53 protein-coding genes and 1 tRNA gene (2 of these 54 cut by a window edge) are annotated in these 56,824 nt (G+C 66.8%); 30 read left to right on the top strand and 24 right to left on the bottom strand.

Features of this window, described 5'->3' with window-relative positions:
* The 6 genes from ACW11F_RS02770 to ACW11F_RS02745 all read left to right on the top strand — a co-directional run.
* Positions 1–404 carry the 3' portion of an enoyl-CoA hydratase-related protein gene (locus tag ACW11F_RS02770; protein ID WP_456995385.1) on the top strand. It extends 385 nt beyond the left edge of the window, so 404 of the gene's 789 nt are visible here — the last part of the coding sequence; the start codon falls outside the window, past its left edge; it ends in the stop codon at positions 402–404.
* A 40-nt stretch (positions 405–444) separates the two neighbouring features.
* Positions 445–2,436: an acetyl/propionyl/methylcrotonyl-CoA carboxylase subunit alpha gene (locus tag ACW11F_RS02765; RefSeq protein WP_456995384.1), complete on the top strand. Its 1,992-nt coding sequence runs from the start codon at positions 445–447 to the stop codon at positions 2,434–2,436.
* Entirely contained in the window at positions 2,433–3,332 is a 900-nt protein-coding gene (locus ACW11F_RS02760) for a hydroxymethylglutaryl-CoA lyase (protein ID WP_456995383.1), read from the top strand. Before ACW11F_RS02765 ends, ACW11F_RS02760 begins: the two co-directional genes overlap by 4 nt.
* A 96-nt stretch (positions 3,333–3,428) precedes the next feature.
* Entirely contained in the window at positions 3,429–4,199 is a 771-nt protein-coding gene (locus tag ACW11F_RS02755; protein WP_456995382.1) for an SDR family NAD(P)-dependent oxidoreductase, read from the top strand.
* A gap of 290 nt (positions 4,200–4,489) precedes the next feature.
* On the top strand, positions 4,490–5,056 hold the full coding sequence (yeiP, locus tag ACW11F_RS02750) for an elongation factor P-like protein YeiP (protein ID WP_456995381.1): 567 nt from the start codon (positions 4,490–4,492) through the stop codon (positions 5,054–5,056).
* Positions 5,040–5,429 carry a hypothetical protein gene (locus ACW11F_RS02745; protein ID WP_456995380.1) on the top strand — a complete coding sequence of 130 codons (390 nt, stop codon included), beginning with the start codon at positions 5,040–5,042 and terminating at the stop codon, positions 5,427–5,429. Before yeiP ends, ACW11F_RS02745 begins: the two co-directional genes overlap by 17 nt.
* 32 nt (positions 5,430–5,461) lie before the next feature.
* Here the strand turns inward: ACW11F_RS02745 and ACW11F_RS02740 are convergent, their stop codons facing one another.
* Positions 5,462–6,847 carry an FAD-binding oxidoreductase gene (locus tag ACW11F_RS02740; protein WP_456995379.1) on the bottom strand — a complete coding sequence of 462 codons (1,386 nt, stop codon included), beginning with the start codon at positions 6,845–6,847 and terminating at the stop codon, positions 5,462–5,464.
* 55 nt (positions 6,848–6,902) lie between these two features.
* On the opposite strand from ACW11F_RS02740, the gene serA reads away from it, so the two are divergent.
* The 6 genes from serA to mtnC all read left to right on the top strand — a co-directional run bounded on the left by serA (position 6,903) and on the right by mtnC (position 13,241).
* A complete protein-coding gene (gene serA, locus ACW11F_RS02735; RefSeq protein ID WP_456995378.1) occupies positions 6,903–8,144 on the top strand; it encodes a phosphoglycerate dehydrogenase in 1,242 nt (413 codons plus the stop codon).
* A 282-nt stretch (positions 8,145–8,426) separates the two neighbouring features.
* A complete protein-coding gene (gene nhaC, locus ACW11F_RS02730) occupies positions 8,427–9,914 on the top strand; it encodes a Na+/H+ antiporter NhaC (RefSeq protein ID WP_456995377.1) in 1,488 nt (495 codons plus the stop codon).
* Positions 9,915–9,950: 36 nt separating this feature from the next.
* Positions 9,951–11,309, top strand: coding sequence for a sodium-dependent transporter (locus tag ACW11F_RS02725; RefSeq protein WP_456995376.1), 1,359 nt, complete (start codon positions 9,951–9,953; stop codon positions 11,307–11,309).
* A 56-nt stretch (positions 11,310–11,365) separates the two neighbouring features.
* Positions 11,366–12,004 carry a methylthioribulose 1-phosphate dehydratase gene (locus tag ACW11F_RS02720; RefSeq protein ID WP_456995375.1) on the top strand — a complete coding sequence of 213 codons (639 nt, stop codon included), beginning with the start codon at positions 11,366–11,368 and terminating at the stop codon, positions 12,002–12,004.
* Entirely contained in the window at positions 12,001–12,552 is a 552-nt protein-coding gene (locus ACW11F_RS02715; protein WP_456995374.1) for a 1,2-dihydroxy-3-keto-5-methylthiopentene dioxygenase, read from the top strand. Before ACW11F_RS02720 ends, ACW11F_RS02715 begins: the two co-directional genes overlap by 4 nt.
* On the top strand, positions 12,549–13,241 hold the full coding sequence (gene mtnC, locus ACW11F_RS02710; protein WP_456995373.1) for an acireductone synthase: 693 nt from the start codon (positions 12,549–12,551) through the stop codon (positions 13,239–13,241). The genes ACW11F_RS02715 and mtnC overlap by 4 nt, the downstream gene beginning before the upstream one ends.
* Before the next feature lie 60 nt (positions 13,242–13,301).
* On the opposite strand, the gene ACW11F_RS02705 is transcribed toward mtnC, so the two are convergent.
* The 3 genes from ACW11F_RS02705 to hisS are packed head-to-tail and all read right to left on the bottom strand — an operon-like array spanning position 13,302 to position 18,203.
* Positions 13,302–14,849 carry a calcineurin-like phosphoesterase C-terminal domain-containing protein gene (locus ACW11F_RS02705; protein ID WP_456995372.1) on the bottom strand — a complete coding sequence of 516 codons (1,548 nt, stop codon included), beginning with the start codon at positions 14,847–14,849 and terminating at the stop codon, positions 13,302–13,304.
* Between the two features lies 1 nt (position 14,850).
* Entirely contained in the window at positions 14,851–16,761 is a 1,911-nt protein-coding gene (locus ACW11F_RS02700; RefSeq protein ID WP_456995371.1) for an HAL/PAL/TAL family ammonia-lyase, read from the bottom strand.
* Positions 16,758–18,203 (bottom strand): histidine--tRNA ligase, encoded by a 1,446-nt coding sequence (gene hisS / locus ACW11F_RS02695; RefSeq protein WP_456995370.1) that lies wholly within the window; start codon positions 18,201–18,203, stop codon positions 16,758–16,760. The genes ACW11F_RS02700 and hisS overlap by 4 nt, the downstream gene beginning before the upstream one ends.
* Positions 18,204–18,236: 33 nt before the next feature.
* Here hisS and ACW11F_RS02690 point away from each other — a divergent pair.
* The 4 genes from ACW11F_RS02690 to gdhA all read left to right on the top strand — a co-directional run bounded on the left by ACW11F_RS02690 (position 18,237) and on the right by gdhA (position 23,326).
* Positions 18,237–18,313 (top strand) — tRNA-Pro (locus ACW11F_RS02690).
* A 194-nt stretch (positions 18,314–18,507) separates the two neighbouring features.
* Positions 18,508–20,340 carry a CHASE2 domain-containing protein gene (locus ACW11F_RS02685; protein WP_456995369.1) on the top strand — a complete coding sequence of 611 codons (1,833 nt, stop codon included), beginning with the start codon at positions 18,508–18,510 and terminating at the stop codon, positions 20,338–20,340.
* On the top strand, positions 20,337–21,722 hold the full coding sequence (locus ACW11F_RS02680; RefSeq protein ID WP_456995368.1) for a M48 family metalloprotease: 1,386 nt from the start codon (positions 20,337–20,339) through the stop codon (positions 21,720–21,722). Before ACW11F_RS02685 ends, ACW11F_RS02680 begins: the two co-directional genes overlap by 4 nt.
* 260 nt (positions 21,723–21,982) lie before the next feature.
* Positions 21,983–23,326 (top strand): NADP-specific glutamate dehydrogenase, encoded by a 1,344-nt coding sequence (gene gdhA / locus ACW11F_RS02675; RefSeq protein ID WP_456995367.1) that lies wholly within the window; start codon positions 21,983–21,985, stop codon positions 23,324–23,326.
* A 37-nt stretch (positions 23,327–23,363) separates the two neighbouring features.
* Here gdhA and argH read toward each other — a convergent pair whose 3' ends face one another.
* The 7 genes from argH to ACW11F_RS02640 all read right to left on the bottom strand — a co-directional run bounded on the left by argH (position 23,364) and on the right by ACW11F_RS02640 (position 30,998).
* The gene (gene argH, locus ACW11F_RS02670) at positions 23,364–24,656 is read right to left on the bottom strand and encodes an argininosuccinate lyase (RefSeq protein ID WP_456995366.1); all 1,293 of its coding nucleotides are present in this window, start codon (positions 24,654–24,656) and stop codon (positions 23,364–23,366) included.
* Positions 24,653–25,606: an N-acetyl-gamma-glutamyl-phosphate reductase gene (argC, locus tag ACW11F_RS02665; RefSeq protein WP_456995365.1), complete on the bottom strand. Its 954-nt coding sequence runs from the start codon at positions 25,604–25,606 to the stop codon at positions 24,653–24,655. The genes argH and argC overlap by 4 nt, the downstream gene beginning before the upstream one ends.
* Complete coding sequence (locus ACW11F_RS02660) at positions 25,603–26,928, bottom strand: acetylglutamate kinase (RefSeq protein WP_456995872.1); 1,326 nt, start codon at positions 26,926–26,928, stop codon at positions 25,603–25,605. The genes argC and ACW11F_RS02660 overlap by 4 nt, the downstream gene beginning before the upstream one ends.
* A 17-nt stretch (positions 26,929–26,945) precedes the next feature.
* Positions 26,946–28,037, bottom strand: coding sequence for an acetylornithine deacetylase (locus tag ACW11F_RS02655; RefSeq protein ID WP_456995364.1), 1,092 nt, complete (start codon positions 28,035–28,037; stop codon positions 26,946–26,948).
* 63 nt (positions 28,038–28,100) lie between these two features.
* Entirely contained in the window at positions 28,101–29,348 is a 1,248-nt protein-coding gene (locus tag ACW11F_RS02650) for an argininosuccinate synthase (RefSeq protein ID WP_456995363.1), read from the bottom strand.
* Positions 29,349–29,399: 51 nt separating this feature from the next.
* Positions 29,400–30,410 carry an N-acetylornithine carbamoyltransferase gene (locus tag ACW11F_RS02645; RefSeq protein ID WP_456995871.1) on the bottom strand — a complete coding sequence of 337 codons (1,011 nt, stop codon included), beginning with the start codon at positions 30,408–30,410 and terminating at the stop codon, positions 29,400–29,402.
* 234 nt (positions 30,411–30,644) lie between these two features.
* The gene (locus ACW11F_RS02640; protein ID WP_456995362.1) at positions 30,645–30,998 is read right to left on the bottom strand and encodes a hypothetical protein; all 354 of its coding nucleotides are present in this window, start codon (positions 30,996–30,998) and stop codon (positions 30,645–30,647) included.
* Positions 30,999–31,112: 114 nt separating this feature from the next.
* On the opposite strand from ACW11F_RS02640, the gene cysS reads away from it, so the two are divergent.
* From cysS to ACW11F_RS02625, 3 genes are all read left to right on the top strand, one after another.
* A complete protein-coding gene (gene cysS / locus ACW11F_RS02635; protein WP_456995361.1) occupies positions 31,113–32,483 on the top strand; it encodes a cysteine--tRNA ligase in 1,371 nt (456 codons plus the stop codon).
* A gap of 95 nt (positions 32,484–32,578) precedes the next feature.
* Positions 32,579–33,013, top strand: coding sequence for a SufE family protein (locus ACW11F_RS02630; RefSeq protein ID WP_456995360.1), 435 nt, complete (start codon positions 32,579–32,581; stop codon positions 33,011–33,013).
* A gap of 4 nt (positions 33,014–33,017) precedes the next feature.
* Complete coding sequence (locus ACW11F_RS02625) at positions 33,018–34,265, top strand: MFS transporter (protein WP_456995359.1); 1,248 nt, start codon at positions 33,018–33,020, stop codon at positions 34,263–34,265.
* 57 nt (positions 34,266–34,322) lie between these two features.
* Here the strand turns inward: ACW11F_RS02625 and dksA are convergent, their stop codons facing one another.
* Positions 34,323–35,306: an RNA polymerase-binding protein DksA gene (gene dksA / locus ACW11F_RS02620; protein ID WP_456995358.1), complete on the bottom strand. Its 984-nt coding sequence runs from the start codon at positions 35,304–35,306 to the stop codon at positions 34,323–34,325.
* Between the two features lie 105 nt (positions 35,307–35,411).
* On the opposite strand from dksA, the gene yidD reads away from it, so the two are divergent.
* The gene (gene yidD / locus ACW11F_RS02615) at positions 35,412–35,648 is read left to right on the top strand and encodes a membrane protein insertion efficiency factor YidD (RefSeq protein WP_456995357.1); all 237 of its coding nucleotides are present in this window, start codon (positions 35,412–35,414) and stop codon (positions 35,646–35,648) included.
* The gene (locus tag ACW11F_RS02610; protein ID WP_456995356.1) at positions 35,645–36,991 is read left to right on the top strand and encodes a dihydroorotase; all 1,347 of its coding nucleotides are present in this window, start codon (positions 35,645–35,647) and stop codon (positions 36,989–36,991) included. Before yidD ends, ACW11F_RS02610 begins: the two co-directional genes overlap by 4 nt.
* Positions 36,992–37,109: 118 nt before the next feature.
* On the opposite strand, the gene folE2 is transcribed toward ACW11F_RS02610, so the two are convergent.
* From folE2 to efp, 6 genes are all read right to left on the bottom strand, one after another.
* Positions 37,110–38,006: a GTP cyclohydrolase FolE2 gene (gene folE2 / locus ACW11F_RS02605; protein WP_456995355.1), complete on the bottom strand. Its 897-nt coding sequence runs from the start codon at positions 38,004–38,006 to the stop codon at positions 37,110–37,112.
* A gap of 47 nt (positions 38,007–38,053) precedes the next feature.
* On the bottom strand, positions 38,054–38,650 hold the full coding sequence (locus ACW11F_RS02600) for a phytoene/squalene synthase family protein (RefSeq protein WP_456995354.1): 597 nt from the start codon (positions 38,648–38,650) through the stop codon (positions 38,054–38,056).
* Positions 38,647–39,318, bottom strand: a complete 672-nt coding sequence (gene gph / locus ACW11F_RS02595) for a phosphoglycolate phosphatase (RefSeq protein WP_456995353.1) — start codon at positions 39,316–39,318, stop codon at positions 38,647–38,649. Before gph ends, ACW11F_RS02600 begins: the two co-directional genes overlap by 4 nt.
* Positions 39,315–40,022 (bottom strand): bifunctional 2-polyprenyl-6-hydroxyphenol methylase/3-demethylubiquinol 3-O-methyltransferase UbiG, encoded by a 708-nt coding sequence (gene ubiG / locus ACW11F_RS02590; RefSeq protein WP_456995352.1) that lies wholly within the window; start codon positions 40,020–40,022, stop codon positions 39,315–39,317. Before ubiG ends, gph begins: the two co-directional genes overlap by 4 nt.
* Before the next feature lie 36 nt (positions 40,023–40,058).
* Entirely contained in the window at positions 40,059–41,405 is a 1,347-nt protein-coding gene (locus ACW11F_RS02585; RefSeq protein WP_456995351.1) for a TRZ/ATZ family hydrolase, read from the bottom strand.
* Positions 41,406–41,573: 168 nt separating this feature from the next.
* The gene (efp, locus tag ACW11F_RS02580; protein WP_456995350.1) at positions 41,574–42,140 is read right to left on the bottom strand and encodes an elongation factor P; all 567 of its coding nucleotides are present in this window, start codon (positions 42,138–42,140) and stop codon (positions 41,574–41,576) included.
* A gap of 48 nt (positions 42,141–42,188) precedes the next feature.
* Here efp and epmB point away from each other — a divergent pair, with 48 nt between their 5' ends.
* Both epmB and ACW11F_RS02570 read left to right on the top strand, forming a co-directional pair.
* Entirely contained in the window at positions 42,189–43,214 is a 1,026-nt protein-coding gene (gene epmB / locus ACW11F_RS02575; protein WP_456995349.1) for an EF-P beta-lysylation protein EpmB, read from the top strand.
* Positions 43,215–43,299: 85 nt separating this feature from the next.
* Complete coding sequence (locus ACW11F_RS02570) at positions 43,300–45,375, top strand: EAL domain-containing protein (RefSeq protein WP_456995348.1); 2,076 nt, start codon at positions 43,300–43,302, stop codon at positions 45,373–45,375.
* Between the two features lie 72 nt (positions 45,376–45,447).
* Here the strand turns inward: ACW11F_RS02570 and htpX are convergent, their stop codons facing one another.
* On the bottom strand, positions 45,448–46,359 hold the full coding sequence (gene htpX / locus ACW11F_RS02565) for a protease HtpX (protein WP_456995347.1): 912 nt from the start codon (positions 46,357–46,359) through the stop codon (positions 45,448–45,450).
* Between the two features lie 126 nt (positions 46,360–46,485).
* Between htpX and gluQRS the strand changes: the two genes are divergently transcribed.
* From gluQRS to ACW11F_RS02540, 5 genes are all read left to right on the top strand, one after another.
* The gene (gluQRS, locus tag ACW11F_RS02560; RefSeq protein ID WP_456995346.1) at positions 46,486–47,373 is read left to right on the top strand and encodes a tRNA glutamyl-Q(34) synthetase GluQRS; all 888 of its coding nucleotides are present in this window, start codon (positions 46,486–46,488) and stop codon (positions 47,371–47,373) included.
* A 79-nt stretch (positions 47,374–47,452) separates the two neighbouring features.
* Complete coding sequence (gene phbB, locus ACW11F_RS02555; RefSeq protein WP_456995345.1) at positions 47,453–48,193, top strand: acetoacetyl-CoA reductase; 741 nt, start codon at positions 47,453–47,455, stop codon at positions 48,191–48,193.
* A gap of 176 nt (positions 48,194–48,369) precedes the next feature.
* Positions 48,370–48,858: a polyhydroxyalkanoate synthesis repressor PhaR gene (gene phaR / locus ACW11F_RS02550; protein WP_456995344.1), complete on the top strand. Its 489-nt coding sequence runs from the start codon at positions 48,370–48,372 to the stop codon at positions 48,856–48,858.
* A 2-nt stretch (positions 48,859–48,860) separates the two neighbouring features.
* Complete coding sequence (gene phbB, locus ACW11F_RS02545) at positions 48,861–49,616, top strand: acetoacetyl-CoA reductase (protein WP_456995343.1); 756 nt, start codon at positions 48,861–48,863, stop codon at positions 49,614–49,616.
* Positions 49,617–49,641: 25 nt separating this feature from the next.
* On the top strand, positions 49,642–49,812 hold the full coding sequence (locus tag ACW11F_RS02540) for a hypothetical protein (protein WP_456995342.1): 171 nt from the start codon (positions 49,642–49,644) through the stop codon (positions 49,810–49,812).
* A gap of 582 nt (positions 49,813–50,394) precedes the next feature.
* On the opposite strand, the gene ACW11F_RS02535 is transcribed toward ACW11F_RS02540, so the two are convergent.
* The 5 genes from ACW11F_RS02535 to ACW11F_RS02515 all read right to left on the bottom strand — a co-directional run bounded on the left by ACW11F_RS02535 (position 50,395) and on the right by ACW11F_RS02515 (position 55,556).
* Positions 50,395–50,787 (bottom strand): hypothetical protein, encoded by a 393-nt coding sequence (locus ACW11F_RS02535; protein ID WP_456995341.1) that lies wholly within the window; start codon positions 50,785–50,787, stop codon positions 50,395–50,397.
* Positions 50,788–50,867: 80 nt separating this feature from the next.
* The gene (locus tag ACW11F_RS02530) at positions 50,868–51,677 is read right to left on the bottom strand and encodes a PoNe immunity protein domain-containing protein (protein WP_456995340.1); all 810 of its coding nucleotides are present in this window, start codon (positions 51,675–51,677) and stop codon (positions 50,868–50,870) included.
* A gap of 514 nt (positions 51,678–52,191) precedes the next feature.
* Positions 52,192–52,995 carry an amidohydrolase gene (locus ACW11F_RS02525; protein WP_456995339.1) on the bottom strand — a complete coding sequence of 268 codons (804 nt, stop codon included), beginning with the start codon at positions 52,993–52,995 and terminating at the stop codon, positions 52,192–52,194.
* Between the two features lie 53 nt (positions 52,996–53,048).
* Positions 53,049–54,257 carry a peptide-methionine (S)-S-oxide reductase MsrA gene (msrA, locus tag ACW11F_RS02520; protein ID WP_456995338.1) on the bottom strand — a complete coding sequence of 403 codons (1,209 nt, stop codon included), beginning with the start codon at positions 54,255–54,257 and terminating at the stop codon, positions 53,049–53,051.
* Between the two features lie 156 nt (positions 54,258–54,413).
* Positions 54,414–55,556 (bottom strand): pyridoxal phosphate-dependent aminotransferase, encoded by a 1,143-nt coding sequence (locus tag ACW11F_RS02515; protein WP_456995337.1) that lies wholly within the window; start codon positions 55,554–55,556, stop codon positions 54,414–54,416.
* Between the two features lie 78 nt (positions 55,557–55,634).
* On the opposite strand from ACW11F_RS02515, the gene ccmA reads away from it, so the two are divergent.
* Positions 55,635–56,309, top strand: a complete 675-nt coding sequence (gene ccmA, locus ACW11F_RS02510; protein WP_456995336.1) for a heme ABC exporter ATP-binding protein CcmA — start codon at positions 55,635–55,637, stop codon at positions 56,307–56,309.
* On the top strand, positions 56,306–56,824 hold the 5' portion of the coding sequence (ccmB, locus tag ACW11F_RS02505) for a heme exporter protein CcmB (RefSeq protein ID WP_456995335.1). It continues 156 nt past the right edge of the window; only the first 519 of its 675 coding nucleotides appear in the window; it begins with the start codon at positions 56,306–56,308; its stop codon lies off the right edge, out of view. Before ccmA ends, ccmB begins: the two co-directional genes overlap by 4 nt.

Below are 56,824 nucleotides of genomic sequence, written 5' to 3'. Positions count from 1 at the left end.
CCCGCTTCGGCCTGACCGAGGCCCGTCTCGGCCTGCTGCCGGCGGTGATCTCGCCCTATGTCATCAATGCCATCGGCCCGCGCCAGGCACGCCGCTGGTTCGCCAGCGCGGAGATGTTCGATGCCACCGAAGCCCAGCGCATCGGCCTGCTGCACCAAGTGGTCGAGGCCGACGCACTGGACGCGGCGGTCAATCGCCAGATCGCGCTGCTGCTGAAGGCCGGGCCGATCGCCGCCGCCAGTGCCAAGGCGCTGGTGCGTGATGTCAGCGCGCATGCCGATGGCGCGCGCCACGACCGCGACAACGCCGCGCTGATCGCCCGCCTGCGGGTTTCGCCCGAAGGCCAGGAAGGCCTCGGCGCCTTCCTCGACAAGCGCGCGCCAAGCTGGAACGAGGCGCCGTGAACCCATCTGATCAGCCCGCCTGCCACGCCCCGGAATGAGCATGTTCGAGAAGATCCTGATCGCCAACCGCGGCGAAATCGCCTGCCGCGTGATCCGCACCGCCCGCCGCATGGGCATCCGCACCGTCGCGGTGTATTCCGAGGCCGATGCCGATGCGCAGCATGTGCGCCAGGCCGACGAGGCGTACCCGATCGGTGGCCCGCGCCCGCAGGACAGCTACCTGCGCGGCGATGCGATCATCGAGGTCGCGCGCACCAGCGGCGCGCAGGCGATCCATCCCGGCTACGGCTTCCTCTCGGAAAACGCCGACTTCGCCGAGGCGGTGGAAGCCGCCGGCATGGTCTTCATCGGCCCCAGGGCGGCGTCGATGCGCAAGATGGGCAGCAAGGCCGGGGCCAAGGAGCTGATGCAGGCGGCCGGCGTCCCGGTGGTGCCCGGCTACACCGGCGAAGACCAGTCGCCCGAGCGGTTGCAGCGCGAGGCCGAACGCATCGGCTGGCCGCTGATGATCAAGGCCGCGCACGGTGGCGGCGGCAAAGGCATGCGCATCGTGCGCCAGGCCGACGAATTCCTGCCGATGCTGGAAAGCTGCCAGCGCGAAGCGGCCAATGCATTCGGCCGCGACCGCGTGCTGCTGGAGCGCTACATCGAAAAGCCGCGCCACATCGAGCTGCAGATCTTCGGCGATGCCCACGGCGGGCTGATCCATCTCGGCGAGCGTGAATGCTCCGCGCAGCGCCGCTACCAGAAGGTGCTGGAGGAGTCACCCTCACCGTTCCTCACCCCCGAGTTGCGCGCGGCGATGGGCGCGGCCGCGGTCGAGGCCGGCCGCGCGATCGACTACCAGAACGCCGGCACCGTCGAGTTCATCGTCGGCGCGGGCGGTGATTTCTACTTCATGGAAATCAACACCCGGCTGCAGGTCGAGCACCCGGTGACAGAGATGGTGACCGGGCTGGACCTCGTCGAATGGCAGCTGCGCGTGGCCGCCGGCGAGCCGTTGCCGCGCAGCCAGGCATCGATCCTCAGCCATGGCCACGCGATCGAGGTGCGGCTGTATGCCGAGGACCCGGACGCCGGCTTCCTGCCCGGTTCCGGCACCCTGCGCCGCCTGCGCCTGCCCGAGTTCATGCCGGAGGTGCGCATCGACTCCGGCGTGGTCGAAGGCGATGTGGTCAGCATCTTCTACGACCCGATGATCGCCAAGCTGATCGTGCATGGCAGCGATCGCGCGCGTGCGCTGGCGCGCCTGCGCGAGGCACTGGCGGCCAGCGACATCCAGGGCCCGAAGTCCAACATCGCGTTCCTGGAGCGGCTGGTGCGGCACCCGGTGGTGGTCGATGCCAGCATCGACACCGGCTATCTGGATCGCCACCTTGACGAGTTCATCGGCGAAGCAGGCCCGCGGGATGACGCGGCCGGGCGGCAGCTGCGCGCACTCGCCGCGGTCGCCCTGCGCCTGCGCGAGGTGGCCCGCGCCCAACCACACTCACCCTGGGAAATCGTCGATGGCTGGCGGCTGCGCGGCGCCGGGCAAACACCGCTGCGGCTGCTGCATGGCGATGCCGACGTGCTGCTGCGCCTGCGCGGCCGCGACGGCGATTTCGAGGTCGAGGAAGACGGCCACACGTTGCGCCTGCAGGGCATGCGCCTGCACGGTGACCTGCTCAGTGGCCGCGTCGAGGGTATGGCACGGCGCCTGCAAGTGACCTTCGATGAAGACGAGGTGCTGCTGCACGATGGCGAGCGCCGCCATCACCTGCAGCGCACCGCACTGCATCGGGTCGAGGATGAGCAAGGCGGCGGCAGCGGTGAACGCATCGCCGCACCGATGCCCGGCCGCGTGGTCAAGGTCGCGCGCCAGCCGGGTGATGCGGTCAAGGCCGACGAGGTGGTACTGGTGATGGAAGCGATGAAGATGGAGCTTGCGCTGAAGGCGCCGCGCGATGGTGTCATCGCCGAGGTTCGCGTTGCCGCAGGCGATTTCGTCGAGGGTGACGCGGTGCTGGTCACGCTGGAGAGCGCCGAATGAGCCTGCCCGCCGCGGTACGCATCGTCGAAGTCGGCCCGCGCGACGGGCTGCAGAACGAAAAGACCCCGATCTCGACCGCCGACAAGATCGAGCTGATCGACCGGCTCTCGGCCACCGGTCTTGCAAGCATCGAAGCGACCAGCTTCGTCAGCCCCAAATGGGTGCCGCAGATGGCCGACGCCGCCGAGGTCTATGCCGGTATCGACAAGCGCCCGGGCATCGCCTACCCGGTGCTGGTGCCCAATCTGCAGGGCTATGAGCGCGCACGCGCGGTGGGCGTCGGCGAGATCGCGGTGTTCACCGCCGCCTCCGAAGCGTTCAACCGCAAGAACACCAATGCCGGCATCGACGAATCGCTGCAGCGCTTCGCCCCGGTGCTGGAAGCGGCCAGGGCCGACGGCGTGAAGGTGCGTGGCTACGTCTCCACCGTCCTCGGCTGCCCGTATCAGGGCAAGGTGCCGCTGGCCGACGTGGTCCGCGTGACCAAGGCGCTGCACGCGATGGGCTGCTACGAGGTCTCGCTGGGCGACACCATCGGCGTCGGCACGCCCGGCAAGGCCCGCGAGATGCTGTGCGCGGTGGCCGGCGAAGTGCCGATGGCGGCGCTGGCAATCCACTTCCACGACACCTACGGGCAGGCGCTGGCCAACATCCTCGCCTGCCTGGAACAGGGCGTGGCGGTGGTCGATGCCGCGGTCGCCGGCACCGGCGGCTGCCCGTATGCACGCGGCGCCAGCGGCAATGTCGCCAGCGAGGACGTGGTCTACATGCTGCATGGGCTGGGCATCGAGACCGGCATCGACCTGCCGCGGCTGGCCGAAACCGGGCGCTGGCTGGCCGCACGGCTGGGGCGCGAGACCGGCAGCCGCGTCGGCCGCGCCCTGGCCGAAGCCTGATCGACCGGACAAGCATGGCGCGGACAGTCGCGGGACTTCGGAGCGCAACAGCGCTGGGCTAACATGGGCGGTCTTTCTTCACCGGAAGCCCTGCCCATGCACGCATCCAATGTTCGCGCCATCGTCACCGGCGGCGTCTCCGGCCTTGGCCTCGCCGTGGCCGAATCCATCGTCAAGGCCGGCGGCAAGGTCGCCCTGTTCGACGTCAACGATGCCAAGGGCGAGGCCGCCGTGGCCGCACTGGGGCAGGAGCATGCCCGTTACTGGAACACCGATGTCACCGACGAATCGGTGGTCGCCGCCAATGCACAGGCCGCGCAGCAGTTCATGGGCAGCCTCAACGCCGCGATCAACTGCGCCGGCATCCTCGGCGCCGGCCGCGTGCTTGGCCGCAACGGGCCGATGCCGCTGGATCACTTCCGCGGCACGGTGCTGGTCAACCTGGTCGGCAGCTTCAACGTCGCCAAAGCCGCCGCCGAGCTGATGCAGCACAACGAGGCCGGCAGCGACGGCGAACGCGGTGTCATCATCAACACCGCCTCGGTCGCCGCCTACGAAGGCCAGATCGGCCAGGCCGCCTACTCCGCCTCCAAGGGCGGCGTGGTCGGCATGACCCTGCCGATGGCCCGCGAACTGGCCCGCTTCGGCATCCGCGTCATGACCATCGCCCCCGGCATCTTCTGGACCCCGATGGTCGACGGCATGCCCGACGACGTCCAGGCTTCCCTCTCCGCCTCCATCCCCTTCCCCTCCCGCCTCGGCCAACCCGCCGAATTCGCCAACCTCGTCGGCTACATTTTGTCGAACACGTATTTGAATGGCGAGACGATCAGGCTGGATGGCGCGGTGAGGCTTGCAGCCAAGTAGAGCAGGAGTGAGTGCAGAGAAGTGAGAAGTGAGAGAAAGCGGGTGCGCGGTGCGCACTCGCTGCCTTGCTTCGGCGACGGCTATGCTTGAAGCAGAAGTGCGTAGAGCGGAGTAAGGAGTGAGAGAAAGCAGCGCACTGCCCACCTGCCCCACTCTCGACACCCTCCCACCTCACTCCTCTGCACTCGCTTCTCGCCTTCCCCCTCTCACTCCTCACTCCTCTCCACTCTCTCCTCGCCCTCCCCCTCTCACTCCTCACTCCTCACTTCTCTGCACTCACTCCTCGCTTTATGAAAGCTTCCGACATCAAGAAAGGCAACGTCGTCGAATACAACGGCGCCGTGTATCAGATCCGCGACATCGAGCGTTCCAGCCCGCAGGGGCGCGGGGGCAATGTGCGGTTTCGCTTCACCCTGTATTCGGTGCCCGGCGGCAACAAGCTGGATGCCAGTTTCGATGGTGATGACGAGCTGCGCGAGGTCGATCTGCTGCGCCGGCCGGCGACGTTCTCGTACAAGGACGGCGATGCGTTCGTGTTCATGGACGACGAGGATTACAGCCAGTACGCGCTGGATGCCGCGGCGATCGGCGATGCCGCCGGCTACATCACCGACGGGCTCGCCGGCTGCCATGTGCAGATCATCGACGAGCTGCCGGTCGGCCTGCAGCTGCCGACCACGGTCGCGCTGGAAGTGGTCGATACCCCGCCGGAACTGAAGGGCGGCACCGCCACCAAGCGGCCGAAGCCGGCGCGGCTGGAAACCGGGATCGAGATCCAGGTGCCCGAATACATTGCCAATGGCGAGCGAGTGCTGGTCAACACCCTCACCGGCGAGTTCAGTGGCCGCGCCGACTGAGCGCCTGGCGCCGCTGGCGCTGGCGTTGCTGCTGGCCGCCTGTTCCGCACCGGCACCCACGGCGAACCCGGCACCCCAGGCAACCGACGTGGCGCACGCCACGCCACGCGCAGCCGACGCCGGATCGAGTACCGCGCTCGATGCGCAATCCCTGCCCGAGGACGTGCGCGAATACATCCTGCGCCAGCGCATGTGCCGCCACTTCAGCCGGCAGGCCGCGGCGGGGGAGCTCGATCGCGACGCAGCCGAAGCGCTGTGCAGCGGCGGTGGCGATGCGCAGACCTGGAAGGCGCTGATCCGCAAATACCAGGACGATGCCACCATCGGCAGCGTGCTGCTGGCGGAAAAGCCGCTGGACGCACCGTCCCCCTGATGGGCACCGCGGGCGTGCCGCGGCCGCCGTGATCAGTCGAACACCTTGCCGGGGTTCATGATCCGGGCCGGATCGAACACCCGCTTGATGCCGCGCATGAGTTCGATTTCCGCCGCGCTGCGGGTGCTCGCCAGGTGCGGCTTCTTGACCAGGCCGATGCCATGTTCGGCCGAGATGCTGCCGCCATGCTCGGCCAGCAACTCGGCCAGCAGATGGGTGACGCGTTCGCAATCGAGGACGAATTCGGACTGCGACATCGACGCCGGCTTGAGCACGTTGATGTGCAGATTGCCATCGCCGATATGGCCGAACCAGACCACTTCGAACTGCGGGTAATGGGTTGCAAGCAGGCGTTCGGCCGCGGCGATGAACGCAGGCAGCGCGGAGATGCGCAGCGCGATGTCGTTCTTGTACGGCAGGTGCGGTGCCAAGGCTTCGGTGATGCCTTCGCGCAGCCGCCATAACTGCGCGGCCTGGGCGTCGCTGGCGGCGATCACGCCGTCCAGTGCCCAACCTTCCGCCACGCCCTCTTCGAACAGGGCCAGCGCCGCCGCCTCGTCCGCCTCGCTCTCCAGCGCATATTCCACCACTGCATGGCAGGGATGGGCTTCGCCAAACGGCGCCTGGGCGCCATGTGCCAACACATGATGCAGCGCGCGGTCGGTGAAGAACTCGAAGGCTTCCAGACGCAAGCCGGCCCGCAACGCCATGAACGCACGGATCAACGCGGCAAAGTCGGGCAGCGCCAGCAGCATCACCTGCGTGCGCGGTGGCGGCGCGGCCAGCTCGAGCAAGGCTTCGACCACGATGCCGAGGGTGCCCTCGCTGCCGATGAACAGATGCCGCAGGTCCAGGCCACTGGCATTCTTCACCAGCCCGCGATTGAGCTGCAGCACCTCGCCGGCGCCGGTCACCACGGTCAGGCCGGCGATCCAGTCGCGGGTCAGGCCATGCCGCAACACGCGGATGCCACCGGCGTTGGTGGCGATGCTGCCACCGATGCTGGCCGAGCCACGCGCGGCAAAATCCACCGGGTATTGCAGGCCGTGTTCACGCGCTTCGTTCTGCACGCTTTCCAGCGCAATGCCTGCTTGCACGTGCAGCAGGCGATCAATCGGCTCGAAGCCGAGCACGCGGTTCATCCGTTCCAGGCTGACCACCAGCTCGCCATTGGCGGCCACCGCGCCGCCGGACAGGCCAGTGCGGCCGCCGGAGGGCACCAAGGCGACGCCCTGCGAGCGCGCCCAGCGCACGATCGCGACCACCTGTTCAAGCCGCTCGGGAAACGCGATCGCCAGCGGTGCCGGCTCCCAGCGACGGGTCCAGTCGCGACCGTAATGCTCGAGGTCGCCGGGCGTGGTGGCCAGACGCAAGCCGGGGGCGGCCTGCAGCAGTGCATCGAGGGCGTTGGCGTTCATGGCAACAGCGTAACCCAGTATGCTGCAACGCAACGACCCACGCACCGAGGCCATCGTGTCCGCCACGTCCTACCCCAAGTCCGACATCCGCGTCCTGCTGCTCGAGGGCATCAGCCCGCGTGCCGCGGAAGCCTTCACCGCCGCCGGCTACAGCGACATCCGCCACTTCGACAAGGCGCTTCCGGTCGAAGATCTGCACCGTGAATTGCGCGATGCACACATCGTCGGCATCCGCTCGCGCACACGGCTGGATGCGGCGGCGCTGGCCGAGGCACGCAAGCTGATGGCGATCGGTGCGTTCTGCATCGGCACCAACCAGATCGACCTTGCCACCGCGAAAAAGATGGGTGTGCCGGTATTCAATGCCCCGTATTCCAATACCCGCAGCGTGGCCGAGCTGGTGATCGCCGAGGCGATCATGTTGATGCGTGGCATCGCGCAAAAATCCGCCCGCTGCCATCGCGGCGGTTGGGCCAAGTCCGCGGGCGGCAGCCATGAAGTGCGTGGCAAGACGCTGGGCATCGTCGGCTACGGGCATATCGGCACCCAGGTCGGTGTGATGGCCGAGGCCCTGGGCATGCACGTCCTGTATCACGACATCGTGAGCAAGTTGGCGCTGGGCAATGCGCGCGATGCCGGCAGCCTGGAGGCGCTGCTCGCGGCCAGTGACATCCTCACCCTGCACGTGCCGGAAACGCCCGCCACGCGGATGATGATCGGCGCCGCGGAGCTGGCGCGGATGAAGCCGGGTGCGCACCTGATCAATGCATCGCGCGGCAGCGTGGTCGACATCGATGCGCTCGCCGAAGCACTGCGTGACGGGCACCTGGCCGGTGCCGCGGTGGATGTGTTCCCGAGCGAGCCGGAAGCCAATGCCGATGCCGATGTGTTCGACTCGCCCCTGTGCGGCATGGACAACGTGATCCTGACCCCGCACATCGGTGGCAGCACGCAAGAGGCGCAGCAGAACATCGGCGCAGAAGTCGCCGCCAAGCTGGTGCGCTACAGCGACAATGGCAGCACGCTGTCGGCGGTCAACTTTCCCGAGGTCACCCTGCCCGAGCATCGCGGCAGCCATCGCTTCCTGCACATCCATCGCAATGCGCCGGGCGTGCTGGTGGCGATCAACGAAGTGTTCTCCAGCCGCGGCATCAACATCGATGGCCAGTACCTGCGCACCGATGCGGACCTCGGCTATGTGGTGATCGATGCCGCCACCGAGCGCGCACAGACCGGCGCGCTGCGCCAGGCGCTCGACGCGATCGAAGGCACGCTGCGTACCCGGGTGCTGTATTGAGGCACGAATCGACGCATTTGCGCTGCGTTGCAGCATGAGGCGCCGCTTGTCCGCGCTTCAACCGCTGCAGTAAGGTGCATGCTTCGCGCGAACATGCGCACCATGCGCCTGTCGCCCCACCGGGAACCCTGATGTTGCAGCCGTTGTTGATGAGCCTCCGCTTCACGCCCTGCCCTGTCCCGTGCCGACCACGTGCCATGCCTGCATGGCGCATGGCGCTGCCACCGGCTTGGCTGCATCAGAGCCGCGGCAGCCATCGTCACGACCGGTATTCGACCGCCCATGGCTGAACCGCAGTCGCAACCGCGCGAGCCGGGCCTGCTGCAGGCCGCGCTGCCACTGATCGTGCTGGCGTTGATGCTGGCGGCCGCGGTGTGGCTGTTCGGCGATGACAGCTCCTACGGTCCGAACCAGGTCGCACTGGTGCTGGCGACGATGGTCGCGGCGTTGGTCGGCCTGCGCAACGGCATGCGCTGGGCGGACATCCAGCACGGCATGGTGCACGGCATCTCGCTGGCCGTGGTGCCGATCTTCATCCTGCTCGCAGTCGGTGCGCTGATCGGCACCTGGATGATGTCGGGCACCGTGCCAACGCTGATCGTGTACGGCCTGAAGCTGATGCATCCGGCCTATTTCTATCCCGCCACCTGTCTGGTCTGCGCGATCGTCGCGCTGTCCATCGGCAGCAGCTGGACCGTGGCCGGCACCCTGGGCGTGGCACTGATCGGCGTGGCCCAGGGTCTGGACATGTCGCCGGCGATCACCGCCGGCGCGGTGATCTCGGGCGCCTATTTCGGTGACAAGATCTCGCCCTTGTCCGACACCACCAACCTCGCACCGGCCGCTGCCGGCAGCGAGCTGTTCGAACATATCCGCCACATGCTGTGGACCACGGTGCCGAGCCTGCTGCTGGCCCTGCTGCTGTTCACCCTGCTCGGCCTGCGCGGCAGCGGCAGTGATGGCGGGGCCGCATTCGGCGAGCTGCCGGCGCAACTTTCGGCACAGTTCGACATCGGCCCGCATCTGTTGATTCCGATGCTGGTGGTGATGGTGCTGGCGGTGCGACGCATGCCGGCCTATCCCACCATCCTGATCGGCGCCCTGACCGGGCTGGTCTTCGCCGTGCTGTTCCAGTCCGACGTGGTGGCCGCCCAAGGCGCGGCGGAAGGTCGTTCACACGCCGTCGCGATGTTCGCCGCGGGCTGGGAAGCCTTGTTCGACGGCTACAAGGCCAACAGCGGCAATGCCGCGGTGGACGAACTGATCAGTCGCGGCGGCATGAGTTCGATGCTGCCCACCGTGTGGCTGATCCTGTGTGCGATGGGCTTTGGTGCGGTGATGGAGCACACCGGGCTGCTGGAACGGCTGATCCGTGCGGTGCTGCGCATGGCGCGCTCGACCGGCTCGCTGATCACCGCCACCCTGTTCACCGGCATGGGGACCAATGTGATCGCTGCCGACCAGTACATGGCGATCATCCTGCCCGGGCGCCTCTACCGCAAGGAATACGAACGCCGCGGACTGGCGCCGGTCAACCTCTCGCGGGCACTGGAAGACGGCGCCACCCTGACCTCGCCATTGATCCCGTGGAACACCTGCGGTGCCTACATGGCCGCCGCGCTGGGCGTGGCCACGGCCGATTACCTGCCATACGCCTTCTTCAACCTGATCAATCCCTTGCTGGCGATGGTGATGGCGTACGCCGGCTTCAAGATCCTTCGCCTGGCCCCTGCCAGCCCCGCCCCATCCGCGCACCCATCATCCGATTGAAGCTGCGTTACCGTCACATCCCCGGAGTTGCCTGACATGGAACAACCCTCGATCCACGGCATGTGGTCCTCGCGCCTGATGTTCATCCTCGCCGCCACCGGTTCCGCGGTCGGCCTTGGCAACATCTGGCGCTTCCCCTACATGACCTCGGACAACGGCGGCGCCGCCTTCGTGCTGGTCTATCTGCTGTGCATCGCGCTGGTCGGTTTGCCGATCCTGATCGCAGAGGTGCTGATCGGGCGCCACGGCCGGCTCAGTCCGGTCAATTCGCTGCGCCGCGCGGTGGAGGAAAGCCGCGCCTCCCGCAGCTGGGTGGGCCTGGCGTGGATGGGCATCATCGCCGGCATTCTGATCCTCAGCTTCTACGGCGTGGTCGCAGGCTGGACCCTGCATTACAGCTGGCTCTACGTGGCGCATCTTTTCGGAGGCGCAGGCATCAGCGATGCCGGGCAGACCTTCGATGCATTGCTCGCCAATCCGGGCCTGATGATCTTTTGGCAGGCGGTGTTCATGCTGCTGACGCTGGGCGTGGTCGCGCTGGGCGTTGAACAGGGCCTGGAGCGCGCGGTGCGCTTCCTGATGCCAGCGTTGTTCCTGCTGCTGCTGGCACTGGTGGTCTACGGCATCACCACCGGCCATGCCGGGCAGGCGGCGGCGTTCCTGTTCCGCCCGGACTGGTCGGCGATCTCCGGCAAGGTGTTCCTTGCCGCCATGGGCCAGGCGTTCTTCACTCTGAGCCTTGGCATGTGCACGATGATGGCCTACGGCGCCTACCTGCCGCGCCAAGGCGTGTCGATCCCGGCTTCGGGCGTCGCGGTGGCACTCACCGATACCGGCGTGGCCCTGCTCGCCGGCCTCGCCATCTTCCCGGTGGTGTTGAGCTTCGGCATCGATCCCGCCGGTGGCGGCCCCGGCCTGATCTTCACCTCGCTGCCGCGCGCTTTCGACGTGATGCCGTTCGGCACCGTATACGGGCTGTTGTTCTTCGGCTTGCTGTCGGTGGCGGCGTGGACGTCGTCGATCTCGCTGCTCGAACCCGGAACGGCGTGGCTGGTGGAGAAATTCGGCGTCAAGAGCCGCATGCGTGCGGCCACCGCGATCGGCGTGCTGTCCTGGCTGATCGGCCTGCTCTCAGTGTTCTCGTTCAACATCTGGAAGGAGGTCCGCGTCCTCGATCGCGACCTGATGAGCTTCATCGAGTTCGTCTCCAGTGATCTGATGCTGCCGCTCGGCGGCCTGTTGATTGCACTGTTCGTCGGCTGGGTGGTCAAACACAGCCTGCTGCGCGATGAGCTGCCGGAGATGCCCAGGACGCTGTTCAATGCCTGGCTCTGGGTGTTGCGGGTGGTGGCGCCGGCATTGGTGCTGCTGGTCCTGCTGCGCGCCCTGCTGTGACTTGGCATGCCGCGCCGCTGGACGGCGGCGCGGCAAAAGTTTGTACACTTCCGCGCATGTCCGAATCCACCCTGCCCTATGACGTCCCGCGGCTGCGCCACCTGGCCGGGGAGATGATCACCCACATCCGCGAGCTGGGCCATGCCGGCTGGACCCCGGCGACCAGCAGCAACTTCTCCATGCGGCTGGACCCTGCACACGTGGCGATCACCGTCTCCGGCCGCGACAAGGCACGGCTGTGCGAGAACGACATCATGGTGGTCGATCTGGATGGCCAGCCGGTGGCCACCGATCTGCGCCCCTCGGCGGAAACCCTGCTGCATACCCAGTTGTATCGCCGCGATGCGGGCATCGGCTGCGTGCTGCATACCCATTCCCTGGTACAGACCGTGGCTTCGCGCCTGTTCGCCGGACAGGGTCATGTCCGCGTGGAAAACTACGAATTGCTCAAGGCCTTCGCCGGCAACTCCAGCCATGAAGGCAGCATCGACATCCCGGTATTCGCCAATACCCAGCACATGCCGACGCTGGCGCAACAGGTCGAGGCGGCACTCGATGCCGGCCCGATGTGGGGCTATCTGATCGAGGGCCATGGACTGTATGCCTGGGGCCGCGACATGCACGAAGCGCGGCGCCATCTGGAAGCCTTCGAGTTCCTGCTCGCCTGCGAACTGGAAATGAGGAAGCTGGCATGAGCCGCCTGCGCATCTTCGCCGACAACGACCCGAGCACGGTGCTGCTGGAAACGCACGAGGCGGAGCGCATCGCGCGGGAACTGACCGCCATCGGCGTGAGGTTCGAGCGCTGGCAGGCGGCGCAGCCGGTCAAGGCCGGCGATTCGTCCGAGGCCATCCTCGCCGCCTACCACGAGGACGTGCAGCGGCTGGTGGAAGCACACGGCTTCAACAGCGTGGACGTGGTCAGCATCACGCCGGACCACCCGCAGCGCGAGGCGATGCGCGCCAAGTTCCTCGACGAACACACCCATGCCGAGGCTGAGGTGCGCTTCTTCGTCGATGGCAGCGGCTTGTTCAGTCTGCACGTCGCCGACAAGGTGTACGAAGTGCTGTGCGAAAAAGGCGATCTGATCCATGTCCCGGACCGCGCCACGCACTGGTTCGACATGGGGCCGCGTCCCTCCTTCGTCGCCATCCGCTTCTTCACCAATCCCGATGGCTGGATCGGGGATTTCACCGGCAGCGACATCGCACAGCGCTTCCCGCGCCACGAGCCTGCGTCATGAAGATCCTGATCCTGACCGACATCGAAGGCACCACTTCCAGCATTTCCTTCGTCAAGGACGTGCTGTTTCCGCATGCACGCGCCGCCCTGCCCGACTTCGTGCGCCAGCACGGTGCCCGGCCCGAAGTACGGCAATGGCTGGACATGGTCGCCGGCGAGCACGGCGCGATGTGCGATGACGGCATGATCGTGGAGATCCTGCAGGGCTGGATCGACGCCGATCGCAAGCACACCGCGCTCAAGGCGCTGCAGGGCATGATCTGGGAAGACGGTTACGTGAACGGCGACTACCGCGCACACGTCTATCCCGACGTGCCGCCACGCCTGCGCCAGTGGCACGAGGCCGGCCATCGGCTGGCGGTCTACTCCTCCGGCTCGGTGCCGGCGCAGAAGCTGCTGTTCGGCCATACCGAGGCCGGCGACCTGCTGCCGTTGTTCGACGACTTCTTCGATACCGAGGTCGGGCACAAACGCGAGGCCGCCAGCTACCGGCGCATCGCGCAGCAGCTGAACCGCGCCCCCGGCGACATCCTGTTCCTCTCCGATGTGGTCGAGGAACTGGACGCCGCGGCCGAGGCCGGCCTGCGCACGGTGCTGCTCGATCGTCGCGAGGACTATCCCGAACCGCGCCTGGGCGAGGCCACGCACGGCCACGCACGGGTCGAGTCGTTCGCCGCGATCACGCCCTGAGGCCGGCGCCGGCTGCCTGCCGGCCGGGTATTCTCCGCGTCACCGACCGAAGACGCCTGCTCAGGGTTCGGCCTGCTGCAGGCGATACTGCGTCAGTGCATGCGTCCAGCCCTGCCAGCGGTCCAGTGCACGCACCTCGATGCGATGCTCGCCCACGGCGAGATCGGTCGGCAAGGCGCCACGCCACAGATGCGTCGAACTGACCGCTTCGGGTGAGCGGTCGTAGCCACGCAACGCGTCCGCGGCATCGTCACGTGCGTTCTCGGCCAGCAGCGCCGGGTCGGGCCGATCCACCTTCACCATCGCCTGCCACGGGCCATCGTCGATGCGGTACTCGACGCGGGTAGCGTCCATGCCCATCCACACATTGGCATACACGCCCCACGCCGGGTACGCGCCTTGGCGCAGCACGCGCGGTGCATGCAGGCCGATATGCGGCGCCCCTTGCCCGCGCGCGGGATGCCAGGCCAGCGCATACTCGCCGCCCGCACTCACCCGCAGCGAAGCCCAGCCATTGGGCGTGCCATCGGCCATGGTGCTGGCGGGAATCCCGTCGGCATCCCTGATGCCGGACCAGAACGCGCCACAGGCGGCACCGACGTTGTATTCGTGCAGCGGCCGCGCACCCTGCCAGCCGCTGCCGGCGCCGTGGAACACGTGCTGCTGCACATGGGTATGCGCGCTCAGCACCAGCACATGGGGAAAATCGCGCAGCAACGCGAACAGGCGCTCGCGGTCGGCATCGCGGAAGGTATCGCGGCCTTCCGGCTCGAACAGCGGGATATGCAGGGCCAGCACCAGCAGGCGATCACGGCGTGCATCGCGCAGATAGTTCTGCAGGAAGGTGAATTGTGCCGGGCGCAGCCCGCCGATGTAGCGTGGCGTCGCCTGCGGCTGCCAGATCACGTCATCGAGCACGATGAAACTGGCCTGCGGCTCCTCCCAGGCGAAGGTGTCGGGGCCGAAATGGTGCTGGAAGGTGGCCAACGAGCCCGCATCCGCCGCCTGCATGTCGAGGTCATGGTTGCCGGCCACATGCAGCCACGGCACGCCCAGCCGCGCGGTGATCGCCTTCATCGCCGGATACAGCGCAAGGTCGTCATGCACGATGTCGCCGAGCGAGAGGCCAAGGCTTGCCTGCTGATGGCCGATGAGAGGTTCGACGATGTCGCGGCGGTAATGCTCGACATCGACCATCGACTTGGGCTGCGGATCGCCGAACACCATCACCTGCAGCGATGCATCTTCATCCTGCTGCGGCTCGCGGCGCAGCGCGAAGGGCCGGCAGGCTTCACCCGCGCCGCGCCAGTGATCGGGCATGCCGTCCGCCCGCACGCCCGGTGAATAACCCGCCGGCTTGATCACGAACAGCGGGCCTGCATCCGCCGCCGGCAAGCGATAACGGCCCTGCGCGTCGGTGCGCACGATGTCGCGGCCATTGGAAACCGCGACCCCGGCGATGCCCGGCTCCCCGGCATCGCGTCGGCCATTGCCGTTGGTGTCCTCGAACACCTCGCCTTGCGGGCAATGCGCCGCCGAGGCCGCCGCCGGCGCCAGCAGGCCGCCCAGCAGGCAGGCGATGCCCGCGATCCGCGCCAGCCGCCGCATCTCAGCCAGCCGCCCGTGCGGCGGCCAGCACGGCGCCGGATTCGACCATGCGTACCGCCGCGGCGACGTCGCCATCCAGTGCGCGATCGTGCGCCAGGAAATCCAGATGCCGGCGCACTTCGGCATGCGCCGCTGCCACCGCGGCACCGGGATGGAAACTCTCGGCCTGCGCCAGTTCGGCGCGCAGCGCCTCGACTTCAGCCATGAAGGTGGCATGGTTGCCGGCCTGCGCACGCGGTGCGCCACCGATCTTCGCGGCGAGCAGGTCGGCATCACCGCTGCGCGCCAGCTCGCGGGCCGCATTGAGCATCTCCACGCGCAGCTCCAATGCCTGCGCCGCGGTGGCCAGCTCCAGACCCAGCACCTTGGCCAGATCCGCGGTCATCGCCAGCACGTGGCGCGCCTCGTTGGCGCCCATCGAGACATGGTCCTCGGCATTGGCACTGGTCGGAATCGAATACACCGAAGCCGGCATCGCACGCGAAGCCAGATCATTGACGATGGCGGCGGCGCTGTACTGCACGATCATGTAGCCGGACTCGGTACCGTCCTCGTTGCCGATCAGGAACGCCGGCAGGCCATCGTTGGTGGCCGCATCGACCAGCTTGTTCAGGCGCCGCTCGCTGATCGAGGCCAGCACCGGGATCGCTGCCTTGAGGTAACTCATCGCCAGTGCCAGCGGCATGCCGTGGAAATGGCCGGCGGAAATCACCTGCTGCTCGACATGCGGCTTGTCCGCATCGGGGAACACCAGCGGGTTGTCGGTGACCGCGTTCAATTCGATGTCGAGCACACGCGCCACCTGCCCCAGCGCATCGCGCACCGCGCCATGTACCTGCGGGATGCAGCGCAGCGAGTAGCTGTCCTGCGGCTGGTGTTTCTTGCCGCCGCGGAACGGCTTGAAGCGGGCATAGAACTTCTCGCGCCCGTGTCGCTGGGTGTCCGGCACCCAGTCCCAGCCGATGTCGAAGCGGTGCCGGCGCGCCGCTTCGCCCTGCCAGCTGTCCGGCTGCCAGGGCTTGAACCGCGGCACCAAGTGGTACGGAATGTCGGCCAGCGAGGAGCCTTCGAGCAGACGGCGCAGGTTCGCCGCGGTCTCGACCTGACCCGGGTGCGGACGCAGCGCATGCACTTCCTCGGCGAACGCGCCCAGGCGCCCGGCAAAGGCATCGATGCTCATCGCCGCCGCGAGGTCGGCGGTATCCAGCAACTCTTCCAGCTGGGCGATGGCGAGCACGCCGGTCGCCAGCATCTGCGCGGTGCCATTGTTGAGCGCGAGGCCTTCCTTGTAACTGAGCTTGACCGGCTCGAGTCCGACGCGGCGCAGGGCCTCGCCCCCCGGCATGCGCTCGCCATCGACGAAGGCTTCGCCGCCACCGAGCAGCACGATCGCCAGGTGCGAGAGCGGCGCGAGATCACCCGAGGCACCCACCGAGCCCAGCTGCGGCACCACCGGCACCACGCCGGCATTGAGCAGCGCCGTCATCGCCTGCAGGGTTTCGACACGGATCCCCGAATGGCCACGCAACAGGGTGTTGATGCGGATGCCCATCATCGCGCGCACCACTTCGGCTGCGAACGGCTCGCCCACGCAAACGGCATGGGTGAGGATCAGGTTGCGCTGCAATTCCTCGTGCAAGGTGGCATCGCTGGCCTGCCCGCCATGTGCGGCATCGCGCAGGTGATGCGCACCGAGCAACTTGTCGGCATTGCTGCCGAAGCCGGTGGAAACCCCGTAGATCGGTTCTTCGCGCGCGACCTGGGCGGCGAGGAAATCCGCGGCATGCGCCACGCGTTGCAACGCGCTTTCATCCAGCTCCACCCGCGCACCACGGGCAATCCGCAGCAATCCCGCACGATCAAGGTTGTCGCCATCCAGCCGCACCACGTGCCGCTCTGCACTGCCACTCATGCCATTTCTCCATTGATGCGGCCAAGCAGCCAGTCACCGGCACTGGCCATTTCGATCGTTTCCTGTTTGCCGTCGGAAAGGTCCTTCAGCGTGACCGTGCCAGCGGCGCGCTCGCCCTCTCCGCGCAGTGCGACGAAGCGGATGCCGGCGCGGTCGGCATACTGGAATTGGCGGGCGATCTTGCGCGGCTCCATCTGTGTCTCCACACGCAGGCCGTCCGCGCGCAACTGCTGTGACAGGGCCAGCGCATCGGCAAAATCCGCCTCGGCCAGCAGGCCGACCAGCACGTCCACGCTGCTGCGTGCCGCCTGCACCAGCCCCGCTTCGCGCAACTGCCAGAACAGGCGACTGAGCCCGATCGAAATGCCCACGCCCGGCAGCCGCGACTTGCTGTAATGCGAGGCGAGGTCGTCGTAGCGACCGCCGGAGCAGATCGAGCCGATCTCCGGGTGCGCATCCAGCGTCGTCTCGTACACGATGCCGGTGTAGTAATCCAGACCACGCGCGATCGAGAGGTTGACCGCATAGCGTGACTCGGGCAGTCCCATCGCGCGCAACTGCTCCAGCGTGGCGATCAGTTCCGCCCGCCCCTGTTCGAACTGCTCGCTGCCGCTACCCAAGGCCTGGAGCTTTTCCAACGCATCGGCATGACCCTCGGAGCGCAGGCGGGAAAATGCCAGCAGGCGCTCGGTGGTGTCGGCGTCCAGGCCGAATTCCGTACTGATGAGTGTTTCGCGCACCGCGTCCTCGCCGCGCTTGTCGAGCTTGTCCAGCTCGCGCAGCACCGCGTCCTGGCGCGCTTCTTCGATGCCCAGGCCCTCGAAGAAGCCGCGCAGCAGCTTGCGATGGTTGAGCCAGATGGTGAACTCGCCAATGCCCAGGCGCTCGAACACCGCATGGATCACGGCCGGGATTTCCGCGTCATGACGCGGCGACAGGCTGTCCTTGCCGATCACGTCGATATCGCACTGGTAGAACTCGCGGAAACGCCCACGCTGCGCGCGCTCACCGCGATACACGCGCTGCATCTGGTAGCGGCGGAACGGGAACGTGAGTGCATGCTCGTGCTGGGCCACGTAGCGGGCCAATGGCACGGTGAGGTCGAAGCGCAGCGCCAGCTCCGGGCGCCCCTGCCCGCCGCCCTCGGCGAACTTCTCCAGCGCGCCGGTGGACTGCACGAAATAGACCTGGCGCTCGGTTTCGCCACCACTCTTGGTCAGCAGCACCTCGGACAGTTCGAACACCGGTGTTTCCACCGGCAGGAATCCGAACGACTCGAAACCCGTGCGGATGTCGTCGAGCATGCGCTGGAAGGCGATCTGCTCGCCCGGCAGGAGTTCCAGCACGCCAGGCGGGGTACGCGGCTTGATCAAGATGGCCTCGCGGAGAAAGGAGATGAAGCCGCCTAGTTTAGCCAGCCACGCGCCCCCCTTGCCGCGCATGGCGCGAATTCATTACAATGCCCGGCTCCAAGTCGGGGTGTAGCTCAGTCTGGTAGAGCGCTACGTTCGGGACGTAGAGGTCGCAGGTTCGAATCCTGTCTCCCCGACCAATCAAAGCCTTGAAATTGCAGGCTTTTTCAGGAATCACAGGAACCCGGCCCGCGTGCCGGGTTTTTCGTGCCCGCAGGCTGACGGCCAAAAGCCCTTCCCTTCCGGCCATGCAGATCGGCATGCCCTGCCGGTGTCAGTTTCCAGGCGGCTTTTGCGTGTATGGGGTATGACCCGCCGCACCGAGCCACCATCCATGCGCCCGTCCGCGCTGCGCCGCCTCGCGCACGCGTTCGACGGCGTGCTGGCGACGGTGGGCCTGGCGTTCATGGACACGTTGGACCGGGTATTGCGTGGCTATCGCCGGCCACTGGCGAAGCTGGTCCGGCGCATCGGCTTTGCCTGGTTCCCGCTGCTGGCGCTGACCATGGTCGGCACATTGGCCTGGGACCTCACTCATGCGCGACGGCTGGCCGCGGCCGAGGACGCGGTGTTCGACCAGATGATTCGCTGGCGGCCGCTGCAACCGAAGTTGTCGGATCAAGTCGCGGTGGTCGAAATCGATGACTGTTCGATCGAGTATTTCCGCACCCGTGGCGAGGGGGGCTGGCCGTGGAGCCGACAGCGCCATGCCGACCTGATCGATGCCCTGGATCGTGCCGGCGTGCAACGGGTTGGCTTCGACGTGCTGTTCGCCGACGCAAGCCACGACCCGCAAGCCGACGCCGTGCTGGAAGCCATGGCCGCAGCCGGGTCCGGCCGGTTCATGTTTGCTTCCACCCGCCTGCATCCGGCGCATGACGCGGGCAGTCCGCTGCATGCCGCGGCGGCACCCGGCGCATGGCCATTGCAGGCGGGCGCGCCGCAGCCCGGGCCGCCGGTGGCGATGACGCTGCCGTTCGGCAAGGCGATGACCGAATACAGCGGCCTGGTCAATCTCACTCGCGCCAGCGATGGCCTGGTACGCGACATCCGCCTGTACGAGCAGGTCGGCGACTGGGCAATCCCTTCATTGCCATTGCGCCTGGCGCATGGAGCCGCAGCCGATGTCGCTGCGTTGCGCGATAGCGTGCTGCGCATCAATTGGCGCACGCGTACGCAACTGGCCTATGTCAGCGCCGCCGACCTGCTCGCCGATGAGCCGGTATGCAATGCGCGCGAGCCGCTGCCGGATCTGCGCGGCCGCACCGTGCTGGTCGGCCATACCGCCGCCGGGATCAACGATGCCAAGCCGACCCCGGTGAACATGGCGATGCCGGGGGTGGAAGTGCTGGCGGAAACCACCGAGGCACTGTTGAGCGGCAATTCGATTTTCATGCCGCCCGACTGGCTCAAGTACCTGTTGGCGATGTTCCTGGTGGTGGCAACCTGCCAGGCGTTCTGGCGCGGCGAGCCGCACGAGGACGTCAACGTGGTCTTCGTCGGCCTCAACTCGCTGCTGCTGGCGGCCGCGATCATCGCCATCAATTTCGGCGTGTTCCTCGACATCTTCGCCAGCATCGGTTTCGGCACGCTGTGTTACGGATTGTGCCGTGGTTATGCCTCGCTGCAGCGCGGGCGGGTGATCGGCAATCATGATTACCTGCCCGACCATGACCCCGCGCGAACGCCATGGTTGGGCACGGTGCGCCTGCACTTCGAGACCGATCCGGCACTGGCTCCGCGGGCCAGCCGCTTGCGGCGACGTGAATACCGACGCCTGCTGCGACGGTTCCTGTATCGCCACGCGGGCATCGTGATGATCGAAGGCGTGGTTGAACGCAAGCACTGGATGGTGCAGCGACTGGACGACCTGGTCCAGTTGGTCTGGACCGGTGAATCCGAGGCGGCGCTGCGCACCCGCATGCGCCGCGATCTCGACCACCTGCATGGTGAACTCAATGACACCCGTTTCCGGCTCGACGATGCCGCCACCGTCTGGATCAGCCATGCCCTCGTGCATGTCGATGCCGACGCCTCGCCGCAACGGCAACGCGAACAACTGAGGCCGCTTTACCAGCAGGACTTCAATCGCCTGCCGCGAGTGCCGCTGGCAGCGGCCAACCCCTCCCTCAATCCGAACGTGATCCCGCGAGGAGAAACCCCATGAACCCCTGTCCCGTACCCCTTTCCCCTGGCATTTCACACCGTGCCTGGCGTTTGCCCGTGCTGACGGCATGGCTGGTCGGCCTGTTTGCCGCGGGCCCGCTGGCTGCACAGCAACCGGCACAAGTCCACAAGTCGAAGATTGACGTCCATGCTGCGGCGGATCTGGCTTCGCCCAAGCTGGAAAGCCTGCAGCGTGGCGCACAGATCCAGATCCAGAACCAGCAAGGCCTGTGGTACCAGTTGCAGCGCACCGATGGCCGACCCGGATTCGTGCGCATCAATGACGTGCGCATGCTGCAACCGGCCGCCGAAGCGGACACCGCGCAGCAGTCGGCGCTGTTCGGCGGCGGCGCCGGACGCGGACGGGTCCGTGAAACCGCGACCGTGCGCGGCATCAACCCAAGCAAACTGCGCGGCGGAAGGAGCGACACGGCTGCGGTACGCCGAATCGAAGGCTTCCGCGTGGACGCCGCCAGTGCCGACGCCTGGGCCCGGCAGCAGGGTCTGCAGGCACGCAACGTGCCATGGGCCGGCGAAGCCAGGGCAGTCGTCGCCGATCCGGCTGAAGCCACCCGTGCCGAACGCCGCCAGGATATCCGCACCACGCGTAATGTGCTCTCACGCCTGGGCATGGGCAAGGTCGGCGGCGGGCGCGTCACCCATACCGCCGCGCGGGTTGCCGACCGCAGTGCAGGCAAATCCGAGGCGGAGCTGGTCGAGGAAGAACGGGCACTGGGACCGCAGTTGTCTGCCCGCATCCTTGGCGCAGCTCCACCGTGGAACAACGCCCAGGCACAACGCCGCGTCAATCTGATCGGCCGCTGGCTGGCTTCACAGACCTCGCGCCCTGACCTGCCGTGGACCTTCGCCGTCATCGACGACGGTGAAGCCAATGCCTTCGCCGCACCCGGCGGCTATGTGCTGATCACTCGCGGGCTGTACGAGTTGCTGGCCGATGACAGCGAACTGGCGGCCGTTCTTGCCCACGAACTGTCGCACGTGGTCCAGCGCGACCATTACGAAGTGATTCGCAAGCAGCAAATGGCGGAGCTGGGCAAGGATCTGGCGATGCAGCAGGTGCGCACGCCCGGCGCCATCGGCTTTGCCCGCAACTACGTCGAACGCCACGGTGCGGCGGTGCTGCTCACCAGCCTGGATCGCAGTGCAGAATACCGCTCGGATCAAGCCGCCGGCATTTACCTCGCCCGCGCCGGCTTCGATCCACTGGCGTTCTACAGCGTGCTGCAGAAGCTGACCGCGCTGGGCAGCCGTCCGGCCCGACTGGCGCAGCTGCATGCCACGCACCCCCCGCTTCACGAACGCCTGGATCAGCTGGATCGGCAAAGCGCCGGCAAGGGCGGCGGACGCGGCCGCCGCCGCTGAAACATCGCCCCACCCGGTGCGTCTCTTCCCTGCCCTGCAGCCACCGGCTGCAGGGCAGGTGCTCAGTGAGGTCGGCGAAACGGCCGTCGTGCCTGGCCACCACGGGCCAGCGGGCTTGCCGACGCCGCCCGTGAGGGAACTGCCTGCCGATCGCATGATTTGACACCCTGCGCGATGCCGACGCACGGCATCGCCCGCCACTCGCGTTATCGTTAAGCGGTGCCACCAAGGCACACCGAACCGCCGACGGAGTGCGAGCATTGACCCGACCCAGCCTTGAAGCCTTTCTCGACACGCTTGCCCGGCGCGATCCGCAGCAGCCGGAGTTCCTGCAGGCGGTGCGCGAGGTGATGACCTCGCTGTGGCCATTCCTCGAGCGCAACCCGCACTACCGCGAGCACGGACTGCTCGAGCGGCTGTGCGAGCCGGACCGGGTGATCCAGTTCCGCGTCACCTGGGTCGATGACCATGGCCGCACCCAGGTCAATCGCGGCTTTCGCGTGCAGCACAGCCAGGCCATCGGCCCGTACAAGGGCGGCATGCGCTTCCACCCCTCGGTGAACCTGTCGATCCTGAAGTTCCTCGCCTTCGAGCAGACCTTCAAGAACGCGCTGACCACTCTGCCGCTGGGTGGCGGCAAGGGTGGCGCGGACTTCGATCCCAAGGGGCGCAGCGATGGCGAGGTGATGCGCTTCTGCCAGGCGCTGATGGGCGAATTGCATCGCCACCTGGGCGCCGACGTGGACGTGCCGGCCGGCGACATCGGCGTGGGCGCACGTGAAGTCGGCTACATGGCGGGGATGATGAAGCGGCTGTCGAACCACGCCGGCTGCGTATTCACCGGCAAGGGCATCGCCTTCGGTGGCAGCCAGATGCGCCCGGAGGCGACCGGCTACGGCACGGTTTACTTCGCCGAACAGATGCTGCGCCGGGTCGGCGAGAGCTTCGATGGTCGCCGGGTATCGATTTCCGGCTCCGGCAACGTGGCCCAGTACTGCGCACAGAAGGCAATGGACAGCGGCGCGCAGGTGCTGACCCTGTCCGACTCGGGTGGCACCTTGTTGTGCCGGGAAGGCATCAGCGAACAGCTTCTGGCCGACGTGATCGCGTTCAAGAACGAGCAGCGTGGGCGACTCGCCGAGTTCTGTGCACGCCACGGCCTCGACTTCCACCCCGGCACGCGGCCATGGACGGTGCCGGTGGACATCGCCCTGCCCTGCGCCACCGAAAACGAACTGGATGCCGCCGATGCGCGCCGCCTGATCGACAACGGCGTGCGCTGCGTGGCCGAGGGTGCCAACATGCCCTGCACGCTGGACGCGGTGGATGCGTTCATCGATGCCGGCACACTGTATGCACCGGGCAAGGCCAGCAATGCGGGCGGGGTCGCCACCTCGGGGCTGGAGATGAGCCAGAACGCGGTGCGTCTGGGCTGGACCCATGCCGAAGTCGATGAGCGCCTGCACCTGATCATGAAGGACATCCACGCCAATTGCGTGCGCCATGGCCAACGCGCCGACGGCAGCATCAATTACGTCGAAGGTGCCAACATCGCCGGTTTCGTCAAGCTGGCGGATGCCATGCTGGCCCAGGGCGCGTGCTGACGCAGCAACCCGCGCGCATGCCTGTGGCGGCCCCGGTTCAGCCCGATGCGGCGGCCAGACGCTCGCGCAGCTGCTCCAGACGCAGGTCGCCGGCGGCACCGGGCGATACCCGCGCGGCGAGGCTGGCCTCGGGATCACCGCCCGCCCAGCGTTCGGGATCGGCCGCTTCACGGTAGGCATCGCGGAACGGCAGCCCTTGGCGCGCGAGGTCGACCGCAAGGTCGGTGGCGTACATTGAGGGCTCGAGTGCATCGCGCATCGCCTGCTCGCGCCAGTCCAACGCACCAAGCAATGCCGGCACCAGGCGCAGTGCGGCCAGGCCGCGGGTGAAGCCATGCACCAACCCGCCCTTGCCGAACTGCAAGTCGCGGTGATAACCCGATGGCAGTGAAAGCAGCTGCTCGATCTCGCAGCGCGCGGCGGCGACGCTGGCATAGGCCGCGCGCATCAGTTCGATCACGTCGGGATTGCGCTTGTTCGGCATGATCGAACTGCCGGTCGTGTATTGCGCCGGCAACTCGACGAAGCCGAACTCGCTGCTGGTGAACAAGCTGAGATCCCAGGCCAGACGGCGCAGGTCGAGCATCGCGCTGCCCAGTGCTTCCAGTGCCGCCATCTCGAACTTCCCGCGTGAAAGCTGGGCATACAACGGCGATACCTGCATCCGTGAAAACCCCAGCGCGGCGGTGGTGTGTTCGCGGTCGAGCGGAAGATTGACGCCATAGCCGGCCGCCGTGCCCAGCGGATTGCTGTCCACCCAGCCACGGCAGGCGCGTGCGCGCATGGCATTGTCGATGAACGCCTCGACCCAGCCCGCCCACCACATGCCCAGGCTCGATACCACCGCGCGTTGCAGGTGGGTGTAGCCGGGCATGGGCAGCGTCGCTTCACGTTCGGCGCGAGCCAGTCCTACCGTGGCGATCTGCAGACACAGGTGCTCGACCTCCTCGAGGCGGTCCTTCAGCCACAGCCGGGTGGCCACCAGTACCTGGTCGTTGCGGCTGCGCCCGGCATGGATCTTCTTGCCGGTCTCACCCAGTCGCTCGGTCAGGCGGTCCTCGATCGCCGAGTGCATGTCCTCGTAGCGCTCGTCGAGCACGAACGCACCGGACTCGATGTCGTGGCGCAGGTTGTCGAGCTCGCGGTTCAGCGCGGCAAGCTCCTCGTCATCGAGCAGGCCGACGCGCGCCAGCCCCTCGGCGTGCGCACGGCTGGCACGGATGTCGTAGCCGATGAACTCGCGGTCCAGGATCACGTCGTCACCGGCCAGGAAGCTCTGGATCTCGGCATCCACCGCCACGCCCGCCTTCTGCCACAACAGCTTGCTCATGCCGCCTCCTCCAGCGTGATGCCCTCGAACTCGTCGAAACCGAAGGCCAGGTTGAGATTCTGCATCGCCTGCGTGGCCGCGCCCTTGAGCAGGTTGTCGAGCACGCTGACCACGACCAGGCGACGGCCGTCCGCGCTCAGGCCGAAGCCGCCCACACGCGCCGCATGGCGCCCGGCGATGCGCGACACCCAGGGCATCTCCTCGACCACTTCGAGCAAAGGCTCGTCGGCATAGAACGCACGATAGGCCTGCACCACCTCCTCGCGCGTCATGGTTTGGCGCAGATGCAGGTTGGCAGTGATCGACAGGCCGCGGAAATAGCCCGCCACGTGGGGGATGAACTCGACCTCGGCACAGTGTCGACTCACTTCGCGCTCGTGCAGATGGCCGGTCAGCGCATACGGCATCAGGTTGTCCTGAAGCAGCTGCGGATTGTTCTTGTCGCTGGGCGTGGTGCCGGCCCCCGACCAGCCGGAGACGCCGAAGCATTGCACCGGTCCGGCCAGCTGATCGCGCAACGGCGCGATCGCGAACTGCATCGCGCTGGCATAACAGCCCGGGTTGCTGATGTGACGCTGGCCACGGTAGTCCTTGCGCGTCAATTCCGGCAGGCCGTAGTACCAGCCGTCGTCGAAGCGGTAGTCGGCGGACAGGTCGACCACCCGCGGCTGATCGTCGCGCCGCGTGATGCTGGCCATGCACGCGGCGGCCTTGCCGTTGGGCAGGGCCAGCACATACGCGTCGACCGGCTCCACGGCCAGCGCATCGAGCGCGATTTCGCGGTAGCGCAGGTCGCCCTGGAAGCCGGGCACATGATCGGCCACGCGCTCGCCATCACGCGCACGCGAGGACACGAAACCGAGTTCCAGCCGCGGATGGCGCTCGATCATCGGGATCAGCTCCTCGCCCACGTAACCGCGCGCACCGACCAGACCAATGCGTTTTTTCATCCCGCGTCCTCCAGACTGGGTTCACGCGCCAGGGCATCCTCGACACATTCGCGGATCGCGTCGAAGTCCTGCAATCCGTACCAATAGGCCTTCCACGGCAGGCGACGGAAGCTGCCATCGGCTTCCGCATCGTAGAACGCGTTGACCAGGTTGAAGCGTCGCGAACGCCAATACAGCACCGGCGTCTCGGCACGCATCATTTCCCATACCGCGCGCCCCAGCCCCTCGCCCTGGGCATCATCAAGCACCGCGAACTTGTCGAGATACGGCTGCGGCCCGTCGGCACTCAGGATCACCGCGGCACGGTAGTTCTCGCTGACCCAGGCGCGCAGCAACGGCGTGCGCTCGAAGTAGTCCGGCACCAGGCGGCGACCGAACGCCGATTCGATCAGCCCGCGCAGCCGCGGCAGGTCCAGCGCTTCCCATTGTTCTGCACGCAACACCCGTTCGCCGCGTCGCACCAGGGTGCCCGAGCCCTTGTGCGTGAACAGCTCCTTGGCCAGTTCCGCCGGGCGGGTGATCGACACCGAAGAGGACAGCGGCACCGAATCGAGCAGCGACTTGATCTGTTCGAGCTTGAGGCGCATCCCGCCGCTGAGCCACTCGGCCTGCATCAGCCGCGCATAGTCGCTGCTCAAATTGATCGAGTCGATGACACGACCATTCTCGTCGAGCAGGCCACCGGTGCCGGTCAGGAACACGATCTTGTCCGGCCGCAGTTCGCGCACCAGGGCATTGGCGGCGATGTCGGCATTGATGTTGACGATCTGCCCGCCGCAGGTTTCACCGAGGCTGGCGATGACCGGAATCGAGCCGGCTTCGAGACTGGCACGGATCGAAGCCAGTTCGACCCGTTCCACTTCGCCCACCAGACCGAACGTCGCCTCGTCCAGCAGGCGCGACTCGAACACGCCCGACACGATCGAGGTGGCGCGTGCATCCGCCGCCTGCAGCGCCTCGACCAGCGCCAGATTCTGTGCCTGCATCACCCGGCGCACCACCGCGAGGGTATCGGCGCGGGTCACGCGCAGGCCGGCGACCACCTCCTTCTCGATTCCGGCCTCGCCCAGCGCCTCGTCCAGCTGCGGGCCGGCGCCATGGATCACGATCGGGGTCAAGCCCACGTCCTGCAGGAATGCCAGCGAGGACACCAGGGCATCCAGGTCGTCACGCAGCACCGCGCCGCCGACCTTGACCACCGCGAAACGCGCGGCTTCCAGCTGCGAATAGCGCTTCAGGTACTGACTGATTTCCTTCGCGCTGGCCATGCTCGAAAGCAGGCGCACGATGGTCATGCGGGTGCGCGCATCATGCGCGCGCATTTCGGAATGACGCAGGTTCATGTGTGTTGCCCCATCAGCATGGCGCGGATCGATTCGGCATAGCGTTGCAGTTGTGCCAGTTCCACCCATTCGTCGGCGGCATGCGCCTGGGCGATGTCGCCCGGCCCGTACACGATGGCGTTCAAGCCGGCTTGCGAGAACAGCGAGGCTTCGGTCCAGAAGTCCACCGCCGGCCCGACCTCGAGACCCAGTTCCTCGGCCAGCGCCTGCGCCTGGCGGCGGCGATTCTCGGCCTCGGCCGCCTGCCCCGCGGGCAGCGAGGGGCCGCGGAAGGTTTCCTCGTACTCGGCACCGGCCGCGGCGAAGTCGCGCAATTGGCGGTGCAGCTCGTCGCTGTCCTGCGAGGGCAGCGGGCGGAAGCCGAAGCGGACCTCGGCATGCGGGGCGATCACGTTGGCCTTGATGCCGCCCTCGACACGGCCGATGTTGAAGCGCAGTCCCTGCAGCCCGCCGAATTCCTGCGCCGCGTGTGCGGCGACGAAGTCCAGCGCCGCGGTGCCCCAACGCATGGCCTGGTGCAGGGCGCTGGCCTCCAGCGCCGAGGCGGCCGAGGCATGCCCCGCCTGCCCATGGAACTGCACGCGCGCGGCGGACAGGCCGCGGTGCGCGAGTACCGCGCGGCAGCCGGTCGGTTCGGCGACGACCACATCGGAAAAACCATGCTCGCGACGCAGGAACGCGGCCACGCCGCGCGCATCATTGGCCTCCTCGTCACTGGTGAACAGCAGCGCGAGGTCACCCGGCGTGGCGCGTGCCACCGCCAGCAGCGCCGCCGCCGCGCCTTTGATGTCGCAGGCACCCAGACCCACCGCGCGTTCGCCATCCACACGCAGGGTGAACGGATCGGCGCTCCACGCCGGCGAGTCCGGCACCGTGTCCAGGTGCACATTGAACAGCCGCCGTGGCTGCCCACGCTGCGCGTACAGCGATACCGCGCCTGCACTATGGTCCTCGACCCGCACCTCGAACCCTGGCAGTTGCTCGGCCAGCCAGGCGAACAACCCGCCTTCGGCGCTGATCGCGCGCGGCGGATTGCGGGTATCGAACGCCACCAGGGCGCGCAGGTTGTCGAGGATGGATTCAAGCATGGGACGGGTCGCTGTCGGAGTCTGGCGGGCATGCAGCCGTGGTTGATCGATGGAGGCGAGTGCTCACTCGCCGCGTGGCGTGTTGACCTCGGCCCACAGCGTGCTGCTCATGCCGAACAGCTTGATGAAGCCCTCGGCTTCCTCCACGCCCCAGTCGGCGGACTGCGCATAGGTCGCGCCACCGGACTGCAGGATGTGCGGCGAACGCACTTCCACCGCGTCCACGCGGCCGCCGGCGGTTTCCAGCACCACCTCGCCATTGACCATGCGCTGGCTGGAGGCGAGGAACGCCTCCAGGTCGGTCTTCAGCGGGTCGTGGAAGAACCCTTCGTAGACCAGCTCCACCCAGCGCCGCGCCACGTCGGGCTTGAAGCGGTTCTGCTGCTTGGACAGCACCGCCTCTTCCAGTGCGCGGTGCGCCACCAGCAAGGCGGTCAGGCCGGGGGCCTCGTGCACGATGCGTCCCTTGAGACCGATGGTGGTGTCGCCGGTGTAGATGCCGCGACCCACGCCGTACGCGGCGAATTCCCGGTTCAGCCATGCCAGCAATTCCGGCCCGGGCATTTCCTGTCCATCCAGCGCCACCGCTTCACCCTGGACGAAGGTCAGGGTCACGCGCAGCGGCTGCTGCGGCCACTCGGCGCGCGGCTTGCACCAGCCGCGGGCTTCCGCGCCCGGCGCCTGCCAGGCATCGATCTCGCCGCCGGAGAGGGTCACGCCGAGCAGGTTCTCGTTGATCGTGTAGCGCTGTTGCTTGCCGGGCACGTCGAAGCCGCGTTGCTGCAGGTATTGCTGCTCGTAGGCACGTGTCTGAGTGTGTTCCTTCTGGATCTCGCGGATCGGCGCGATGATGCGATAGCGGCCACTGGCCTTGACCGCGAGGTCGAAGCGCACCTGGTCGTTGCCCATGCCGGTGCAGCCGTGCGCGATCGCGTCGGTGCCCAGCGCACGGGCGCGCGCCAGCGCGGCATCGACGATCAGGTAGCGATCGGACACCAGCAGCGGATACTGGCCCTGGTAGCCTTCGCCGGCCTGGATGAAGGGCTTGACGAAGCCCTCCCAGATCGCCGGGCCGCCATCCACGGTCAGATGCGAGGCCACGCCCAGCTCCTCGGCACGTGCCTCGATGTAGGCACGCTCTTCGGCATCCACGCCGCCGGTATCGGCAAACACGGTATGCACGTTCCAGCCCTGCTCCTTGAGCCAGGGCACGCAGAAACTGGTATCCAGGCCACCGGAAAAGGCGAGCACGATATCGCCCTGCTGGCCGGGTTGCTGAGGCTCGTGTGCTTGCATCGGGGTATTGGTCATGGCGCGGATGTCTCTTGTCGATTGGATGTCGGGTCGGATGTTGCAGCCGGCTCAGGCCGCCGCCAGCCTGGCCATCACCGCCTTCTGCACATGCAGGCGGTTCTCGGCCTCTTCGATGGCGATGCACCGCGGCGAGTCCATCACCGCGTCGGTGGCCTTGACGTTGCGACGCAGCGGCAGGCAGTGCGAGAACACGCCATCGCGGGTCAGCGCCATCTTTTCCTCGTCCACGATGAAGTGGCGATAGCGCTCGCGCATCGCCTGCTCGTCCTGCCAGCGACCGAAATACGGCAGTGCGCCCCAGCTCTTGGCGTACACGATGTCGGCATCGCGATAGGCCGATTCAATGTCGTGGCTGATGGTGAAAGCCCCCCCACTCTCGGCAACGTTCTGCTGCGCCCAGCCGAGGTAACGCGGGTCGAGCAGATACTCCTCGTTCGGGCACAGCAAGGTCACGTCCATGCCCATGCGCGTGGCGATGGTCAGTGCGGAGTTCGCCACCGCGGTGTTGAGCGCCTTCGGATGCCAGGTCCAGGTCAGCACGTACTTGCGCCCGCGCAGGTCGCGCTGGCCGAAATGCTCCTGCAGCGCCAGCACGTGAGCCAGCTCCTGGCACGGGTGGGTGATGGTTTCCATGTTGATCACCGGCACCGTGGAGTATCTGGCGAAGGCCTTGAGCACGCGATCCTCGCGATCCACGCTCCAGTCGGTGAACTTCGGGAACGCCCGCACGCCGATCAGATCCACGTAGCGCGCCAGTACCCGCGCCACTTCGGCGATGTGTTCCTCGCTCTCGCCATCCATCACCGTGCCGGTCTCGAATTCGATCGGCCATGCATCCTTGCCCGGCTGCAGCACCACCGCATGCCCGCCGAGCTGGAACGCGCCCAGTTCGAAGCTGGTGCGGGTGCGCATCGACGGGTTGAAAAAGACCAGCGCGATCGAACGGCCCTTGAGCGCATCGCCAAGCTTTTCGCGCTTGTAGCGCTCGGCCTCGGCCAGCACCGCGTCGAGCTCGGCACGGCTCCAGTCCTGGGTGTTGAGAAAGTGTTTCATCGGGATTCCTGGCGGAGAAGATGTTGAGGTGGGAAATGAAAAAAGCCCGGCATGGCCGGGCTTTTTGCTGCATTTGCGCAGGACAGTCCGGCCGACTCGCTCAGGGTCGACGGATTGGGCGCGCGCGCGAAGTCATGCCCGCGGCCATCCAGGCGGCGGACTGATGGGCAATCGCGAAACGGGCGGGCATGTCCTGCATCAGACCTGCATGCTCGCACGACGGGCACGCGGCGACAAGCCTCACGGCTGAACCCGGCTGTCGACCATCGGCGTGATGCCGATGCGGATGCGCAGGCGTCGACCCGGATCCTGCGCCAGCCGCGAGCGGTAACGGACCCCGTTGTGGGTATACATCACGTCGTAGGCGATCGGGCGACGGGTTTCGCGCGGCTCGGTCACCTCGCGGCATTCGCCACGCTCGTCACAGCGCCGGACGGTCGTCTGGCTGGTCAGGATCTGGTACACCGGCTCCACGCTCAGCACCTGCGCATAGTCATAGCGCACGTGCTCGGCGGGCACCACGCGTTCCTGGGCAGCGCCCGGCGGCGGCACCATCAGCAGGACGGGCAACAGGATGAAGAGGGGGATTCGCACGTGATGTGTGCTGGTTCGAAGACGCATTGTTCAGTTTAGGCAGTGGCTTGCCTGCGCGCCTGAACACCCGCCAACGGTGAAGGCTAGAATGCCCGGTCCGCACCGGGAATCATGATGAGCCTGCACCTGTACAACACACTCAGCCGTCGTCTCGAGCCGTTCCAGCCGCAGGATCCGTCCTGCCCGACGATGTACGTGTGCGGCCCCACGGTCTACAACTACGTGCACATCGGCAACGCGCGCGGGCCGGTGGTGTTCGGCGTGCTGGCCGAGCTGCTGCGCCGGCGCCATGGCGACTTGCGCTATGCGCGCAACATCACCGACGTCGACGACAAGATCAATGCCGCCGCGCGCGAGGCCGGCAGCCCGATCAGCGCGATCACCGAACGCTATGCCGCCGCCTACCGCGAGGACATGGCCGCGCTCGGCGTGGCACCGCCGGACATTGAACCCGCCGCCACCGAGCACATCGCGCAGATCATCGCGATGATCGAACGCCTGATCGAATCCGGCCATGCCTACGCCGCGGAAGGCCACGTGCTGTTCGCGGTGGACAGCTTCGAGGGGTACGGCAAGCTCTCGCGGCGCGACCCGGGCGAGATGCTGGCCGGCGCGCGCGTGGACGTGGCCCCGTACAAGCGCGATGCCGGCGATTTCGTGCTGTGGAAACCCTCCGACGACGACCTGCCCGGCTGGGATTCGCCCTGGGGCCGTGGCCGGCCCGGCTGGCACATCGAATGCTCGGCGATGGCGGCGACGCATCTGGGCGAAACCATCGACATCCATGCCGGTGGCGTGGACCTGCAGTTCCCGCATCACGAGAACGAGATCGCACAGAGCGAGTGCGCGCATGGCGGCAAGACGTTCGCCCGCTTCTGGCTGCACAACGGCATGCTCAACTTCGCCGGCGCGAAGATGTCCAAGTCGCTGGGCAACATCGAGAAAGTGCATGACCTGGTGCGCGCGCATCCGCCCGAGGCGCTGCGCCTGGCCCTGCTTTCGGCGCACTATCGGCAGCCGCTGGAATGGAGCGACGCCTTGATCGCGCAGTCGGTGCGCACGCTCGACCGGCTGTATGCCACGCTGCGCGCACTCGAGGATGTCGAGGTCGAACCACGCATCCCTGCGCGCATCGAAGAGCTGCTGGATGACGACCTCAACACGCCGGCAGTGCTGGCCGAGATTGCCCGCCTCGCCGCCGAGGCACGCAAGGCCGAAGGCATGGAAGCCCGAAGCGAGGCCAAGGCCGCGCTGCTCGGTGCCGGCCTCGCACTGGGCCTGTTGCAACAGTCGCCGCAGGCATGGTTCGCGCACGAGGCCCCGACCGGGGACGATGCACGCATCCAGGCACTGGTCGATGAGCGCATCGCGGCCAAGCAGGCGCGCGACTTCGCCCGCGCCGATGCCATCCGCGACCAGCTCGCCGCCGAAGGCATCGTGCTCGAGGACACCGCACAGGGGGTGCGCTGGACACGACGGCGCTGAGGACGGCGCGGTTTGCCGGCACGGATGCACCGCAGCGGAATCATCCATTCACCTGACCCACTTCGACTCTCCAAGCGACGAGCACCCGTTCCGCAATGAGCCCATCGTTTCCACTTGAACCCAGTGCTGCCGAAGCGCAAGCGGCAATCGCCGAAGAATTCGCCCTGTTCTCCGACTGGGCCGAGCGCTACCAGTACCTGATCGACCTGGGCCGCCAGTTGCCCGATCTGCCCGAGACGCTGAAGACCGAGGAACACCGCCTGCATGGCTGCCAGTCGCAGGTGTGGATCGTGGCCGAGGGCGATGCGCAGCGGCTGGACTTCCGTGCGATCAGCGATTCGGCCATCGTGTCCGGCCTGATCCACTTGGCATTGCGCGTGTATTCCGGGCGCCCGGCCAGCGAAATCCTCGCCACCGAGCCCGATTACATCGCCGCCATCGGCCTTGCCAAGCATCTGTCGCCGACCCGCAGCAACGGCCTGGCCGCCCTGCTCGCCTTCATCCGCGACAGCGCCCGGCAGGCGCAATGAGGCGATGAGCCCGGCGCAGCCCGCCCTGCCGGATGCGGCATCGCCACTGGCCAGCCATGGCTTCCGCTGGCTGCTCGCCTATCGCCTGGGCACCCTGCTGTGCTACCAGATCGTGGCGGTCACGGTCGGCTGGCATGTCTACGAGCTCAGTCGTGATCCATGGAAGCTCGGCCTGATCGGCCTGGCCGAAGTGCTGCCGTTCTTCTGCGTGGCGCCGTTCGCGGGCTATCTGGTCGATCATCTGCCGCGACGCAAGCTGGGCATGGCCGCCTGCGCCGGCCTGGTGCTGACCGCGGCGCTGCTGGCGCTGATCGCCGCCGGACGCCTGCCCGTCTCCGGGCTGTGGCCGATCTATCTCGCCATCGCGCTCGGCGGCATGGCGCGCTCCTTCCTCGGCCCGGTCTACAACGCCTTGTTCGCACGCGTGCTGCGACGCGAATCCTTTGTCCGTGGCGCGAGCCTCGGCAGCGTGTTCTTCCAGGCCGGGCTGGTCGGCGGGCCTGCGCTGGGTGGATTGCTGGTCGGCTGGGGCGGCAAATCGGTGGCCTACACGGTCGCCGCGGGCTGCGGCCTACTTGCGGTCGCCGCGCTGGCGATGATGCCGGTCAGCGAGCCACCCGCGGCGCAGCAGCAAGGCCCGGTGTTCCGCAGCATCGGCGAAGGGCTGCGCTTCGTGTTCGGCCACCAGATCCTGCTCGGTGCGCTGGCACTGGACATGTTCGCGGTGCTGCTGGGCGGTGCGATCTCGCTGGCCCCGGCGTTCATCAAGGACGTGCTGCACGCCGGGCCAGAAGCCCTCGGCATGCTGCGTGGCGCGCCGGCGCTGGGTTCGATGGCGGTGGCGCTGTGGCTGGCGCGGCGGCCGCTCAGCCGCCATGCCGGACGCATCATGCTGGGCTCGGTCGCCGGCTTCGGCCTGTGCATGATCAGCTTCGGGCTCAGCACCTCGCTGTACCTGTCGATGGCGATCCTGCTGGTTTCCGGGATGTTCGACGGCGTCTCGGTGGTTCTGCGCTCGAGCGTGCTGCAGCTGGCCACGCCCGATGCCATGCGTGGCCGGGTGTCCTCGATCAACAGCCTGTTCATCAGCTCCTCGAACGAGCTGGGCGCGTTCTATGCCGGCAGCATGGCGCGGCTGCTGGGGCTGGTGCCGGCGGTGGTGCTGGGCGGCTTCATGACGCTGGGCGTGGTCGCGACCACCGCGCGGCTTGCGCCGCGGCTGCGCCGACTCGATCTGCGCGATCTGCAATGACGACGAACCCCGCACAAGGCGGGGTTCGTTTTGATGCCAGGCGGCTCGCGCCGGAACTCAATCGCCCTGCTGCTTCTGACGGATTTCCCAGCGTTCCTGCGCATCGAAGGTGCGCTCGGCCTGCGGCCTGGCCTCCAGGCGATCCAGACCGATTTCCTCGCCGGTATCGACGCAATAGCCGTAATCGCCTTCGTCCACGCGGCGAATGATGCTTTCGATCTTGCTGATCAGCTTGCGGTAGCGGTCACGCGTGCGCAGCTCCAGCGCGTTCTCGGTTTCGCGGCTGGCACGTTCGGCCTCGTCGCCGATGTCACGCACTTCATCGCGCAGGTTCTCGATGGTCTGCTTGGACTCCTCGATCAGCTCCTCGCGGCGCGACAGCAGCTTCTGGCGGAAATACTCCAGCTGCAGCGGATTCATGTATTCCTCGTCCGCGCTGGGGCGGTAGCCCTCGGGCAGGATCGGGCGGCCGGTGATCTTGTCGAGCTTGAACTTGGGCAGCTTGCCGCGTGCCTTCGGTTGCTCCTTGCGCGTACCTCCCACCACCGCGACCGCCACCTTGCCGGTCGGGCGCGACGGCGCCTTCGCAGCAGCCGCGGGCACCTTCGCGGCGGCGGCCTCGGGCTTGGCGACCTTCGTCGCCGCTGCCTTCCGCGGGGCCGGCTTGGTCGTGGCCTTCTTCGCTGCCGCCTTCGTGGCGAGCGTCTTTTGCGCCACCTTGCCGGTGGCCGCCTTCCTGGCCGGAGTCGACTTCGCGGCAGGGGCTGCCGCCTTCTTCACGGCGACTTTCTTCACCGCGGCCTTCTTCGCCACCGCCTTCTTTGCCACGGTTTTCTTCACCGCGGCTTTTTTCACCGCGGCCTTCTTGGTCACCGGCTTGGCGGTCGCGGCCTTCTTCGCCACAGCCTTGCTGGTGGCGGCTTTCTTCGCGACGACCTTCTTGGCCGGCGCCTTGGCGCCCTTCTTGGCCGCGGCCTTGGCGACCTGCTTCTTCTCGGCGACCTTGGTCGCGGCCTTCCGGGCGGGTTTCTTGACTGCCACTGCGTTTCCTCGTGAATGCCTTGAGCCGGGAAAGCCCGGTGTTATAGCCTAGGGACCACGCCCCGGCAAGCGCACCATTATGGCCCAAGCCGCTGTCCAACGCCCGTGATATCCCGTCTGCTCCTCGCCCTGCTGCGCTTTTACAAGCGCTTCATCAGCCCGTTGCTGGGCCAGCGCTGCCGCTTCACCCCGACCTGTTCGGAATACGCGATGCAAGCGATCGAACGCTTCGGCCCGTTGCGCGGCAGCTGGCTGGGCCTGCGCCGGATCGGGCGCTGCCATCCGCTCCATCCCGGCGGCCACGACCCGGTGCCGCCGGTCCAGCCCGAGGAATCCGCATGAAATCTACCCTGATCGTGAACGCCCGCCTGGTCAACGAAGGCCGTGAATTCGACGCCGACCTGCGCATCGAGGGCGAGCGCATCGCGCTGATCGGCGATGCCCTGGCGGCACGCCCGGGCGAGGACGTGATCGACGCCGAGGGTCGCTGGCTGATGCCGGGCATGATCGATGACCAGGTCCACTTCCGCGAGCCCGGCCTGACCCACAAGGGCGACATCGCCAGCGAATCGGCGGCGGCAGTGGCCGGGGGCATCACCAGTTTCATGGACATGCCCAATACCAGCCCGCCAACGCTGGACAGCACGGCACTGGAGGCCAAATACCAGCTCGCCGCGGGGCGTGCCTGGGGCAATTTCGGCTTTTACCTGGGCGCCAGCAACGACAACCTCGACGCGATCCGCGCGCTCGACCCCAGGGCGGCGCCCGGGCTCAAGGTGTTCATGGGCGCGTCCACCGGCAACATGCTGGTGGACGACCCGACCACCCTGGATGCGATCTTCCGCGAAGCGCCGGTGCCGATCATCACCCACTGCGAAGACACGCCGATGATCGATGCCGCCTTCGCCGAATACCTGGCACGGTTCGGCGATGGCCTCGACGCCCGCCACCATCCGGACATCCGCAGCCGCGAGGCGTGCCTGAAATCCAGCACCCTCGCGGTCGAACTGGCGCGTCGCCACGATGCACGCCTGCATGTGTTGCACGTTTCCACCGCCGACGAGCTGGCACTGTTCGAGCAGGGGCCGCTGATCCGCGCCGACGGTAGCCGCAAGCGCATCAGCGCCGAAACCTGCGTGCACTTCCTGCACTTCTCGCGCGCCGACTATGCGCGGCTGGGCAACCAGATCAAATGCAATCCGGCGATCAAGGAGGAAAGTGACCGCAGCGCGCTCATCGCCGCGCTGACCGATGACCGCATCGACGTCCTCGCCACCGACCATGCGCCGCATGCCTGGGAAGAGAAGCAACTGCCCTACGCACAGGCACCCAGCGGTCTGCCGCTGGTGCAGTACGCGCTGCTGACCGCGCTGGAACAGGTGCATCAGGGCCACCTGACGCGCGCCCAGGTGGTGCAGAAGTTCGCGCATGCCCCGGCACAACTGTTCGACGTGGCCGATCGCGGCTTCCTGCGCGAAGGCCAGTACGCCGATCTGGTGCTGGTCGAGGACCGGCCGCTGACGGTCAAGCGCGAGGACGTGCTGTCCAAATGCGCCTGGTCGCCGTTCGAAGGGCATACCTTCGCCTCGCGCATCGCCGGCACCTGGGTCAATGGCCGCCGCGTGTGGGACGGCCAGCGCCTGATCGGCGAGCCCGGTGGCCAGCGCCTCGGCTTTGCACGCTGATGACCTGAACCAGCTGGCGCGGATACCGGCACTGCTGCCTGCGCCAGCGGCTTGAGGCCGGCATTTCATCGCGGAAAGTCGCTGGCAAGCCGCGCACGATGGCGCGGATGCGCGGAAATCAATTGCGGCCGGAAACTTCCGCCACCGCGTCATGCGCGTGCAGGCTTTCCAGATGCGCCACCCGTGCCTGCCAGCCACGCACCCAGGACAGGCCTGAAAGTGCCTGCGCCACACGGCGCGCGGCATCCTCGCAGAACATCAGGTTCTCGGCATTGGCACGGGCGAAGGCCTGCTCGTCCTCGCGTTTGACTGCGGTCTGCACCGGCGTCGCCAGCGCCGCTTCGAGCGCGTCCGCCAGCGCCTTCACCGGGACTTCGCCGAAGCCGGGCAGCAGTTCGACGCGCACCCGCGCCACGCTGCGCTGTGCGTGCGGCGTGGCCGCCTGACCCTCGGCCGAAGCCAGCCATGCGCGCACCGCCTCGGGATCGACCATGTCGCTGCCGAAGCGTTCGGCAAAGGCTTCGGCATTGACCTGGCGCGAGAGCGCCGCCGAAGCCGGACAGGTGCTGGAATATTCCACCTCCAGCTGCAGCCAGGCGTGCAACGTCGACCCATCGTGCTCCAGTTCCAGGTGCACCGGGTAGCGCTTCCAGCCGTGATTGTCACTGACCAGGGCTGGACGCAGCAGCAGGTGATCCCAGGCCAGACGCAGGCGTGCATGCTGCGCGAGGCCGCGCTGCGATTCGATCAACGAAGCCATCAAGGCATCCAGTTCCGCCGCCCGCAGCGTCGCATCGGGCAGCATTTCCTGCAGCCGCAGATACAGCCGCGACATGTGGATGCCGCGCTTCTGCTCATCGTCGAGGCTGACCGCGACGTCGGCCCGTGCCGCCACCCGCAGCCCGTCAGCCAGTCCCAACGGCAGCGCGATGCCGTCCATGCCGACCCAGTCCAGCCGGCGCGCGGCATGGGCGGAATCGTGGGCAACATCTGGCAGGCGGGCGGAAACGGACATCAACATGGGCGCTGAATGCGAATCGGCCGCATAGTGTAACGGCGGGGTCAGTCGCGGGCAGCGCGCCAGGCGCAACGCAGTGTTGCCCATGGTGCAACGCTCTGCCCGCGTCGGCGCCGCTCGGCGAGCAGCGCATTGATGATCCGGCGTGGCCGGGTGCCGCCACCGGCACGCTCCGCGCTGTCCGCCGACGCCGCGCCGAGCGCCTCGCCGAGTGCCTGCGCGACCGCCGCGCGACCCTCACGATCTTCCGCGAACAGCCCGCGCTCGCAGCCCTCGATCACGCTCGCCAGCCGCGTCAGCGCATCGGCATCGCCACCCTCCTCGCGGCGGGCCAGCAGCGGCAGCGCATCCGCCAGCGCGGCCCAATCGGCCTGTCGATGCTGCAGCACCGCGCCCAGCGGATGGCGACGCGCGCCCTTGGCCCAGCCACGCAATTCCTCCTGCCACCAGGCCAGCTTGGCCAGCCCCGGCGCCGGCTCGGCGGTGGTCGCCGCCTCGGTCCACTCCCGCAGCAGGCTGAACCAGGCTTCGGCAAGCTCGCGCTGTGCCGGCGGCACGAACACCCGGGCGATGCCCCATTCGGGCCAATCGCGACGCCATTTGTCGATGAAGCTGGCAGCCTCGGCGACAGCTGCACTCACGGCCAGGCCTCGGCATGCAGCAGGTCGGCCGGCTCGGCCACCAGCACGTCACCGCCCCAGGCGGCCGGGTCGTCGTCGGCCATGCGATAGCCCCACAGCGCAACGATGGATGGCATTCCGGCCGCACGCGCGGACTGGATGTCGCGCCGGTCATCGCCGACGTAGGCGCATTGCGCAGGACTGACGCCCAGTTCATTCGCACTGTGCAGCAGCGGCAAGGGATGCGGCTTTCGCTCGGCGAGACTGTCGCCACCGACAAGGATCGACGAGCGTTGCTCCCAGCCGAGCATCGGCAACAGATCGCGCGCCAGGCCCTCGGGTTTGTTGGTCACGATGCCCCAGCGCCCGCCATCGTCCTCGATCGCGCGCAACAGTTCCTCGATGCCGGCGAACGGCGCGCCATGCCTGCCGAGCTCGCCGGCGTAGACATCGAGGAATTCCGGCACCGCGGCGAGGATCTCGTCCTCGCCCCAGGCGGGAAAAGCGGCACCACTCATCGCCCGCGCACCACGCGAGACGAACGGACGGATCGCGGCCAGCGTCATCGGCGGCATGTCGCGCCGGGCGCGCATCACGTTGACCGTGGCCAGCATGTCGGGCGCACTGTCGAGCAGGGTGCCATCGAGGTCGAACAGCACGACCTCGGGAAAACGACGTGCCCGGCTCACGTCTTGACTGCCGCCACCAGGTAATTCACTTCGGTGCGCGAGCTCAACCGCGCCGAATTGCGCCAGGGCTCGTACATCACGCCGCTGACGTCCTCCAAGTCCAGCCCCGCGGCACGCAGCATCGCCGCCAGTTCCGCGGGCTTGATGAAATCGCGGTACTGGTGGGTGCCCTTGGGCAGCAGGCGGGCCACATACTCGGCACCGACGATGGCGAGCGCGAAGGCGGCCGGGGTGCGGTTGAGGGTGGAGACGAACAGCCGTCCGCCCGGTTTCAGCAGGCGTGCACAGGCACGGATCACGCTGGCCGGATCCGGCACGTGCTCGAGCATTTCCATGCAGGTGACCGCATCGAAGCTGCCCGGAACTTCGTCCGCTAGCGATTCCACCGACTGCAGCCGGTAATCGATGCCGAACCCGGCTTCGAGCTGGTGCAATTCGGCGACCTCGATCAGCTCCGGGGCCAGGTCGATCGCGGTCACCCGTGCGCCCTCCGCGGCCAGTGCTTCGGACAGCAGGCCGGCACCGCAGCCAACGTCCAGCACCTTGGCGCCGGCCAGCTCGACGCGCTCGGCGACATAGGCCAGACGCACCGGATTCAGCGCATGCAACGCCTTCTGCGGGCCATCGGCATCCCACCAGCGGTTGGCCAGTGCGCCGAACTTGTGCAGTTCGGATTGGCGGACATTGGATCGGGCTTGGGACATGCGGTTCTCCGGTGTCGCGGCGGCGGCGTGGCAAGTTCAGGCGGCGATGTCGATGGCAGCGATGCGCTCGCGCCAGCGCCGTGCATTGGCGATGATCGCGGCTTCGTCCATATCCACCAGACGGCGCTGGTCGAGCTTGTGCCGTCCCGCGATCCACACATCGCTGACCTGGTGGCGGCTGCCGGCATAGACCAGCTGCGAGATCGCCTCGAACATCGGCTGGCCCTCGATATTGTCGAAATCGATGCAGGCGATGTCGGCCTGCTTGCCCGGCTCGAGGCTGCCGACGAGGTCATCCATGCCCATCGCGCGCGCACCGCCCAGGGTCGCGGCATGCAGCGCCTCGGCGGCACTGAAGCCGGCGGCATCCTGCGCCACCGCCTTTGCCAGCAAGGCGGCGGTACGGGTTTCGCCGATCATGTCGAGGTCGTTGTTGCTGGCCGCACCATCCGTGCCGATGGCGAGATTGACGCCGGCCCCGGCGAGCGCGCACACCGGGCAGAAGCCGGAGGCCAGCTTGAGGTTGGATTCGGGGCAATGCACCACGCTGACCCCGCGCTCGGCACACAATTCGATCTCCGCCGGCTCCAGCTGGGTCATGTGCACCGCGATCAGGCGGTCGTTGATCAGGCCGAGGCGGTCGAGGCGCGCGATCGGGCGCAGGCCGAACTGCTCGATCGACTGTTGCACCTCCTGCGCGGTTTCGTGCAGATGCAGGTGCACCGGGATGTCCAGCTGGTCGGCCAGCATGCGCACCCGCTCGAAGTTGGCATCGTTGACCGTGTACGGCGCATGCGGGGCGAACGCGGTGCGCACCAGGGCATCGCTGCGCCACTGGTCGTGCACTTCGCCGGCGCGTTCGAAATACTCGTCGTCATCGCGCGCCCAGGCGGTGGGGAAGTCGATCACCGGCAATCCCACCCGTGCGCGGAAACCATGGCGCTTGTAGGTCAACGCCTGCACGTCGGGGAAGAAATAGTTCTCGTTGACGCAGGTGGTGCCGCCGCGCAGCATCTCGGCGATCGCGAGGGTGCAGCCATCGGCCACGAATTCCGGCCCGATCACGGCCGCCTCGATCGGCCAGATGTGCTTCTGCAGCCAGGCCTTGAGCGGCAGGTCGTCGGCGACGCCGCGCATCAGCGTCATCGGGTTGTGCGCATGCGCATTGACCAGACCCGGAATCAGCACCGAATGCGGGCGCGAAACGGTTTCCCGCGGTGCATAGTGGGCACGCGCCTGCTGCTGCGGCAGCAAGTCGATGATCACCCCGCCATCGATGACCACGGCATGCTCATCCAGCACGGCGCCATGCGGCACCACCGGAATCACGTGCGCGGCTTCGATCAGCAGGTCGCAGGCGTGCGGAGGGCTGTTCTCGCTCATGCGCCTATTTTGCCTGATCGCGTTGACGCACGATCCACGCGCGGTGCCGGCGGGAACCCAGGCGTCCGGCATGGATCGATCCGGACATCCCCGCAGGACCTGCGCAGGACGGGGCTGCAGTGTCGGCCCGCGAGCATCGGGCACCCTGTCGGGGTGCCAATGCCCGGCTTACTTCACCCGGCTGACGTATTCGCCGCTGCGGGTGTCGACCTTGATCACTTCCTCGTTGCCGACGAACAGCGGCACGCGCACCACGGCGCCGGTTTCCAGCGTCGCCGGCTTGCCGCCGCCACCGGAGGTGTCGCCGCGCAGGCCGGGGTCGGTATCGACGATCTGCAACTCGACGAAGTTCGGCGGCTGCACCGCGATCGGCACGCCATTCCACAGCGTGACCACGCACTCTTCCTCGCCCTTGAGCCACTTTTCCGCACCGCCCATGCCGGCGGCATCGGCCTGCACCTGCTCGAAGTTCTCCGGATTCATGAAATGCCAGTATTCGCCGTCCGAATACAGGTACTGCATGTCGGTGTCCATCACGTCGGCCACTTCCAGCGAGTCGGTGGCCTTCATGGTGATTTCCTGCACCCGACCGCTCTTGATGTTGCGGTACTTGACCCGGGTGAAGGCCTGGCCCTTGCCGGGCTTGACGTATTCGGTCTCGGTGATCACGCACGGATCGTTGTTGACCAGAATCTTCTGCCCGTTCTTGACGTCGTTCATGCCCAAAGTGGCCATCCACCTGCTCCTGACTGGCCGCCGCGGCGGCGTTTAAAATGACCTCCCATGATACCTGCTGCCCCCCTCGCCATGCAGCCCGACGGCTGGCAGGCGCAATGGCGCGATGCCGTGCGCGAACCGGCCGAACTGCTTGCTCTGCTCGATCTGGAGCGGCTGCAGCCACGCCTGTCGGATGCGGCGACGGCGCAGTTCCCGCTGCGCGTGCCGCGGGCCTTCGTCGCACGCATGCGTCGTGGCGATGCGGCCGATCCGTTGCTGCGCCAGGTCCTGCCGCTGGACGACGAGGAACGCCTGGTGCCGGGTTTCGCGCTGGACGCGGTCGGCGATGGCGCGGCGCGGGCCGCGACCGGGGTGATCCGCAAGTACCGCGGACGCGCACTGCTGATCGCCAGCGGCAGTTGCGCGATCAATTGCCGCTACTGCTTCCGCCGCCATTTTCCCTACGCCGACGAAAGCGCGGGCCGTGGTGGCTGGAGCGCAGCATTGCAGGTGATCGCAGAGGACGAATCGATCGAGGAAGTGATCCTCTCCGGCGGCGATCCGCTGTCGCTGGCCACGCCCAAGCTGGCCGAACTCACTGCCCGGCTCGGCGAAATCCCGCACCTCAAGCGCTTGCGCATCCATTCGCGGCTGCCGGTGGTATTGCCGGCGCGCATCGACGATGAATTCGGCGCCTGGCTGGCATCGTTGCCGTGGCCGGTCGCCTTCGTCATTCATGCCAACCATGCGCAGGAATTCGATGCCGAGGTCGATGCCGCCCTCGCCCGCCTGCGTGCGACCGGCGCCCACCTGCTCAACCAGGCGGTACTGCTGCGCGGCGTGAACGACTCGGTGCAGGCGCTGGCCGCGCTGTGCGAACGCGGCTTTGCCGCCGGCGTGTTGCCGTACTACCTGCACCAGCTCGACCGCGTGCAGGGCACCGCCCATTTCGAGGTGGACGATGCGCGCGCGCTGGAGCTGCACCGCGAGCTTTCTGCCCGGCTTTCGGGTTATCTCGTGCCACGGCTGGTGCGCGAAGTGGCCGGCGACAGCGGCAAGCGGCCGCTGCTGGCCGGCGACCACGTGTCGTGAGCGCGGGCCGGGGCCTGCTTCGATATAGTGGCGCCCCATAGCAACACACCCTCTTCCCCACCGTGCGCACTGCCCGGAGATCCGCATGCATACAGGCCCCGACGCGACGATTCGCCTGCTGATCGTCAACCAGGATGCCGAGGCCGCCCAAGCGGTCGTCAGCAACCTGCGCAACGCAGGCATGGCGATCCGCCCTTCGCGTGCCGATGACCTTGCCGCCGTGAGCGAACTGCTCGCGGCACAACCTTTCGACCTGATCCTGCTCGCCGCCGCGGACAGCGCCGTCGAAGTGCAGCCATTGCTGCAGCTGGCGGCGGCGGGCGGTCGCGACCTGCCGGTGCTGGTGGAACTGGAAGTGGTCGACACCGCCACCGTGCTGCAGCTGAGTGCCAGTGGCGCCCGCGCGCTGGTGGTGCGCGGGGAGTTCGACCATTTGCGTAGCGTGATCGAGCGCGAATACGACGACCTCGACGCACGCCGCGGCATGCGCCGGCTGCAGGCTCAACTGCGCGAAACCGAACGCCGCTGCGATTCGCTGATCGAGTCCTCGCGCGACCCGATCGCCTACGTGCATGAAGGCATGTACATCCGCGCCAACAGCGCCTATCTCGACATGTTCGGCTACGCGGCGTTCGAGGACATCGAAGGCATGTCCCTGCTGGACATGGTGGCACCAGCGCATGTCGCCGATTTCAAGCGCCTGCTCAAGGAGATCGCGCGTGGCGAGCCGCCGCCGCCGCGCTACGAACTGGAGGCACGCGATGCCGACGGCGGAAACTTCCCCGCGGTGATGGAGTTCGCCCAGGCCAAGTACGAAGGCGAGCCGTGCATCCAGGTGATCATCCGGCGCCAGGAAAGCGACCCCGCGCTGGCCCGGGAAGTCGAGGAGCTGCGTCGCCGCGACATGGCGACCGGTCTGCTCAACCGCCAGACGCTGCTGCATCATCTGGAACAGCGCGTGGGTGAAACCGCGACCGAAGGCCGCCAGCACGCCTTGCTGCTGATCGAGCCGGACAATGCCGCGCAACTGGAACGGCAGGTCGGCCTCGACAACATCGATGCATTGGCCGCTGCCATCGCCGAGCGCCTGCGCCAAGCGTCCGATGCGAACGCCGACATCGCGCGCATGGATGCCAACAGCTATGCGGTGCTGCTGCCGGGCAGCGATTACGCCAACGCCGCGGCCAGCGCCGAGCGCCTGCGCGCCGCATTTCAGGACGCGGTGCTGGAAACCGCACATGCAAGCCTCAGTGCGACCGTCAGCATCGGCGGTGTGCAGATCGGCGAGCGCATCGCGCAGGTGGCGCAGGTGCTGGCCAAGGCGAACGAAAGCCTGCACACCGCCGCCGGCATGGGCGGCAACCGGGTCGAGATTTTCGACCCCAGCGCCGACGAACGGGTCGCGAGCGAACGCGTGCGCGCACACGTCGCGCACCTGCGCGATGCGGTGGAGAACGATCAACTCACCCTCGCCTGGCAGGCCATCGCCAACCTCGAGGACCAATCCCAGATCTTCTTCGAGGCCCTGCCGCGACTGCCGGGCAGCGATGGTCATCCGATCCTGCCGGCACAGTTCATGCCGCTGGCCGAGGAACATGGCCTCGCAGCCGCTGTCGACCACTGGACCCTGCGCCGGGCGTTGGCGGCCGGTCGCGAGCTGGCCGGCGCCGGCACGGCGCCACGGGTGATGGTGGAACTTTCGCCACGCACCCTCGAACAGGACGACCTGGGCGAGGACCTGCGCCGCCTGCTGGCCGAATCGGGACTGTCGGCGCAGTCACTGGTGCTGGAGCTGCCCGAATCGAAGGTGTTCACCAACCTGCGTCCCACGCAGCGCCTGGTCGAAGTGGTGCGTGCACTCGGTGCCGGCTTCTGCATCTCGGAGTTCGGCATCGGCCTCAATTCCCAGCAATTGCTGAGCCACCTCAAGCCCGATTACGTCAAGCTGCATGGCGAACTGATCGAAGCCTACGCGAGCTCCGGGGAGAACCGCGAACGGGTACGCGAAATCGTCGCCCAGGCGCGGGAACATGCCGTCGCCTGCATCGCCGATGGCGTGGCCGATGCCGGCAGCATGACCATGCTCTATACCGATGGCGTGGCCCTGATGCAGGGCGACTTCATCGCCCCGGTGGGCGACTCGATGAGCGGCAACTACTGAGCCGTCGCGCCATTGGGCACATGAAAAGGCCGGGGATGTCCCCGGCCTTTCCGATCACGCTGGCGATGCGGCTCAGGCAACGACGCCCTGGCGCACCGAATCACTGTCCAGACGCGCATTGCGCAGGGCCTGGATGCGCTCTTCCAGCGGCGGGTGGCTGAGCAGCAGGCGGCGCATGCCGTGGCCGAGCGCGCCACTGATGCCGAACGCGGCGATCTGCTTGGGCAGCGTGTTCTCGCCCTGGTTCAGCGCCAGCCGTTCCAGCGCCGAGATCATCTTCTGGCGACCGGCCAGGGTGGCGCCGCCGACGTCCGCGCGAAACTCACGATGGCGCGAGAACCACATCGCGATCATGCTGGCGAACAGGCCGAACACCAGATCCAGCACCAGCACGATGCCGTAGTAGGCGAAGCCCGGGGCATCGCGACCTCCCGAGAGCATGCCGTCGATGGCACGCCCGACCACGCGTGCCAGCACGATGACGAAGGTGTTGAGCACGCCCTGCAACAGGGCCATGGTGACCATGTCGCCATTGGCGACGTGGCTGACCTCGTGACCGAGCACCGCTTCGGCCTGGTCGCGGTCCATCGCACGCAACAGGCCGGTGGAGACGGCCACCAGCGCGGCATTGCGATTGGCGCCGGTGGCGAAGGCGTTGATTTCCGGGGCGTCGTAGATCGCCACCTCGGGCATGCCGATGCCGGCCGCCTGCGCCTGACGCTGCACCGTGGTCAGCAGCCACTGCTCGACCTCGTTGCGCGGTTCGGTGATGACATGCGCGCCGGTGGAGCGCTTGGCCATCCACTTCGACATCATCAGCGAGATGAACGAGCCGCCGAAGCCGAACAGGGTCGCCATCACCAGCAATCCGCCCATGTTGCCCAGGCGGATGCCGAACAACGGCAGCACCACGTTCATGATGATGCCGAGCAGCACCAGTACCGCCAGGTTGGTGGCGAGGAAAAGAGTGATTCGCTTGAACATCGGGAAATCCGTAAAAAGATTGAGCTGAAGGGAAAATATGGGCAGCCTGCATTGAATGCAACATGACGAGCGCCACCGAAGCCATTGAACCCCATCTGCGGGGACGTTTCCGTGACACTGGCCGCGATGCCTGCGCACACCGCCAGTGAACCCCGCGTGCGCGGACGTTTCGCGCCCTCGCCGACCGGGCCGTTGCACTTCGGCTCGCTGCTGGCCGCGCTCGGCAGCTGGCTGCATGCACGCGTGCAGGGCGGCGAATGGTGGCTGCGCATCGAGGACGTGGATCGCGCACGCGAAGTACCCGGCGCGGCACGGGCACAGATCGAAACGTTGCAGCGTTTCGGTCTGCACCATGACGGCGAGGTGGTACGCCAGTCCACGCGGGGTGCGCTGTACCAGGCCGCGCTGGATCGCTTGCAGCAAGCCGGGCTCGCATTCGCCTGCCATTGCAGCCGCAGCGAACTGGAGCAGGCCGGCGGCGTGCACCGTGCATGCGTGAGCAGCAGGCAGCGCGAAACCCCGGCGATCCGCCTGCGCGTCGCCGACGGCACCTGCATCGAATTCGTCGATGAGGTGCACGGGCCGCAGACGTCGCGGCTGGATCTTGAAGCCGGCGATTTCGTGTTGCGGCGGGCCGATGGATTCTGGGCCTACCAGCTCGCGGTGGTGGTCGATGATGCCGCGCAGGGCATCAGCGAAGTGGTGCGTGGCGCCGACCTGCTCGATTCCACGCCGAGGCAGATCCTGCTGCAGCGCCTGCTCGGCCTGCCCACGCCGCGCTACGTGCATCTGCCGCTGGCGCTCGATGCCGAGGGACGCAAGCTGTCCAAGTCGCTGGCCGCGCTGCCGCTGGATGGCGACGATCCGCTGCCGGCGCTGCGCATGGCATGGCATGTCCTCGGCCAGGCCGAACATGCCGTGCTGGGAGCGCGCAATGCGCAGGACTTCCTGCGTCGTGCCCTGCCCGCCTTCCGACCGGCACGGATACCTGCGACGCCGTGGCAGGCGGAATGATCTCGCCGCAGCGCACAACATGTTTTTCATGTGGCCTGCCTAGAATCAAACCACCGTCACAGAAAAAGGCAGGTCTTCCATGACAACGCGCGTGGCATTCGTTACCGGTGGCACTGGCGGCATCGGTACCGCCATCATCAAGCAGCTGGCCGACATGGGCCACAAGGTGGCCACCAACTTCCGCAGCGAAGAACGCGCCAAGCCATGGGCGGAGAAGATGAGGGCCGATGGCTATGACGTGCTCATGGTCAAGGGCGACGTCACCTCCACCGCCGAGGCCGAGGCCATGGTCAAGGAGGTCGAGGACAAGCTCGGCCCGATCGACATCCTGGTCAACAATGCCGGCATCACCCGCGACGGCACCTTCCACAAGATGAAGCCCGAGCAGTGGAATGACGTGATCAACACCAACCTCAACTCGTGCTTCAACGTCACCCGCCCGGTGATCGAGGGCATGCGCGAGCGCAAATGGGGTCGCATCATCCAGATCAGCTCGATCAACGGGCTCAAGGGCCAGTACGGCCAGGCCAACTATGCGGCGGCCAAGGCCGGCATGCACGGCTTCACCATTTCGCTGGCACGCGAGAACGCGCGCAACGGGGTGACCGTCAACACCATCTCGCCCGGTTACATCGCCACCGACATGGTGATGGCGGTGCCCGAAGAGGTGCGCGCCAAGATCGTCGCCGACATTCCCACCGGGCGCCTCGGAACACCCGAGGAGATCGCCTATGGCGTCGGCTTCCTGGCCGACGAGCGCGCCGGCTGGATCACCGGCTGCAACCTCGACATCAACGGTGGCCACCACATGGGCTGGTGACAGGCGGAGGAACGAGGGAAGAGGAACGAGGAACCAGTTGAAGCAACGGTCCGGCCGCTGAAAGCGGTCGGCTGAAGCACGCGTTCCTCGTTTCCCGGTTCCCTGCGCGTTCCCCGCGCCCTTGCGTCGCGTGCTGCGCTGCGCCATGCTGGTGTCATTCCACAGGGGACGCGCCCATGGGTACGCGAATCATCAAGAAATATCCCAATCGCCGGCTGTATGACACGGAGATCTCCAGCTACATCACGGTGGAGGACGTGCGCCAGCTGATCCTCGATGGCGAGGACTTCGAAGTACGCGACGCCAAGAGCGGCGAAGACCTGACCCGCCAGGTGCTGCTGCAGATCATCGCCGAGCAGGAGCAGGGAGGCGAACCGCTGCTCTCGACCCAGCTGCTCTCGCAGATCATCCGTTTCTACGGTGATTCGATGCAGGGCTTCATGGGCGATTATCTGGAACGCTCGATGGCGCTGTTCCTCGAACAGCAGAACCAGTTCCGCCAGCAGCTTGGCGGCCTGATGGGGCAATCGCCCTGGGACGTGATGAACCAGATGGCCGAGCGCAACCTGGACATGTGGGCGCAGTTCCAGAAGTTCATGGCCGGCCAGGGAACTGACGGCGATGGCAAGGGCGGCAACAAGACGGGCGGCAAGCGCGGGAAATGAGCATGCACAACACGAATTCCCAACGCCGGGTGGCGGTGGTCACCGGCGGACTGGGCGGCTTGGGCGTGTCCATTTGCCAATCACTCGCCCAAACCGGCTGCAAGGTGATCGCCGCCGACATCCACGCCACGCCCGAACGCATCGAGGCCTTCGAGACTGCACTGAGCGGACATGATGCCGAGTACCGGACCCTGGACGTGGCCGATTTCGACGCCTGCCAGGCGTTCGCCCGCGACGTGGAGGACACGTTCGGCAGCATCGACATCCTGGTCAACAATGCCGGCATCACCCGCGATACCACCCTGCGCAAGATGGATCCGGCGCAGTGGCAGGCGGTGATCGACATCAACCTTGGCGGTGCCTTCAACCTCAGCCGCCAGGTGGTCGAGGGCATGAGCGCGCGCGGCTTCGGCCGCATCATCAACATCAGCTCGGTCAATGGCCAGACCGGCCAGTTCGGCCAGACCAACTACTCCGCGGCCAAGGCCGGCCTGCACGGCTTCACCATGGCACTGGCGCGCGAGGTGGCACGCAAGGGCGTCACCGTGAACTCGATCTCCCCCGGCTACTGCGAAACCGCGCTGGTGATGGCGATGAACGACGACATCCGCGCCCGCATCGTCGAACAGGTGCCGGTCGGCCGCCTCGGGCAGCCGGCGGAAATCGCCCGCGCGGTGGCCTTCCTCGCCGCCGACGACGCCGGCTTCATCACCGGCGCCAACCTGCCGGTCAACGGCGGCCTGTTCATCAGCTTCTGACCCGCTTGCCCCACGGATTCCGCCAATGCGCCTGACCGCACCCGCCTTCGCCACCTGGATCATCGCCGTGCTGATCGGCGCACTGGCGCTTGCCGGCCGCCTCGGCTGGTTCCCCGCCGCCGCACCCTATGCCTTCTGGATGATGACCATCGCCTTCGGCATGCTGCTGGCCGGCACCGTGCTGCGCAGCCTGTAGCCGGCAACCCCGGCATCTCGCCTCTGCGGTCGGCACCCCGCCCCGCTCAGGCAGATGCCGCTGCGCGCTTCATCCACACCAAGGCGCGCAGCTGGAAATGCTCCGAAGCCGTTGAACCGCGCGCCCTCTCCAGTTGGGTACCGCTGCCGAGATGGCGCGTGCATCACGCCGCGAATCATGCTCTCGCCCACCTGGTGAATGGCAAGCCCGGGAAAGGCATGGCCCGGACACCCCGGGGGAAGCGTTCGGCGAAGGCATGACGAAACCTTCATCCGATATTGCGCGTGCGAGTCAGGATCCAATCAGCCTCGTACCGCAGACCGAGGCAATGACGGCATGTGAGAAACGACAATTGGCTGAGTCATGCCTCTCGCCCAGGCTGTCCAGCATCAGCAAATAAAGCTTGTTTATCAGCAATTTCTGTTGCTCAACGGGATTTTTCACCATCCACCTCCAATCAGCCACACTTGTCGCCGCATTGACAGCAACATTGCCAAGCCGGCAGCAGGCAGCCCCGGCTGCCACATCGACACGACACGCTCAAGTTGCCGCGTCATGTACTGATGGGCCAGCCTCCGTCTGTTATCCGGAGATATTGTTTCCGCCCCGGAACTCATAACAATCATTCAATCGCCTGTAGTCATCCTCATAGAATTCGCGATCACCAAATATGGTATCACTCTCCCGAATCACAAAATCAATCTGATGATCTATTGTGGGCAAACCATAATCCACGCGCTTCCGACGCGAGAAAATATCCATGAGAGCGCTGATTGAATATTCAAGATTTTCACCCGGAGGCCGCAGTGTCAACATGAAGCCGGGGCCATAGTATTTCTCGCAAACGAACGTCAAAACCCATCCCGACCTGAGAGAAAACGTGGCATCAAGCTCATGCTCACTGATGAGAGATGCGCCCAGCTCCCACAACCTGCGTTGCAAACTGCGATACATCCCATGATAATCACTGCGCATCATCCACTCCCACTTGTCCGCGTTAATGTACGAGGGCATTCACCTTCCCGCACTGAACTGCCTCCACTCGACCCACCCCCTCAATCGGGATAACGTGGAGAGCGGCCGTCTTGAATCAGATCGCCGGGATAGTTGGGATGATCCAGGCACAACGTGTCGTCGATATTGAACGCCTTGACGACGGCAACCGCCTCGATGCACCAGCGACCGAAATAGGCACCCCCCTCAAAGTTTTGATCGCCATATTCATACCAGTACGGCGTTCGCAGATAACGCTCGACTTTCTTATTCCCCGAATTCCTGAGGCTTTTGAACCAACCATCCACATAGCGACGCAACAGCAAAGGCGCATCTTGCGCATTGGCGTTGACGACATCCAACAGGCCAGCGTACGCCTTCGGGAAACAGAGATCAGGTCCAACACGCCGCCCGGCCTGCCTGCTGCCGATGACGCGATCCAGCAGCGCATCCTTTCCTTCATTGCCCATCAGCGCCACCAGGCGATTCCACTGGTCATCAGGAACTTCCAACGCCAGAGCCAAGCCCGTTAGCCAGAAGCAGTCCATGTAGTGGTGAAGATTAAGCGACCAATCATGACGCAACCTCTGCTCATGCTCACTCCATACATCTTTACCCAAAGCCTCTGCCTCCTCCCAGTTATCCAGGAGCCCTGGAAAATACCGGCGCAAAGGTTTCGTCGGGGCACCAGCAGAGTAGTACTGCAACATCAAGAGCAACCGCTTCCATGCGTAATCACGCACGTACTGAGGTTCGTAGCTGGCGTTGACCGCTGGCTGCTGAAGAATCTTCTCAACTTTGTCAATCCGCTCCTCAGAAAACTCTACCCACTCATTCCAATAGGCCAGGCTTCCCCTGCTATCGCGCTTCATCGACCACCTGCATCAAGAGCCTGCATGACCATCGGAGTACCCTCCTTCATCGACTGCATCCGGCGGGCAAACCCTGCGCTGGTCCTTATGGAAACGAAAGCCTTGCCGGCACATGCAATCCGTGTAGAAGTCTGACCTCTCGCGAGTTCCCACTCCCTTTCCAGTTCGGGCTCTGAACTCTTGAATTTCGGCGCCGCATACATCATGAGCATCCCCCCGCTCTTCTTCACTCGCACCCTCCTTGATCCAGGCCACGCAAGTCGGCTTCACAAGCACCTTGGGGCTGTCGGCAGAGTACTCCGGGCCACTGACACACGCTGCCAGCACGAGGGTGAGCATCCCCGCAATGCAACGTCGCTTTTTCATTATCCGTCCCCTGTGTCTTGCTTCGGTCCATGGTCGGCTCGATGCGCCCGCAGTCCTGCGTCACGTCACCCCCGGGGCCGCATGCACCGCATGATGCCCGGCTTTCCGCGCGTTGCTCGTGCGCGAGCCATGTTCGCCCGTGCGGCGATCAGTCCGCGGCGATGCTGAAACGATCACCGTCGCGCAGCGCGGTGAAGCGCTGGCGGAAGGCATGCAGCGCATCGCGCTCCAGCGTGGCGGTGACCACGCGTTCGCCACCGCCGCATTCGCGCACGCTGGCGCCCTGGAAATCGATCAGCGCGCTGTCGCCGCTGTAGTCGTGGCCGTTGCCGTCGCGGCCGACGCGGTTGACGCCGGCGACGAAACAGACATTCTCGATCGCGCGGGCACGCAGCAGGGTGTTCCACGCATGTGCGCGCACCGCCGGCCAATTGGCGACGAACAACGCGAGGTCGTAATCGGCGTCGTCCTTGCACTCGACATCCCAGCGGTTGCGAGCGAACACCGGGAAGCGCAGGTCGTAGCAGACCAGCGGGCAGATGCGCCAGCCGCGCCAGTCCAGCGTCAGCCGCTCGCGGCCGGCGGCGTAACGCTCGTGTTCTCGGGCGAAGGTGAACAGGTGGCGCTTGTCGTAATGCACCAGGCGGCCGTCGGGCATGGCAAAGAGCATGCGGTTGAACACCGCTTCGCCAACGCGCAGTTGCAGGCTGCCGGTGACCGCGGCATCGAGCCGGGCCGCCTGCTCGCGCATCCATGCCACGCTGGCGCCGTCCATGCCTTCGGCATCGTCGATGGCGTCGTTGGAAAAGCCGCTGGTGAAGGTTTCCGGCAGCACCACGAGGTCGCTGGCGCCGGCCAGCGGTGCGATCAGTTCGGCATAGTAGGCGCGATTGGCGTGCGGGTCGTGCCAGCGCGTATCGCCCTGGACCAAGGAGACTCGAAGTTCGTTCATGCCCGGATTATCGCCCAGACGCGGGCCACGCACGGTGCTGCCCGAGCATTGGCTCAGGGTTCGTCGGGGACGAACTTCAGCACGTTGCCGTTGATGCAGTAACGCTTGCCGGTGGGCGGCGGGCCGTCATCGAACACATGCCCCAGGTGGATGCCGGAGCTGGCCGAGAGCACCTCGACGCGGCGCATGCCGTGGCTGGTGTCCTCGCGCATCTGCAGGGCGCCCGGTACCGGGTTGAAGAAGCTCGGCCAGCCGCTGCCGCTTTCGAACTTGGCATCGGAGCGGAACAGCGGCGCGCCGGTGAGCGGATCGACATAGGTACCGGGACGGGTTTCATCCAGGTGCAGGCCGCTGCCGGGGATCTCGGTGCCCTGCTCGAAGGCGATGCGGCGCTGCTCCGGGCTGAGCAGGTGGAAGCCCAGCCAGCGCCAGAACTTCTGCGTCTCGCCGTCATAGCCGGTATAGCGCGCCACTTCGCGGCCCTGCTCGAACAGCACCATGGTCGGCGTGGCGAACAGCGCCTTGTCGAGCGTCCAGCCCTGCGGCGGCTGCGGCGAAAGCGTCGTCGCCACCGCGACCTCGGACTGCCAATGATCAAGCACGTCGGCACGGAAGCGCTCGCAATACGGGCAGCCCTCCGCTTCGAACACCACCAGCTGACGGCTCGCATCGAGCGTGGCGGGATCGAGCGCGGCATGGCCTTGCCCAGCGGCGGCATCCAGTGCATAGGCCACGCCGGTGCCACCGAGGCCGCAATAGCCGTCGGGGTTCTTGACCAGGTAATCCTGGTGATATTCCTCGGCACGCAGGTAGTGCTTGAGCGGCTCGATCTCGGTCACGATCGGGCCGTAGCCGGCGCGCGTCAGCGCCTGCTGGTAGGTGTCGCGGGTCTGCCGCGCCAGCAGTGCTTGTTCCTCGGTGGTGGTGTAGATCGCGCTGCGGTAATTGCTGCCGATGTCGTTGCCCTGCCCGTCCGCCTGGGTCGGGTCATGGTTCTCCCAGAACGCGACGAGGAGGCTGCCCAGATCGACGCGCGCCGGATCGAAACGCACCTTGACCACTTCGGCATGGTTGCGTGCGCTGGAGCGGCCGCTCTGGATCTCGCGCTCCAGCGCCAGCACGTCCTGATAGCCGGCTTCGCGCGCATCGCCATTGGCATAGCCCGATTCGACGTCGATCACGCCCGGAATCGCCGCCATGCGCTTTTCCGCGCCCCAGAAGCAGCCCATGCCGAACACGATGTACGGTGATTCATCCTGCATTTCATTCACTCCCTCAGGTGGGCCCGGCCGCGCTTGCGGCGGGCGCAGAAACAGCGCCGTCAGCAAGGCTGCGACGGCCAGTGCGAGCACGGCGGCGATGAGCTGGACCGGCTTCATGCCGATTGGACCGCAGCCGCGGCCTGCGGTTCCCGCACGTCAGAGTTTTTGCAGCCGCTCGATCGCCGCATCCAGGGTCGCCTCGCTCTTGGCAAAGCACAGCCGCAGCAGGCGCTGACCCGCAGGCGGCTCGGCGTAGAACGGCGAGAGCGGGATACCGGCGACGCCATGCTCGCGGGTCAGCCAGCGGCTGAATTCGGCGTCGTCGAGATCGCTCACCGCGGCGTAATCGACCAACTGGAAGTACCCGCCGGCCACCGGCAACGGGCGCAGGCGGGTGGTTTCGAGCTGCTGGCGGAAGCGGTCGCGCTTTTGCTGGTAGAACGCGCCGAGGTCGCGGTGGTGCGCGGGATCCTCGCGGATCATCTCGGCAAACGCGGTCTGCGCCGGATGGAAGGTGCAGAAGGTGTTGTACTGGTGCACCTTGCGCAATTCGGCGCTGAGTACCGGCGGCGCGATGGCATAGCCCACCTTCCAGCCGGTGCAATGGTAGGTCTTGCCGAAGCTGGAAATGACGAAGGCGCGCTCGCGCAACGCCTCGTGGCGCAGGGCCGATTCATGCCGCGCACCGTCGTACACGATGTGCTCGTAGACCTCGTCGGCGATCAGCCAGATGCCGGTATCGGCGACGATCGAGGCCAGGTCGCGCATGTCGTCCGCGTCCAGCATCGCGCCCGACGGATTGTGCGGCGTGTTGTAGATCAGCATGCGGGTCTTGGCGCCGATCGCCTCGCGCACGCGCTGCCAGTCGACCGCGAAGCTGCGTGCATCCAGCGGCACATGCACCGCGCGCGCACCGGCCAGCTCGATCGCCGGCTCGTAGCAGTCGTAGCAGGGATCGAGCACGATCACTTCGTCGCCGGCACGCACCACTGCCTGCACCGCGTCGAAGATTGCCTCCGAACCGCCGCTGGTGACGGTGATCTCGGTGTCCGGGTCCGGGCGATGGCCGTAGCACTCGAAGGTCTTGTCACTGATCGCCTGGCGCAGCGCCGGGGTGCCGGTCATCGGCGCGTACTGGTTGTCACCGCTTTGCATGGCGCGGGCCAGTGCGTCGATCAGGCGTTCGGGTGCAGGGAAATCCGGGAAGCCCTGGCCGAGGTTGATCGCGTCGTGCTGCAGCGCCAGCTGCGACATCACGCTGAAGATGTTGGTGCCGACCCTGGGAAGCTTGCTCTGCATCGGATTTTGCAATCTGGGGATTGGGATGAGTGTACGCGGCGGCGGTTAAGATGCCGCATCCATTGCCTGTCGTCCGCCGTGCCATCCACGTCCGTCCCGCCGCTGCTCGCCGTCCACGGCCTTGCGTTCTCGCGCAACGAGGAGCCGCTGTTCGGCCCGCTGGATTTCCACATCGAGGCCGGCGAAGCCCTGTTGCTGCGTGGCGACAACGGCGTGGGCAAGACCACCCTGCTGCGCATCCTCGCCGGCCTGCTGCGCAGCGAGGACGGGGAGTTGCGGATCGACGGGCAACCGGCCGGTGCCGAAGGCCGCGCCCATGCGATGGCCTATCTCGGCCACCTGCCCGCATTCAAGGCCGATCTTTCCGCGCTGGAAAATCTCGAGTTCCTGTGCGATCTGCATGGTCGGCGCAGCGAGCGCACGCTGGCCGGGGCCATGGCCGAGGTTGGGCTCGCCGGTTACGAGGACAGCTTGGCGCGCACGCTCTCGGCGGGACAGAAGAAACGCTTGTCGCTGGCGCGAATATGGCTTTCGCCGGCCCCGCTGTGGTTGCTCGACGAACCCTATGCCAACCTCGACCTCGACGGCATCGAACTGGTCAACCGCCTGATCGTCGACCATCTTGATGCTGGCGGCGCGGCACTGGTGACCACCCACGGTGCCTATGCCGCACCGCCGGTGCGCAGCCGTGAACTGGTGATGCGCCGCGCAACATGGCCGGCGGACACCGCCGACAACGGGGCGGCGCCATGATCGCCGCCGCCCGCGCCATGCTGCTGCGCGACCTGCGCCTGCTGTGGCGCCGGCGCGGTGATGCGCTGCAACCGGCCCTGTTCGCACTGCTGGTGGTGGTGCTGTTCGCGCTTGGCCTGGGTGATGAAAAGACCTTGCTGGCCAAGGTGGCGCCGGCGGTGCTGTGGCTGGCGGTGCTGCTTTCGGGCCTGCTCAGCCTGGACAGCCTGTTCCGCAGCGATGCCGAGGACGGCTCGCTCGACCAGTGGCTGCTGGCCCCGGTGCCGCTGTCCTGGCTGGTCGCGGTGCGCGTGTTCGGGCATTGGCTGACCACCGCGCTGCCGGTGTTGCTGGCGGTGCCGCTGCTGGCCGAACTGCTGCACCTGCCGCGCGCGCAGCTACCGCTGTTGCTGGCGACGCTGGCGCTGGGCACGCCGTTGCTGAGCTTGGTCGGCGCGGTGGTGGCCGCGCTCACCGTCGGCATGCGTCGCGCCGGCATCCTGCTGGCGCTGCTCGCCTTGCCGCTGTACGTGCCG

It is taken from the genome of Luteimonas sp. e5 (assembly GCF_054031035.1).
Note: the sequence above shows the minus strand (reverse complement) of the source record. Positions and strands in the feature narration are given on the sequence as shown.

Bases quoted from the DNA above. Each gene is read 5' to 3' on its own strand.
- ACW11F_RS02765 (WP_456995384.1), top strand. From the start codon at position 445: ATGTTCGAGAAGATCCTGATCGCCAACCGCGGCGAAATCGCCTGCCGC.
- ACW11F_RS02760 (WP_456995383.1), top strand. From the start codon at position 2,433: ATGAGCCTGCCCGCCGCGGTACGCATCGTCGAAGTCGGCCCGCGCGAC.
- ACW11F_RS02755 (WP_456995382.1), top strand. From the start codon at position 3,429: ATGCACGCATCCAATGTTCGCGCCATCGTCACCGGCGGCGTCTCCGGC.
- yeiP (WP_456995381.1), top strand. From the start codon at position 4,490: ATGAAAGCTTCCGACATCAAGAAAGGCAACGTCGTCGAATACAACGGC.
- ACW11F_RS02740 (WP_456995379.1), bottom strand. From the start codon at position 6,847: ATGAACGCCAACGCCCTCGATGCACTGCTGCAGGCCGCCCCCGGCTTG.
- nhaC (WP_456995377.1), top strand. From the start codon at position 8,427: ATGGCTGAACCGCAGTCGCAACCGCGCGAGCCGGGCCTGCTGCAGGCC.
- ACW11F_RS02725 (WP_456995376.1), top strand. From the start codon at position 9,951: ATGGAACAACCCTCGATCCACGGCATGTGGTCCTCGCGCCTGATGTTC.
- ACW11F_RS02720 (WP_456995375.1), top strand. From the start codon at position 11,366: ATGTCCGAATCCACCCTGCCCTATGACGTCCCGCGGCTGCGCCACCTG.
- ACW11F_RS02715 (WP_456995374.1), top strand. From the start codon at position 12,001: ATGAGCCGCCTGCGCATCTTCGCCGACAACGACCCGAGCACGGTGCTG.
- mtnC (WP_456995373.1), top strand. From the start codon at position 12,549: ATGAAGATCCTGATCCTGACCGACATCGAAGGCACCACTTCCAGCATT.
- ACW11F_RS02705 (WP_456995372.1), bottom strand. From the start codon at position 14,849: ATGCGGCGGCTGGCGCGGATCGCGGGCATCGCCTGCCTGCTGGGCGGC.
- ACW11F_RS02700 (WP_456995371.1), bottom strand. From the start codon at position 16,761: ATGAGTGGCAGTGCAGAGCGGCACGTGGTGCGGCTGGATGGCGACAAC.
- hisS (WP_456995370.1), bottom strand. From the start codon at position 18,203: ATGCGCGGCAAGGGGGGCGCGTGGCTGGCTAAACTAGGCGGCTTCATC.
- ACW11F_RS02685 (WP_456995369.1), top strand. From the start codon at position 18,508: ATGCGCCCGTCCGCGCTGCGCCGCCTCGCGCACGCGTTCGACGGCGTG.
- ACW11F_RS02680 (WP_456995368.1), top strand. From the start codon at position 20,337: ATGAACCCCTGTCCCGTACCCCTTTCCCCTGGCATTTCACACCGTGCC.
- argH (WP_456995366.1), bottom strand. From the start codon at position 24,656: ATGAGCAAGCTGTTGTGGCAGAAGGCGGGCGTGGCGGTGGATGCCGAG.
- argC (WP_456995365.1), bottom strand. From the start codon at position 25,606: ATGAAAAAACGCATTGGTCTGGTCGGTGCGCGCGGTTACGTGGGCGAG.
- ACW11F_RS02660 (WP_456995872.1), bottom strand. From the start codon at position 26,928: ATGCGCGCGCATGATGCGCGCACCCGCATGACCATCGTGCGCCTGCTT.
- ACW11F_RS02655 (WP_456995364.1), bottom strand. From the start codon at position 28,037: ATGCTTGAATCCATCCTCGACAACCTGCGCGCCCTGGTGGCGTTCGAT.
- ACW11F_RS02650 (WP_456995363.1), bottom strand. From the start codon at position 29,348: ATGACCAATACCCCGATGCAAGCACACGAGCCTCAGCAACCCGGCCAG.
- cysS (WP_456995361.1), top strand. From the start codon at position 31,113: ATGAGCCTGCACCTGTACAACACACTCAGCCGTCGTCTCGAGCCGTTC.
- ACW11F_RS02630 (WP_456995360.1), top strand. From the start codon at position 32,579: ATGAGCCCATCGTTTCCACTTGAACCCAGTGCTGCCGAAGCGCAAGCG.
- ACW11F_RS02625 (WP_456995359.1), top strand. From the start codon at position 33,018: ATGAGCCCGGCGCAGCCCGCCCTGCCGGATGCGGCATCGCCACTGGCC.
- ACW11F_RS02610 (WP_456995356.1), top strand. From the start codon at position 35,645: ATGAAATCTACCCTGATCGTGAACGCCCGCCTGGTCAACGAAGGCCGT.
- folE2 (WP_456995355.1), bottom strand. From the start codon at position 38,006: ATGTCCGTTTCCGCCCGCCTGCCAGATGTTGCCCACGATTCCGCCCAT.
- ubiG (WP_456995352.1), bottom strand. From the start codon at position 40,022: ATGTCCCAAGCCCGATCCAATGTCCGCCAATCCGAACTGCACAAGTTC.
- ACW11F_RS02585 (WP_456995351.1), bottom strand. From the start codon at position 41,405: ATGAGCGAGAACAGCCCTCCGCACGCCTGCGACCTGCTGATCGAAGCC.
- efp (WP_456995350.1), bottom strand. From the start codon at position 42,140: ATGGCCACTTTGGGCATGAACGACGTCAAGAACGGGCAGAAGATTCTG.
- epmB (WP_456995349.1), top strand. From the start codon at position 42,189: ATGATACCTGCTGCCCCCCTCGCCATGCAGCCCGACGGCTGGCAGGCG.
- ACW11F_RS02570 (WP_456995348.1), top strand. From the start codon at position 43,300: ATGCATACAGGCCCCGACGCGACGATTCGCCTGCTGATCGTCAACCAG.
- htpX (WP_456995347.1), bottom strand. From the start codon at position 46,359: ATGTTCAAGCGAATCACTCTTTTCCTCGCCACCAACCTGGCGGTACTG.
- gluQRS (WP_456995346.1), top strand. From the start codon at position 46,486: ATGCCTGCGCACACCGCCAGTGAACCCCGCGTGCGCGGACGTTTCGCG.
- phbB (WP_456995345.1), top strand. From the start codon at position 47,453: ATGACAACGCGCGTGGCATTCGTTACCGGTGGCACTGGCGGCATCGGT.
- phaR (WP_456995344.1), top strand. From the start codon at position 48,370: ATGGGTACGCGAATCATCAAGAAATATCCCAATCGCCGGCTGTATGAC.
- phbB (WP_456995343.1), top strand. From the start codon at position 48,861: ATGCACAACACGAATTCCCAACGCCGGGTGGCGGTGGTCACCGGCGGA.
- ACW11F_RS02540 (WP_456995342.1), top strand. From the start codon at position 49,642: ATGCGCCTGACCGCACCCGCCTTCGCCACCTGGATCATCGCCGTGCTG.
- ACW11F_RS02535 (WP_456995341.1), bottom strand. From the start codon at position 50,787: ATGCGCAGTGATTATCATGGGATGTATCGCAGTTTGCAACGCAGGTTG.
- ACW11F_RS02530 (WP_456995340.1), bottom strand. From the start codon at position 51,677: ATGAAGCGCGATAGCAGGGGAAGCCTGGCCTATTGGAATGAGTGGGTA.
- ACW11F_RS02525 (WP_456995339.1), bottom strand. From the start codon at position 52,995: ATGAACGAACTTCGAGTCTCCTTGGTCCAGGGCGATACGCGCTGGCAC.
- msrA (WP_456995338.1), bottom strand. From the start codon at position 54,257: ATGCAGGATGAATCACCGTACATCGTGTTCGGCATGGGCTGCTTCTGG.
- ACW11F_RS02515 (WP_456995337.1), bottom strand. From the start codon at position 55,556: ATGCAGAGCAAGCTTCCCAGGGTCGGCACCAACATCTTCAGCGTGATG.